This window comes from Limnochordia bacterium (assembly GCA_023230925.1).
Taxonomy (GTDB): domain Bacteria; phylum Bacillota; class Limnochordia; order DUMW01; family DUMW01; genus JALNWK01.
Window position 1 is genome coordinate 1 of the sequence record JALNWK010000013.1, and the last position, 57671, is coordinate 57671.

The 57671-nt window shown below is 48.5% G+C and carries 61 protein-coding genes and 1 other annotated feature (1 of these 62 running past the window's edge); of the genes, 47 read left to right on the forward strand and 14 right to left on the reverse strand.

What is annotated here, in order from left to right:
• Nucleotides 1–234 precede the first annotated feature (234 nt).
• Nucleotides 235–1590: a TrpB-like pyridoxal phosphate-dependent enzyme gene (locus M0Q40_04320; GenBank protein MCK9221836.1), complete on the reverse strand. Its 1356-nt coding sequence runs from the start codon at nt 1588–1590 to the stop codon at nt 235–237.
• A 159-nt stretch (nt 1591–1749) separates the two neighbouring features.
• Here M0Q40_04320 and M0Q40_04325 point away from each other — a divergent pair, with 159 nt between their 5' ends.
• Nucleotides 1750–2022, forward strand: coding sequence for a YqhV family protein (locus tag M0Q40_04325; GenBank protein ID MCK9221837.1), 273 nt, complete (start codon nt 1750–1752; stop codon nt 2020–2022).
• On the opposite strand, the gene M0Q40_04330 is transcribed toward M0Q40_04325, so the two are convergent.
• The 8 genes from M0Q40_04330 to dnaA form a co-directional block, all read right to left on the reverse strand.
• On the reverse strand, nt 2019–2444 hold the full coding sequence (locus M0Q40_04330) for a YlbF family regulator (GenBank protein MCK9221838.1): 426 nt from the start codon (nt 2442–2444) through the stop codon (nt 2019–2021). The genes M0Q40_04325 and M0Q40_04330 overlap by 4 nt on opposite strands.
• Nucleotides 2445–2467: 23 nt before the next feature.
• Nucleotides 2468–4954, reverse strand: a complete 2487-nt coding sequence (gene gyrA / locus M0Q40_04335; GenBank protein ID MCK9221839.1) for a DNA gyrase subunit A — start codon at nt 4952–4954, stop codon at nt 2468–2470.
• 33 nt (nt 4955–4987) lie between these two features.
• Nucleotides 4988–6907 carry a DNA topoisomerase (ATP-hydrolyzing) subunit B gene (gene gyrB / locus M0Q40_04340; GenBank protein MCK9221840.1) on the reverse strand — a complete coding sequence of 640 codons (1920 nt, stop codon included), beginning with the start codon at nt 6905–6907 and terminating at the stop codon, nt 4988–4990.
• 180 nt (nt 6908–7087) lie between these two features.
• Entirely contained in the window at nt 7088–7336 is a 249-nt protein-coding gene (locus M0Q40_04345; protein ID MCK9221841.1) for a DUF370 domain-containing protein, read from the reverse strand.
• Nucleotides 7337–7353: 17 nt separating this feature from the next.
• Nucleotides 7354–8496 carry a DNA replication/repair protein RecF gene (gene recF, locus M0Q40_04350; GenBank protein ID MCK9221842.1) on the reverse strand — a complete coding sequence of 381 codons (1143 nt, stop codon included), beginning with the start codon at nt 8494–8496 and terminating at the stop codon, nt 7354–7356.
• Nucleotides 8497–8504: 8 nt separating this feature from the next.
• Complete coding sequence (locus M0Q40_04355; protein MCK9221843.1) at nt 8505–8717, reverse strand: RNA-binding S4 domain-containing protein; 213 nt, start codon at nt 8715–8717, stop codon at nt 8505–8507.
• A gap of 11 nt (nt 8718–8728) precedes the next feature.
• On the reverse strand, nt 8729–10042 hold the full coding sequence (dnaN, locus tag M0Q40_04360; protein ID MCK9221844.1) for a DNA polymerase III subunit beta: 1314 nt from the start codon (nt 10040–10042) through the stop codon (nt 8729–8731).
• Between the two features lie 289 nt (nt 10043–10331).
• Nucleotides 10332–11717 carry a chromosomal replication initiator protein DnaA gene (gene dnaA, locus M0Q40_04365; GenBank protein MCK9221845.1) on the reverse strand — a complete coding sequence of 462 codons (1386 nt, stop codon included), beginning with the start codon at nt 11715–11717 and terminating at the stop codon, nt 10332–10334.
• Between the two features lie 398 nt (nt 11718–12115).
• Here dnaA and M0Q40_04370 point away from each other — a divergent pair, with 398 nt between their 5' ends.
• The 18 genes from M0Q40_04370 to M0Q40_04455 all read left to right on the forward strand — a co-directional run bounded on the left by M0Q40_04370 (nt 12116) and on the right by M0Q40_04455 (nt 26656).
• Nucleotides 12116–12331 carry a hypothetical protein gene (locus tag M0Q40_04370; GenBank protein ID MCK9221846.1) on the forward strand — a complete coding sequence of 72 codons (216 nt, stop codon included), beginning with the start codon at nt 12116–12118 and terminating at the stop codon, nt 12329–12331.
• A gap of 285 nt (nt 12332–12616) precedes the next feature.
• A complete protein-coding gene (gene rpmH, locus M0Q40_04375; protein MCK9221847.1) occupies nt 12617–12754 on the forward strand; it encodes a 50S ribosomal protein L34 in 138 nt (45 codons plus the stop codon).
• Nucleotides 12755–12783: 29 nt separating this feature from the next.
• Nucleotides 12784–13125 (forward strand): ribonuclease P protein component, encoded by a 342-nt coding sequence (gene rnpA / locus M0Q40_04380; GenBank protein ID MCK9221848.1) that lies wholly within the window; start codon nt 12784–12786, stop codon nt 13123–13125.
• Nucleotides 13122–13358 carry a membrane protein insertion efficiency factor YidD gene (yidD, locus tag M0Q40_04385; protein ID MCK9221849.1) on the forward strand — a complete coding sequence of 79 codons (237 nt, stop codon included), beginning with the start codon at nt 13122–13124 and terminating at the stop codon, nt 13356–13358. Before rnpA ends, yidD begins: the two co-directional genes overlap by 4 nt.
• A gap of 29 nt (nt 13359–13387) precedes the next feature.
• Nucleotides 13388–14071 carry a YidC/Oxa1 family membrane protein insertase gene (locus M0Q40_04390; protein ID MCK9221850.1) on the forward strand — a complete coding sequence of 228 codons (684 nt, stop codon included), beginning with the start codon at nt 13388–13390 and terminating at the stop codon, nt 14069–14071.
• Nucleotides 14037–14663, forward strand: a complete 627-nt coding sequence (locus M0Q40_04395) for a protein jag (protein MCK9221851.1) — start codon at nt 14037–14039, stop codon at nt 14661–14663. The genes M0Q40_04390 and M0Q40_04395 overlap by 35 nt, the downstream gene beginning before the upstream one ends.
• A 76-nt stretch (nt 14664–14739) precedes the next feature.
• Complete coding sequence (mnmE, locus tag M0Q40_04400; GenBank protein ID MCK9221852.1) at nt 14740–16116, forward strand: tRNA uridine-5-carboxymethylaminomethyl(34) synthesis GTPase MnmE; 1377 nt, start codon at nt 14740–14742, stop codon at nt 16114–16116.
• Between the two features lie 13 nt (nt 16117–16129).
• A complete protein-coding gene (gene mnmG / locus M0Q40_04405) occupies nt 16130–18031 on the forward strand; it encodes a tRNA uridine-5-carboxymethylaminomethyl(34) synthesis enzyme MnmG (protein MCK9221853.1) in 1902 nt (633 codons plus the stop codon).
• Nucleotides 18018–19892, forward strand: coding sequence for a tRNA uridine-5-carboxymethylaminomethyl(34) synthesis enzyme MnmG (mnmG, locus tag M0Q40_04410; GenBank protein ID MCK9221854.1), 1875 nt, complete (start codon nt 18018–18020; stop codon nt 19890–19892). The genes mnmG (M0Q40_04405) and mnmG (M0Q40_04410) overlap by 14 nt, the downstream gene beginning before the upstream one ends.
• Nucleotides 19889–20617, forward strand: coding sequence for a 16S rRNA (guanine(527)-N(7))-methyltransferase RsmG (gene rsmG, locus M0Q40_04415; GenBank protein ID MCK9221855.1), 729 nt, complete (start codon nt 19889–19891; stop codon nt 20615–20617). Before mnmG (M0Q40_04410) ends, rsmG begins: the two co-directional genes overlap by 4 nt.
• A gap of 77 nt (nt 20618–20694) precedes the next feature.
• Nucleotides 20695–21471, forward strand: a complete 777-nt coding sequence (locus M0Q40_04420; GenBank protein ID MCK9221856.1) for an AAA family ATPase — start codon at nt 20695–20697, stop codon at nt 21469–21471.
• A 21-nt stretch (nt 21472–21492) separates the two neighbouring features.
• Complete coding sequence (locus tag M0Q40_04425) at nt 21493–22353, forward strand: ParB/RepB/Spo0J family partition protein (protein MCK9221857.1); 861 nt, start codon at nt 21493–21495, stop codon at nt 22351–22353.
• Between the two features lie 192 nt (nt 22354–22545).
• Complete coding sequence (locus tag M0Q40_04430) at nt 22546–23439, forward strand: P-loop NTPase (GenBank protein MCK9221858.1); 894 nt, start codon at nt 22546–22548, stop codon at nt 23437–23439.
• Nucleotides 23440–23521: 82 nt separating this feature from the next.
• Entirely contained in the window at nt 23522–24292 is a 771-nt protein-coding gene (gene larB, locus M0Q40_04435) for a nickel pincer cofactor biosynthesis protein LarB (GenBank protein MCK9221859.1), read from the forward strand.
• On the forward strand, nt 24285–24848 hold the full coding sequence (locus tag M0Q40_04440) for a hypothetical protein (GenBank protein ID MCK9221860.1): 564 nt from the start codon (nt 24285–24287) through the stop codon (nt 24846–24848). Before larB ends, M0Q40_04440 begins: the two co-directional genes overlap by 8 nt.
• Nucleotides 24849–24997: 149 nt before the next feature.
• Nucleotides 24998–25927, forward strand: a complete 930-nt coding sequence (locus tag M0Q40_04445) for a M23 family metallopeptidase (GenBank protein MCK9221861.1) — start codon at nt 24998–25000, stop codon at nt 25925–25927.
• A 17-nt stretch (nt 25928–25944) separates the two neighbouring features.
• Complete coding sequence (locus M0Q40_04450; GenBank protein ID MCK9221862.1) at nt 25945–26367, forward strand: polymer-forming cytoskeletal protein; 423 nt, start codon at nt 25945–25947, stop codon at nt 26365–26367.
• Between the two features lie 46 nt (nt 26368–26413).
• Nucleotides 26414–26656: a YkuS family protein gene (locus M0Q40_04455; protein MCK9221863.1), complete on the forward strand. Its 243-nt coding sequence runs from the start codon at nt 26414–26416 to the stop codon at nt 26654–26656.
• 62 nt (nt 26657–26718) lie between these two features.
• Here M0Q40_04455 and yyaC read toward each other — a convergent pair whose 3' ends face one another.
• A complete protein-coding gene (yyaC, locus tag M0Q40_04460) occupies nt 26719–27357 on the reverse strand; it encodes a spore protease YyaC (GenBank protein MCK9221864.1) in 639 nt (212 codons plus the stop codon).
• Between the two features lie 152 nt (nt 27358–27509).
• Here yyaC and M0Q40_04465 point away from each other — a divergent pair, with 152 nt between their 5' ends.
• The 4 genes from M0Q40_04465 (at nt 27510) to pheA (ending at nt 32363) form a co-directional block, all read left to right on the forward strand.
• The gene (locus M0Q40_04465; protein ID MCK9221865.1) at nt 27510–28562 is read left to right on the forward strand and encodes a hypothetical protein; all 1053 of its coding nucleotides are present in this window, start codon (nt 27510–27512) and stop codon (nt 28560–28562) included.
• 60 nt (nt 28563–28622) lie between these two features.
• Complete coding sequence (locus M0Q40_04470) at nt 28623–29978, forward strand: VanW family protein (protein ID MCK9221866.1); 1356 nt, start codon at nt 28623–28625, stop codon at nt 29976–29978.
• A 382-nt stretch (nt 29979–30360) separates the two neighbouring features.
• Nucleotides 30361–30647 (forward strand) — a binding site (T-box leader).
• A 40-nt stretch (nt 30648–30687) separates the two neighbouring features.
• Complete coding sequence (gene aroF / locus M0Q40_04475) at nt 30688–31497, forward strand: 3-deoxy-7-phosphoheptulonate synthase (protein MCK9221867.1); 810 nt, start codon at nt 30688–30690, stop codon at nt 31495–31497.
• Nucleotides 31498–31508: 11 nt separating this feature from the next.
• The gene (gene pheA / locus M0Q40_04480) at nt 31509–32363 is read left to right on the forward strand and encodes a prephenate dehydratase (protein MCK9221868.1); all 855 of its coding nucleotides are present in this window, start codon (nt 31509–31511) and stop codon (nt 32361–32363) included.
• 25 nt (nt 32364–32388) lie between these two features.
• Here pheA and M0Q40_04485 read toward each other — a convergent pair whose 3' ends face one another.
• Complete coding sequence (locus tag M0Q40_04485; GenBank protein ID MCK9221869.1) at nt 32389–33330, reverse strand: peptidylprolyl isomerase; 942 nt, start codon at nt 33328–33330, stop codon at nt 32389–32391.
• 211 nt (nt 33331–33541) lie between these two features.
• Between M0Q40_04485 and M0Q40_04490 the strand changes: the two genes are divergently transcribed.
• Nucleotides 33542–33739: a DUF951 domain-containing protein gene (locus M0Q40_04490; GenBank protein ID MCK9221870.1), complete on the forward strand. Its 198-nt coding sequence runs from the start codon at nt 33542–33544 to the stop codon at nt 33737–33739.
• Nucleotides 33740–34308: 569 nt separating this feature from the next.
• Here M0Q40_04490 and M0Q40_04495 read toward each other — a convergent pair.
• On the reverse strand, nt 34309–34884 hold the full coding sequence (locus M0Q40_04495) for a hypothetical protein (protein MCK9221871.1): 576 nt from the start codon (nt 34882–34884) through the stop codon (nt 34309–34311).
• Between the two features lie 598 nt (nt 34885–35482).
• On the opposite strand from M0Q40_04495, the gene M0Q40_04500 reads away from it, so the two are divergent.
• The 10 genes from M0Q40_04500 to aroE all read left to right on the forward strand — a co-directional run bounded on the left by M0Q40_04500 (nt 35483) and on the right by aroE (nt 43647).
• A complete protein-coding gene (locus M0Q40_04500) occupies nt 35483–36136 on the forward strand; it encodes a hypothetical protein (protein ID MCK9221872.1) in 654 nt (217 codons plus the stop codon).
• A gap of 61 nt (nt 36137–36197) precedes the next feature.
• Complete coding sequence (locus tag M0Q40_04505; GenBank protein MCK9221873.1) at nt 36198–37664, forward strand: hypothetical protein; 1467 nt, start codon at nt 36198–36200, stop codon at nt 37662–37664.
• Nucleotides 37657–39303: a hypothetical protein gene (locus M0Q40_04510; GenBank protein MCK9221874.1), complete on the forward strand. Its 1647-nt coding sequence runs from the start codon at nt 37657–37659 to the stop codon at nt 39301–39303. Before M0Q40_04505 ends, M0Q40_04510 begins: the two co-directional genes overlap by 8 nt.
• A gap of 652 nt (nt 39304–39955) precedes the next feature.
• Nucleotides 39956–40243 carry a 30S ribosomal protein S6 gene (rpsF, locus tag M0Q40_04515; protein ID MCK9221875.1) on the forward strand — a complete coding sequence of 96 codons (288 nt, stop codon included), beginning with the start codon at nt 39956–39958 and terminating at the stop codon, nt 40241–40243.
• Between the two features lie 18 nt (nt 40244–40261).
• Nucleotides 40262–40645 carry a single-stranded DNA-binding protein gene (gene ssb / locus M0Q40_04520; protein MCK9221876.1) on the forward strand — a complete coding sequence of 128 codons (384 nt, stop codon included), beginning with the start codon at nt 40262–40264 and terminating at the stop codon, nt 40643–40645.
• A gap of 27 nt (nt 40646–40672) precedes the next feature.
• Nucleotides 40673–40906 (forward strand): 30S ribosomal protein S18, encoded by a 234-nt coding sequence (gene rpsR, locus M0Q40_04525; GenBank protein ID MCK9221877.1) that lies wholly within the window; start codon nt 40673–40675, stop codon nt 40904–40906.
• Nucleotides 40907–40993: 87 nt separating this feature from the next.
• On the forward strand, nt 40994–41305 hold the full coding sequence (locus M0Q40_04530) for a MazG-like family protein (GenBank protein MCK9221878.1): 312 nt from the start codon (nt 40994–40996) through the stop codon (nt 41303–41305).
• 6 nt (nt 41306–41311) lie between these two features.
• A complete protein-coding gene (locus M0Q40_04535) occupies nt 41312–42238 on the forward strand; it encodes a YybS family protein (GenBank protein ID MCK9221879.1) in 927 nt (308 codons plus the stop codon).
• 51 nt (nt 42239–42289) lie between these two features.
• Complete coding sequence (gene rplI, locus M0Q40_04540) at nt 42290–42739, forward strand: 50S ribosomal protein L9 (GenBank protein MCK9221880.1); 450 nt, start codon at nt 42290–42292, stop codon at nt 42737–42739.
• A gap of 11 nt (nt 42740–42750) precedes the next feature.
• A complete protein-coding gene (gene aroE / locus M0Q40_04545; protein ID MCK9221881.1) occupies nt 42751–43647 on the forward strand; it encodes a shikimate dehydrogenase in 897 nt (298 codons plus the stop codon).
• Here aroE and M0Q40_04550 read toward each other — a convergent pair.
• Nucleotides 43594–44856 carry an amino acid permease gene (locus tag M0Q40_04550; GenBank protein MCK9221882.1) on the reverse strand — a complete coding sequence of 421 codons (1263 nt, stop codon included), beginning with the start codon at nt 44854–44856 and terminating at the stop codon, nt 43594–43596. The two genes, aroE and M0Q40_04550, sit on opposite strands and share 54 nt — an antisense overlap.
• Before the next feature lie 393 nt (nt 44857–45249).
• Here M0Q40_04550 and M0Q40_04555 point away from each other — a divergent pair, with 393 nt between their 5' ends.
• The 8 genes from M0Q40_04555 to M0Q40_04590 all read left to right on the forward strand — a co-directional run bounded on the left by M0Q40_04555 (nt 45250) and on the right by M0Q40_04590 (nt 51733).
• Entirely contained in the window at nt 45250–46341 is a 1092-nt protein-coding gene (locus M0Q40_04555) for a D-alanine--D-alanine ligase (protein MCK9221883.1), read from the forward strand.
• A 23-nt stretch (nt 46342–46364) separates the two neighbouring features.
• A complete protein-coding gene (locus tag M0Q40_04560; protein MCK9221884.1) occupies nt 46365–46649 on the forward strand; it encodes a hypothetical protein in 285 nt (94 codons plus the stop codon).
• A 277-nt stretch (nt 46650–46926) separates the two neighbouring features.
• The gene (locus tag M0Q40_04565) at nt 46927–47751 is read left to right on the forward strand and encodes a DnaD domain protein (protein MCK9221885.1); all 825 of its coding nucleotides are present in this window, start codon (nt 46927–46929) and stop codon (nt 47749–47751) included.
• Nucleotides 47744–49135 carry a replicative DNA helicase gene (locus M0Q40_04570; GenBank protein MCK9221886.1) on the forward strand — a complete coding sequence of 464 codons (1392 nt, stop codon included), beginning with the start codon at nt 47744–47746 and terminating at the stop codon, nt 49133–49135. Before M0Q40_04565 ends, M0Q40_04570 begins: the two co-directional genes overlap by 8 nt.
• Nucleotides 49128–49322: a hypothetical protein gene (locus M0Q40_04575; GenBank protein ID MCK9221887.1), complete on the forward strand. Its 195-nt coding sequence runs from the start codon at nt 49128–49130 to the stop codon at nt 49320–49322. Before M0Q40_04570 ends, M0Q40_04575 begins: the two co-directional genes overlap by 8 nt.
• Before the next feature lie 19 nt (nt 49323–49341).
• A complete protein-coding gene (locus tag M0Q40_04580; protein MCK9221888.1) occupies nt 49342–50343 on the forward strand; it encodes a G5 domain-containing protein in 1002 nt (333 codons plus the stop codon).
• 9 nt (nt 50344–50352) lie between these two features.
• The gene (rsmA, locus tag M0Q40_04585) at nt 50353–51216 is read left to right on the forward strand and encodes a 16S rRNA (adenine(1518)-N(6)/adenine(1519)-N(6))-dimethyltransferase RsmA (protein ID MCK9221889.1); all 864 of its coding nucleotides are present in this window, start codon (nt 50353–50355) and stop codon (nt 51214–51216) included.
• 46 nt (nt 51217–51262) lie between these two features.
• Nucleotides 51263–51733, forward strand: coding sequence for a ribonuclease H-like YkuK family protein (locus tag M0Q40_04590; protein ID MCK9221890.1), 471 nt, complete (start codon nt 51263–51265; stop codon nt 51731–51733).
• Nucleotides 51734–51898: 165 nt separating this feature from the next.
• On the opposite strand, the gene M0Q40_04595 is transcribed toward M0Q40_04590, so the two are convergent.
• Entirely contained in the window at nt 51899–52240 is a 342-nt protein-coding gene (locus M0Q40_04595; GenBank protein ID MCK9221891.1) for a helix-turn-helix transcriptional regulator, read from the reverse strand.
• Nucleotides 52241–52688: 448 nt separating this feature from the next.
• Between M0Q40_04595 and M0Q40_04600 the strand changes: the two genes are divergently transcribed.
• From M0Q40_04600 to M0Q40_04620, 5 genes are all read left to right on the forward strand, one after another.
• The gene (locus M0Q40_04600) at nt 52689–53174 is read left to right on the forward strand and encodes a chemotaxis protein CheW (protein ID MCK9221892.1); all 486 of its coding nucleotides are present in this window, start codon (nt 52689–52691) and stop codon (nt 53172–53174) included.
• Nucleotides 53175–53203: 29 nt separating this feature from the next.
• Nucleotides 53204–54796, forward strand: coding sequence for a methyl-accepting chemotaxis protein (locus M0Q40_04605; GenBank protein ID MCK9221893.1), 1593 nt, complete (start codon nt 53204–53206; stop codon nt 54794–54796).
• A gap of 117 nt (nt 54797–54913) precedes the next feature.
• Nucleotides 54914–56878 (forward strand): chemotaxis protein CheA, encoded by a 1965-nt coding sequence (locus tag M0Q40_04610; GenBank protein ID MCK9221894.1) that lies wholly within the window; start codon nt 54914–54916, stop codon nt 56876–56878.
• 2 nt (nt 56879–56880) lie between these two features.
• Nucleotides 56881–57246: a response regulator gene (locus M0Q40_04615; GenBank protein MCK9221895.1), complete on the forward strand. Its 366-nt coding sequence runs from the start codon at nt 56881–56883 to the stop codon at nt 57244–57246.
• Nucleotides 57246–57671 carry the 5' portion of a chemotaxis protein CheC gene (locus M0Q40_04620; protein ID MCK9221896.1) on the forward strand. It continues 177 nt past the right edge of the window, so the window shows 426 of its 603 coding nt (coding positions 1–426); the start codon lies at nt 57246–57248; the stop codon falls past the right edge of the window. Before M0Q40_04615 ends, M0Q40_04620 begins: the two co-directional genes overlap by 1 nt.

Here is a 57671-nt window from a genome sequence, read left to right on the forward strand (position 1 = left end):
ATCGATGCGCGCGAATTGCCTGATAACTTTTTCGATAGTTCCCAATACATATGATACTGTGCCTAACGTGCATAAACACTATTCCTTAACCTGGTTTTCCCATCTTAGTTGCGGAAGTGCTGAAAGCGTCCCTTTGGGTGTACTAAGGGTTCAGATTTCGACTGGAGTCAATAATCTTGACCAAAATCTAGGGAAAAATGAGGAAATCCAGGCAGGGTTAACCCTGCCTGGATTCTATATCTTGGGTAGTTTGGCAAAGGATTCTTCCAGCTGTTTATCGGGATACTCAAAATCCTGGAGCTGACCGGCCAGGAATGCATCATAGGAAGCCAGATCCAAATAGCCGTTACCACTTAAGCAAAACAGGATGGTTTCCTTTTTGCCTTCTTCCCTGCAACGTAATGCCTCATCGATAGCACCTTTTATCGCATGGGCTGATTCAGGCGCCGGCACAATTCCCTCTGTCTGCGCAAATAATTGCGCGGCTTCGAACACACCTACTTGTCCTACGGCTTTGGCTTCAATAAAACCATCGGCACAAAGCTGGCTGACTAAGGGTGATGCACCATGGTAACGTAACCCGCCAGCGTGTATACCCGCTGGCATGAAATCATGGCCTAGGGTGTACATAGCTGCAATCGGTGTCAGATGCGCAACATCCCCATAGTCGTAGGCAAATCGTCCCTTGGTCAAAGTCGGACAGGCCGTAGGCTCTATCGCCACCGTACGGACCTGACGGTCCCCGGCTAGTACATCCATCAAGAAGGGAAAGGCAATACCCCCGAAATTACTTCCGCCCCCGTGGCAGCCTACCACCACGTCGGGATACTCATTAACTTTGGCTAATTGGAGTTTCGCCTCCAAGCCAATAATTGTCTGGTGTAGCAAAACGTGGTTCAACACACTTCCTAGGGCATACTTGGTGTCATCTCGACTAACCGCATCTTCAACGGCCTCGCTAATAGCGATCCCTAGACTTCCTAAAGAGTCGGGATCTTGTTCAAAAATCTTTCTCCCTGCTGCAGTCTTGGTACTGGGACTTGCTACTACATCTGCACCCCATAATCTCATCATGGAACGCCGATAGGGTTTTTGCTCGTAGCTGACCCGTACCATATATACCATGCATTCCATCCCAAAGAAGGAACACGCCAGGCTCAAAGCACTACCCCATTGCCCAGCACCAGTTTCGGTTGCTAGGCGCTTTACCCCTTCTTGTTTGTTGAAATACGCCTGAGGAATAGCCGTATTGGGCTTATGAGAGCCTGCCGGACTGACCCCTTCGTTTTTGTAGTAAATGTGTGCTGGGGTTTTCAAAGCAGCCTCCAACCGATGTGCCCGGTACAAAGGAGCAGGTCTCCATAGGGAATAGATATCTAGCACTTCCTCGGGAATATCAATCCAACGAGTGGTACTCATTTCCTGCTCAATGAGGCTCTCCGGGAAAATTGGTGCCAATTCCTCCGGTGTAATGGGCTTTTTTGTCTTGGGACTCAATGGTGGTTTTGGGATGTTGGGCATGTCCGCAGCGATATTGTACCACTGCTTAGGCATTTCCGCTTCTTTCAGTAGGATCTTGGTTCGACTCATCTCAGGCTCATCTCCTCTATGCTAAACTAGGCTCATTTGCTATTTATTCTACCTCTATGCCAGGATTCCTGCTCACCCTACAAAAAAATGCCCCAAGGTCTAAAGTGGCATCTTGAGGCATAAACATGTTCTGCAGATCAAACACCGGAGGCCATTACTATGCGGGGACAACTACCGACCATGCTTTACTATATGGCGCTTTGCCGCTTTCTTGCCGGTATTCTGGAAATACTTGCCGCTTTTCTCATGCTCCATTCCGGTAAGATCATTAGCGCCCTGAAAATCAACGCGCTCCTAGGTCTCATCGGACCAATTGTCCTACTCGTAACCAATGTCTTTGGACTTGCGGCAGTCCGAAGCGATCTTCCCCTGCACAAAATATTTATCATCGCCCTTGGTGTTGCACTAGTTTTTTGGGGAACAACAGGTTAGCTGTTCGGAGTCCAAAGCTTTGGCTTCCTAAGTGGAACCACATTGCTTTCCTTATCGCTATCGTCTTCCCCGGAGCCAGCTTCATCAGTACCTTCGACTAATCCTAAGCTGGTTACCAGATTCTCCTGTACTTTCATTAGTAATTCCATCAATTCGTACTGGGCTTCGATGTAGGCCCGGGCATAGGGATTCATCATCAAAACCTGGAAACGTGTCGCTATCTCTGACTCCTCTTCAGGGGTGATTTCCTCACCCTTTTGCTGTTTCTCTACTAGCTGCTGCTGAAACTCACCCCAACTTTGTAACATCTTTGTTGGGGCTTCTCGTTTTTCTACATCTGCCTTGGCAACTTGTAGTTTCTGGTACTCATCGGTATTGCGAATCTCATTAGCTAATTCCAGTACCTTCCGTTGAACGCTCACGTTTATCACCTCAAGTCCCTTTCTCAGAAGGGGATCTCTTCATTCCGCATAGACCCATCGCCGTCTTCTTCATCCTCCTCGTCAGTTTCGGCTACTAACGCAACAGCGACTATCTCATCTTTGTCCTGAAGGCGCATCATTCTAACTCCTTGGGTACTTCGCCCTTGTCGTGGAATATCGTCCACTTTCATGCGAATCATAATCCCTTCGGAAGTAATCATCATCACTTCCTGATGCTCCATAACTACCTGTACACCAATGATCGGCCCATTCTTCTCAATGATATTTAGGGTCCTTACTCCCTTGCCTCCCCGGGAAATTGCCCGGTATTCCTTGAGCAGGGTTCGTTTACCATAACCCTTTTCTGTAACCACAAGGAGATCCGCATCTTCAAAAACAATCCCTCCGGCTACAACATAATCCCCTGGTCTTAGGTCAATCCCCTTGACACCAGCGGTCGCCCGACCGGTATGGCGCACTTGCTCTTCGGGGAAACGAATGGCCTGACCTTGATGGGTCACTAGAATAATCTCCCGTTTGCCGTCGGTAAGAAATACACCGGCTAGTTCATCGTCATCCCGGAGATTTATTCCAATAAGGCCAGCACTCCTTGGGGAATCGTATTCACTTAAGGCTGTCTTCTTAACTTGCCCATTCTTGGTGATCATTACCAGATAATGATCCTCATCGTAATCATCAATGGGGAATATCGTCTTGATGTATTCCTTGGGACCTAGCTGCAGCAGATTTACAATTGCAGTACCCCTAGCGGTACGACCTGATTCCGGTATTTCGTAGGCCTTTAGTCGATATACCTGGCCACGATTACTGAAGAACAGGATATAGGAATGCGTGGTCGTGGTAAATAGGTGTTCTACAAAATCCTCCTCCCGGGTGTTCATGGCGATGATTCCCCGGCCTCCCCGGCGTTGACTTTTATAACTTGTTAAGGGCAGTCGTTTGACATACCCGTAGTGGGTCATGGTCACCACGATATCTTCCTTCGTGATTAGATCTTCAATATCAATTGCTCCAGGATCAAAGCTAATCTGAGTACGTCTGGGTGTATTGTATTTCGCTTTAATCTCCAAGAGCTCCTCTTTAACGATCTCAAAGAGCCTAGTCTCAGAGGCTAAAATACCTTCTAGATTACCGATGCGGTCCGTCAACTCTTGGTGCTCTTGCTCAATCTTGATCTGCTCTAGGCCGGTTAAACGCCGCAGACGCATATCCAAAATCGCAACGGCCTGAGTCTCAGTCATGCTAAACTTGTCAATCAGTTGGGTTTTGGCCATCTCATCGTTTTGTGATTGACGAATAATCGCAATCACTTCATCGATATTCGCAAGGGCGATCCGTAACCCTTCTACAATGTGTAACCGTTCTTTGGCCTTCCGTAACTGGAATCTGGTTCGACGGGTCACCACTTCTTTTTGATACTGCAAGTAGTGCCACAGCATTTGTTTTAGGGTGAGTACCTTTGGCTCATCATCTACTAACGCAAGCATGATCGCTCCAAAGGTATCTTCTAAGGGCGTCTGTTTGTATAGGCAATTAAGCACAACATTTGGACTCGCATCCCGTTTTATTTCAATAACAATGCGTAGTCCATTGCGATCCGATTCATCTCTAAGTGCTGATATGCCCTCTATTTTTTTATCCCTGACTAGAGCCGCAATTTTCTCTACCAAGGACGCTTTATTCACCTGATAGGGAATCTCATCAATGATGATCTGATGGCGATTTCCAGAGAGAGGTTCAATCCTGGCCTTGGCCCGAACACGAATGCGACCTCTTCCCGTAGTATAGGCTTCCTTGATTCCCTCGGTACCCAAGATAATACCACCGGTGGGAAAGTCTGGTCCTTTAACAAAAGCCATTAGCTCTTCAATAGTCGCCTGGGGGTTATTCACAAGATAAACCAACGCATCCACGACTTCCCCAAGGTTATGGGGTGGGATTTTTGTGGCCATCCCAACAGCAATCCCCTCTGACCCGTTAACAAGTAAGTTGGGAAAACGTGATGGCAATGAAAGAGGCTGCTCTAGACTACCGTCAAAGTTTGGTCCAAAATCCACTGTATCCTGATCAATTTCCCGCAGCATCTCCATAGCCAATCGAGATAGCCGTGCCTCGGTATAACGCATGGCAGCAGGTGGATCCCCGTCCATAGAACCGAAGTTACCATGACCTTCAACTAACGGGTCCCGATAGGAGAAATCTTGAGCCATACGCACCATCGCGTCATAAATGGCACTATCACCGTGGGGATGATACTTACCCATAACCTCTCCTACAATACGCGCCGACTTCTTAAATGGCCGGTTAAAGGCTAAATTTAGCTCGCTCATAGAATACAAGATGCGTCTTTGTACTGGCTTCAAACCATCTCGCACATCGGGAAGGGCCCTATCCACAATTACACTCATCGCATAATCTAGATAGGATCGCTTCATCTCTTGCTCTATGTCTCGCTCGATTACTCGCCCGCCTTCAAAGTTCAGTTCCATTCGTATTTCCACTCCCTACAAATCCATCCCCGGCTAAACATCCAAGTTCTCCACTTCTTTGGCATGTTGATTAATGAAGTCCCGCCGGGGCTCGACCTTCTCGCCCATGAGAGTAGAGAAGATCTCATCGGCGGCGACGGCATCTTCCAGCTCCAATTTCACAGTGGTCCGCGTCTGAGGGTTCATGGTCGTCGTCCAAAGCTGTTCTGCATTCATTTCTCCAAGACCCTTGTAGCGCTGGATCGCAACTCCGTCCCGACCAATCCGATCTAGCAAGTTATCTAACTCCTTATCGGAGTATAGATAGTGTTCTTCCTTCTTACCCTTTTTTACATAGTATAACGGCGGCATAGCAATATAGATATGACCATTGGTAATCAACGGCTTCATGAATCGATAGAAAAACGTCAACAAAAGGGTCCTAATGTGTGCACCGTCTACATCCGCGTCTGTCATTAACACGATATGACCATACCTGAGTTTCCCAAGGTCAAAATCCTCGCCGATCCCCGTGCCAATGGCCGTAATCATGGCTCTAATCTCTGCATTAGCAAGTATCCGGTCCATGCGTGCCTTTTCAACATTGAGGATCTTACCTCGCAGGGGCATAATGGCCTGAAAATGCCGCTCACGTCCTTGCTTGGCCGTACCACCGGCGGAGTCTCCTTCCACTAAGTAGAGCTCACATTCATCCGGATTGGTTGACGTACAATCGGCAAGCTTACCTGGGAGACTACTGACCTCCAAGGCATTCTTCCGGCGGGTAAGCTCCCGAGCTTTCCGTGCTGCTTGTCTGGCCCGACAAGAAGCTAAGGCCTTTTCAATAATCTGCCGAGCTTGCTGGGGATGCTCCTCCAGATAAATCCCAAGCTTCTCTGTCAAAGCAGACTCCACCACTCCCCTAACCTCGGAGTTACCTAGCTTTCCCTTGGTCTGGCCTTCAAACTGCGGCTCTGGGAGCCACACACTCATCACTGCGGTACATCCTTCTCGCACGTCTTCTCCAGCTAGGTTCTCTTCCTTTTCCCGAAGCAAATTATTCTTACGGGCATAATCGTTTATCGTTCTGGTTAATCCGGAACGAAAACCACTCAGATGGGTACCGCCTTCGTGGGTATGAATGTTATTAACAAAACTGTAGATACCCTCACTATAGCTATTCGTGTATTGAATTGCCACTTCCAGCTCAACATCATCTATTTGATGTTCGAAATAAATCACATCGTTGTGTATGGCGTTCTTAGTCTTATTCAATTGCTCGACAAAGGAGACTATACCACCATCATACTTGAAAAGACAATGCCGTCCAGTTCTCTCATCGTATATCTCAATGCGCACGCCCTTATTCAAGAAAGCAAGTTCCCTTACTCGATTAATGATTAGGTCTACATCAAAACGAACTGTCTCAAAAATTAAGGGATCTGGCTTGAAGAGAATAATAGTCCCTGTTTCGGTCGTATCGCCAATGACTTCTAAGTCCTGAACAGCAACTCCCCGTTGGAAACGTTGGCGATGGATTTTCCCGTTTCTCTTGATTACTACCTCCAGGGATTCACTTAGGGCATTAACTACCGATACACCAACTCCGTGTAGTCCACCTGAAACCCTGTAGGCGGAACCTTCTTGGCCGAATTTGCCTCCAGCGTGCAATACTGTCAGCACTACTTCCACAGTAGGCCTATTCATCTTGGGATGAATAGCCACAGGAATACCCCGGCCGTTGTCAATCACCCGCAAATAACCGTCGGCACCGATCTCAACCCTGATCAAATCGCAGAATCCGGCCATGGCCTCATCGATACTGTTATCAATGACTTCATAGAAAAGCTGCATCAGGCCCTTTTCATCGGTGCTTCCGATGTACATTCCGGGACGTTTTCTGACAGCTTCCAGACCCTCCAAGACTTGGATCTGTTCAGCTTCGTATGTTTCCTTTGGCTTATCAAAACCCATTTTTGCATTTCCTCCACTGCCAACTACTGATCGCGGAAAAACAGGGCATCCTCCCGCGGAGTGCCTTGTCGACTACATTCCCACAATCAATAAAATTCTAGTACATTGGGGGGTCTTTGTCAACTTAACCCGTGGTTAGTTTAACCTTTACATTCGATGTCTAAGTGTACAGAGGATTAACTAGGGTAAGTTAGTAATGTACTCGAGTCTACGTCTTAAGGTTGCCACACTAATTGGTGATACATAAACTTCCTGCTCCAACAAAACCAGGGTCCGAGGCTTAGATCCCAAATGGACCACAAAGCCCTCTTCGTGGGCAGTATTAATAAATTGACGGTTGGCTCGGTAGTTTGCAAGATCCTGGATACCAATCAAGGCTACAATTTTGCTAACGGGAACAATGACATCTTGACCAATGTGTAAGTACACTACGTTTTAACCCCCTGCTAAAACTTCTCAACTTGTTCTAGTCTTCCCTCACTAATATGACTGATTTGTGCCCCTGCAAGACTCCTTTTGTCTAGGCTCCCAAGGTCCGTTGTCGTCAAAAAAATCTGGGTATCTTGACTAATATGCATCAGGAAACGTTCACAACGGTTTTGATCCAGCTCGCTTAACACATCGTCTAGCAGGAGTAACGGTCTTTCCTCCTGGGCTTGGGCTACATAATTCAGTTCCGCAAGCTTACTAGCAAGCACCGCAGTTCGTTGCTGACCTTGGGAACCATAGATACGGGCATCTTTACTGTTGATTAGGAAAATCAGATCGTCCCGCTGTGGCCCCACGAGAGTCATTTTTTGTATCCTTTCCAGTGACTTCTTCTCCTCCAACTGGTGTGTGAAGATCCCCCGAAGTTTATCCTTGCTATAGGGAGCTCCTTTTTCAGCACGGGCAATCATATACTCCCTTTGCTCCCTAAGAAAGAAAGGCAGATATATAACTCTAAGGTCTTCGGTACCTGAAATTGACCGGTGAGCAACGGAGGCAAATTCACTGATCATATCTACCGCTTCCATGCGGCGCTCCATGATGTCAACGCCCACTGTCACTAACTGTTCATCCCAAATGTCCATTTGGTCAAAATGACCCTTTTTTAAGGCCAAATTCCGTTGGGCAAGGACCTTATTGTACTTTTGAAGCTGATGGCGAAAATACTTATTAGCCAAGGCAATCTGGAGGTCCAAATACCGACGCCGGGCCGAAGGTGACCCCTTAACTAAATTCAGATCATCCGGGGAGAACAAAACCGCAGATAATCTGCCAAAGACATCCAGGGCACTAGCAAGCCTCTTCGACCCCACCCAAATCTGTTTTCTCTTCCCGCGGGTCAAGACCACACATATTTTCGTACTAGTCTGGCTGTAGGCTACCTCCCCTTCTAGGTACGCCTCATCCCCTTGCCAATTAATCAATTCATCTTCTTTGTACGCCCGTTGGGATGAAGCTGTAGCTAAAAAGTAAACCCCTTCAAGGAGATTTGTTTTGCCTTGCCCGTTATTGCCGACAAATACGTTTAAATGTGGACTCGGACAGTACAAGATCTCCTTTATATTGCGAAATCCGCGCATTTGCAAACGATCTAACCGCAAAAAATGCATCATCCTCCATTTTCTTTAACGACCCTTACCGTACCAACCTGGGTAACATCAACAATATCACCGGGCACAACTTGTTTGCTACGATGCACCTCAACCTGCTCATTAACCTGTACTTGTCCATCTTGAATCAACTGCTTTGCAATACCACCACTTATTCCAAACGCCCATTTCAAAAGTCCCTGCAAAGCAATGCTATCTGTGTATATCGACACTTCTTTCAAAACTATATTTCCCCTTCACTGATCTTTACTGGCATTACGAGATACGTGAAAAAATCACTATTAGGAATCTTTAGTAGGGCAGGTCCATTGGCCTCCCCCAGTTCCAAAATAACTTCTTGGGTATTCATAACCCTTAAGGCATCGATGAAAAACCTCGCCTGATAAGCTCCCACAAGTCGCTGCAGACCGGAAGACGCATCTTGATCTTCTTCATTGTCGGACCAACGTTCCTTCGTAAGACTCTGCACTTCAAAGGGCAAAATCAATTCCTCATCGATATGACCTAACTCAGGCTCCCTGCTGCTAATACGAAGCTTTGTGTCCTCGGCCTCAATAAGCATCACCGCACTACCCTTCTTCGTCATGATCCCAGCGCGGTCACTGGCCGCAAGGAAATCCGCCCTTGGAAGGGGCAAAGGATATGTATCCAGTCCTTCGGTAAATCTATTATAATCCGGGTAATCACCCTCGATCAACCTTGCCGAGATCAATAACCTATCGTTCCAGAAGCTGATCATATTCTGCCCGATTCTGCATTTTACCTTGCCTTTTTCCCCTAATCCACCAAGAATCCTGGCAATTAAGTTCATTGTCCGACCTGGTGCCACTGCCTTGACTTTGGTGTTGTTGGTATCTGCTTCGGTTTCTCCGAGCAAACCTATCGTTGAATCCAAGGGGGTGGGTTCTGCCACATCCTCTGTGTAGGCCTCGGATCCTTGATCAGCATCCTCTGGTAACAACACCTCTTTACTGCAGACAGCCAACCGATTACCATCGGTGGATACTAAGTTCAAGTTGTTATCCTCATATTCTACCAAAATACCGGAAATAAAGGGACGCCGATCCTCGGGCAATCCCACACTAATTAGCGTATGGCGAATCATGTTTTGCAGATCATGGGCGAATGCCACAAAATGTGGTTCCCCTGTGGGAACATGTAGCCCTTGGAAATCCTGTACGTTGAGTACCTGCAATTTGAGCCGAACAGTACCAGCACGTAAGACCATCGCGTTTTCTTCCGGTGCCATAGCAAAAGATACATCCACTTCGGGCAGCTTGCGTACAACTTGAGAAAAGTAGCGACCGTCAACTAGCAGTCGTCCGGTTTCTTCTACCACCGCTGGAATACTGCATCTTATTCCTAGTTTGTGATCATTTGCTGAGAGTATTAGTTGGTCTTCCTTTGCTTCGAGAAGTATCCCTGCGATGCCAGGAATACTTTCGGAATCACCTGATGAAACTGCGTGCTCAACTGTATCAACGCCATATTGTAGATCTTGTTGTTTGCAGAATACATTCATAGTCCGACGGCCCAAAAGGGGCCCCTCGCCTCCTTATGAATATCTTTCGATGGTGCTGTGGAAAACTCTCCTTGGTTGTTTTTGAATGCTTTGCGTTAGCAAAATAAACAATGGAGTAGTAGTAGTAGTAGTAGGCCCTGTCCAAAGCGTGGAAAACCAGTCTCAGCAGCGTTGCTACGACGTTACAGCTGTAGAAAAGGCTGTAGACATCGTCAGCACCTTTTCCCCAGTCTCCACATGGTAAAAAATGGGTTAAAAATTGTCCAAGATTCATCCACAGGTTATCCACAGGTTTTGTGGATAACTATCCGCCATGAAGCCGTGTTCTAAGAACTTGGATTGTACGTTCCAGAGCCTGATCGTCTTCTATTTCCTGGGCGATCTTATCATAGGAATGGAGTATGGTAGAATGATCTCGCCCACCAAAGGCTTCTCCAAGCCGTGGCAGGGAGGAATCAGTCATCTCCCGAGCTAAATAGATTGCAATCTGTCTTGGAAAGACAATGGCCCGTGTCCGTTTGCGGCCCCGCAGTTCCGAAGACTTGATTCCAAAATACTCTGCTACTACTTCCTGAATCTCCTCGATGGATAGATCTTTGCCCCGTTTTGGGGTGATAATATCCTTTAAAGCCTCTTGGGCCAGGTCTAGATCAACAGAGTGACCGGTTAAGGACGAGTAGGCAGCGATTTTGATCAAGGCTCCTTCTAACTCCCGAATGTTACCTTCTATATGCTCAGCTATATATAGTAATACTTCATGGGGAATGGAGAGGTTTTCCGCAGCTTGCTTCTTCTGTAGAATTGCCACCCTGGTTTCGTAATCTGGGGGTTGAATATCTGTACCCAAACCCCATTCAAAACGAGATCGCAGTCGTTCCTCAATGTCTTGAATTTCCTTCGGTGGACGATCACTGGAAATAACAATTTGTTTGTTCGCTTCATAAAGGGCATTGAACGTATGGAAGAACTCTTCCTGGACACTCTCTTTTCCGGCCACAAATTGAATATCATCAATTAGTAGAATATCTACATGTCTATACTTGTTCCTAAACTCGGGCATGGAGCGGGAACCAATGGCAGTGATCAGTTCGTTAGTAAAAGTCTCGGAAGAAACGTAGACAACTTTGATACCATTGTGCCGTTCCAGGGCGTACTGTCCGATGGCGTGCATTAAGTGGGTCTTGCCAAGCCCGACATTTCCGTAGATGAATAGTGGATTGTAGGCCTTGGCGGGTTCTTCCGCGACGGCTAGACATGCTGCATGGGCAAAACGATTCGAGTCTCCGACTACATAAGTATCAAAGGAATACTTGGGATTGAACGTACTCGACTTTGGAATCTGCACGGAGCTGGAACGTTCCCTGGTTTTTTTCACCTCTGGCGGACGGATCTCTTGATCCGGTTGCTTTTTTGGTGGATTAAAGGCATCAGGGAGTACTAGGCCGATTTGCCAAGGACGACCTGTTATTTCCTCAAGACAGGCTTCAAGCCTTTTTAGAAATCTGGCTTGGATCCAATCCCGCACAAAACGGTTAGGAACCTGCACGATAAGAGAATTTCCTCTAAAGCCCAGGGGCTTTGCCGACATTAACCAAACCTTAGCACCGGGATCCTCTTCCGTAGCCTGAAGACTGGATATTATTTTCGTCCAAATTTGTTGCAACTGTTCTGTCATGATATTTTGGCGCATTATGGCTCACTTATCTTCCGAACAGAAAGAAATGCGCCATTACTTCCTTTCTGTAAAATGATAATGACCCAAAAGTTCGGGCCAATCGGGAAGCTAGGCGGTATGGCGATTGTTAATCATAGCCGACTGGGCCTTATTGTGGCAAGCTTGTTTCCACTAATTGCTTGCCTAATTTTGTTGGTCACGGGCAGTTATCTGTCGATGTCTTCTATTTACAAAGGGAAATACCTTCTGTAAATACGCGCGCATGAGCCATTAAAACACAGCAACAATAGTTTTGAAGCTGGTTCTAGCGATCCAAATCTACTAGAAAATACTCTTAACCAGTTAGGTATATTCGTTTTTGACCAGAGAGTTTCCTCCCTGCCCCGCAAAAAAAAAGGGAGTTGTCCACAGATGTGGATAAAATGTTCAAGACTGGTCAAGATATGGATCGCGGAGGACATGTCTTTGACGAGAGCTGGGGAAAACGAGAAGCAAAAGCAATTGTAGAACGGATCGCGGTGGTTTTCCACAACTTTTCCACAGGCTGTGGACAATTGTTTAAAACGAAAGAGAACAAAAGCCACCGGGTTATCCACATGTTATCCACAGTTTCCCTACAGCTTGGGTAAAGACGGGTAAACCCAATGGTACCAGGGGTTATCGCGTGTGTGACCCGGGTACTCCAAACAAGTTATCCACAAGTACAGACATTCTGGAGAAGTGATTGGAGGGCCGATTCCATCTGGATTTGGGTTACTTTCCACAGGTTTTACACCATTTGGGGAAAAGATTGATAGTGAGGGAAAGGGCTGATCTAATCTGGGTTGCTTGACACCTAAAAGGGGGCTAGGCTATAATTTTAGTTAGCGTGTGGGTCAGTTGAAATTGTACTCAAGAATAGGAGTTGACGGGGTATGGTCAAGAGGACGTATCAGCCGAAGGTACGCAGGCGCAAAAGAAGACACGGTTTTCGGCAACGGATGCAGACTCCATCCGGTAGGAATGTGCTCAGGAGAAGGCGCAAAAAGGGCCGAAAGGTTTTATCTGCCTAATATACGAAGAGTTGTGTAGATTAGATTTTTTGACGAAGACCAAGGATTATCGAAGAGTATATGAGTCGGGAAGAAGCTATAGCAACAAGATGCTAGTCCTACACGCGCTAAAATCCGACGATGGGGTAGTCCGGATTGGTTTTTCTGTAAGTAAAAAGGTCGGCAAGGCGGTGGTCCGCAATCGGTGTAAACGCCAATTAAGAGAGATTGCTCGTTCAGTAGCCCCCCAGTTAACTTGCGGGGGATGTCTGGTGTTTTCCGCTAGGGCCGCGGCCAAGGACTCTAATTACTGGGATCTGCAGGATGCGGCCGTCGATCTTTTACAAAAAGCTGGTTACCTGAAAGGAAAGAAAGTAAGAGCGGGAAAATGAAGAAAAATTGGCTGGCAAATCTGTTGGTAGCTTCGGTATGTGGTATAATTAGGCTGTATCAGTTGGTGATATCCCCTTTCTTCCCCCGACGCTGCAGGTTCTACCCTACCTGTTCTGAATATTGTCTGATCGCGGTCCGGCGATATGGGGTTGTTTACGGGTTATATAAAGGGTTCCACCGGATTTGTCGATGCCACCCTTTTAACGCTGGGGGATATGATCCTGTAGACTAGTTGTCGGAAGCAGAATGGAGGGGGGCTATTTGCAATACCTACAACAAGGACTCGAATGGGTATTGACTTTTTTCTACCAATTGACGGGCAATTGGGGATTAGCCATCGTATTTTTGACCGTATTGTTCCGTATAGTGCTTTATCCGTTGTATCTAAGCCAGATGCGAAGTCTTGCTGCGTCGAAGAGGTTGCAGCCGCATTTAGAGGAGCTTCAGAAGAAGTATAAGGACAACCCTGAAGAGTTGAACCGGCGCATGATGCAGCTTTATCAAGAAAACAAGGTAAACCCGTTCGGGGGTTGTTTACCAGCCCTATTACAACTGCCGATTATTTGGATTTTGTTCAGTGTATTGAGGAATTTCGAGTTTGAAGGTGGTTTTCTGTGGATACCCAACCTTAAGAATCCTGATCCCTTCTATATCCTGCCTATCTTAGCAGCTGTTTTCACCTATGGTCAATCAAAAATGATGAATACGGGTACGGAGACGTCTGGCTCAGCCAACTCTATGAATCAGGTGTTGACCTGGTTTAGTCCCATTCTGATTGGTTCGGTGAGCATTCGGTTTCCGTCGGGTGTCGTTATTTACTGGACAGTTAATTCCATTTTGGCGATGATTCAGCAGCATTTTGTACAGAAACAGCTTGATGCAGAGGAGAAAGAGAGGGGGGCTGCAGGGAATGAAGGCGACGGTAAGAAGCGGCAAAACAGTTGATGAGGCCGTTCGGTCCGTACTTGATGAGTGGCAGGTTTCCAAGGATATGGTTGAGATTGAGGTCTTGGATGAGGGAAACAAGGGGATCTTGGGTTTGTTTGGGAAAGAGGCTGTAGTACGGGTGACTATGTGCAACCCGATGGAGGAAAAGGGTGAATTTGCAAGGGATTTCCTTCAGAACATCGTGACAAAGATGGGGTGCCCGGCAACAGTGGATTTAGCCCTGAGTGAAGACTGTGTGCATCTTACCATAACCGGCGAAGGCCTTGGTATGGTGATTGGTCGCAGGGGTCAAACATTGGATGCACTGCAGTGCTTGGTTAGCGCAGGTGCTAATAAAGGACAGGGTGAATGGGTTAAAATACTACTGGATGCTGAGGGTTATCGGGCAAGACGGGAAGAGACTTTGAAAAATTTGGCTCAGCGTCTGGGTCGAAAGGTGAGAGCTACAAAAAGAAAGGCTGTGCTTGAGCCGATGAGTTCGTACGAAAGACGGGTGATTCATCTGGCCCTGCAGGATGAAAAGGACGTGGATACCTTTAGCGAGGGCAAAGAGCCCTATCGCCGCGTAGTGATCGTTCCGAAGAGCTAAGTAGCTGTAGGTATAAAAAGTGAATTTTAAAGAACGCGGCCTCTTTGGCTGCGTTCTTGTTTTTGGGGGGAGTATTATGGCCGTAGATACAATTGCAGCCATATCCACAGCTTTAGGTGAAGGTGGCATTGGTATTGTACGTATGAGTGGACCAAGGGCTGTGGAGATCGCCAAGGGGATCTTTAAGCCTGCGGGGAACACATTGTGGCCTACCAATTCCCATCGGTTAACCTATGGCCACATTGTAAATCCATCTGGTGCTGTTATTGATGAAGTCCTAGTAGCAGTTATGCGCGCTCCCCATTCCTATACTACTGAGGATATCGTTGAGATTAATAGCCATGGTGGAATGGTTGTGATGCAACAGATACTGGATCTCCTTTTAGGCCATGGAGCTCGTTTGGCGGAACCTGGGGAGTTTACCAAGCGGGCCTTTCTGAACGGACGGATTGACTTGGTACAAGCGGAGGCAGTAATTGATCTGATTCGGGCTAAGTCTGATGCTGCGGCTAAGGCTGCTAGTAGTCAGCTACAAGGGTATTTATCTAGGGAGATTAAGGAGATCTGGCGAAGACTGATTGAAGTGCTGGCCCATATGGAGGCGATGCTGGATTTTCCTGAGGATGACATCGAGGAGCTCTCAACAGATACGATCAGTAGGGAGATTATTGGATGTCAGGTTCAGGTTAGGGAATTGATCAAGCGGAGTAGACAGGGTAAGATTTTGCGGGAGGGAGTCTACACCGCCATTGTTGGTCCTCCCAACGTTGGTAAATCTAGCCTGTTAAACGCCTTGTTGCAGGATGATCGGGCCATTGTTTCTCCCTATGCCGGTACTACTAGGGATGTGATTGAGGAGTCGGTGACTATCGGGGGGATTGTGCTACGTATTGCCGATACCGCGGGGATCAGAAGGACCGAGGATGAGGTGGAGCAGCTGGGGGTAAGTAGAAGCAGAGTCGCCCTTAGTGAGGCGGAATTGGTTCTTTGTGTCTTGGATGGGACTTGTGAATTGGGAGCCGATGGGATTGAGCTTGTGCGATTGTTGCGGGAGAAACCCCATGTTTTGATTATTAATAAGATTGATTTACCCCAACGGCTGGATTCTGCTATGTTAAAGCAGTATGTGGCATCAACACCAGTAAAGATTAGCGCGCTCACCGGTGAAGGGCTCGAGCAACTGCGCCAGGAGATCCATGCTAGAGTGTGGGGTAAGACTGGCATGGATGGAGTAAGTGAGGCTATGGTCATGCGGGTTAGGCATCGTGAGGATCTTGAGGAATGCTTGAAGCGGTTAACCGATGCACTGGATACTCTGGAACAGGGATTGCCCATTGATTTTATCACCATTGACGTGCGAGGTGCCGCAGAAGCTTTGGGTCGGATTACGGGAGAGAACGTCGCGGATGAAGTAATCGAACAAGTGTTCGCGGAATTCTGCGTCGGTAAGTAGGTAGGTGATCAATATGGTGGGGACTTATGATGTGATTGTGGTTGGGGGTGGACACGGGGGTTGTGAAGCGGCGTTAGCTAGCGCACGACTAGGATGTCGTACGCTACTACTGACCTTGCATATTGATAGTATCGCCCAAATGTCTTGTAACCCTGCCATTGGGGGGCCTGCGGCGAAGAGTCATCTGGTTAGGGAAATGGACGCCCTAGGCGGTGAGATGGGTAAGGTGATCGATCAAACGTTCTTGAATATTCGGCTACTCAATACCAGCCGGGGACCTGCGGTGTGGGCATTGCGTGCCCAAGCGGATAAAAAATCCTATCAAAAGGAGATGCTTACTCGACTTTATGGAGTACCGGCATTAGATGTGGCTATGGGTGAGGTCACAGATCTTCTGGTCGATAATGGTAGAATCGTGGGGGTAAGAGTAGCTGGTAATCGAGTGTACCAGGGACGAGCCGTTATCCTATGTACTGGTACGTTCCTAGGGGGCCAGGTGGTATTGGGAAGTGAGAAAAGCCCAGGTGGTCGGCTGGGAGAACCAGCTTCTTGGGGATTAAGCAAGAGTTTACTCGAGCTTGGCTTTTCCATGAATCGGTATCAAACGGCTACACCACCACGGATTGACGGTAGAACAGTGGACTATAGTCAAATGCGAGAACAGCGGGGCCAGCGGGGCCTTTGCTTCTCCTTTAGTACCAAGGAGCCTAGGGAGAGTGTTTTACCCTGTTGGTTAACCTATACCACCGAGGAGACTATCGAGACGGTGAGGAGGAATCTGCATACATCACCCATCCAGAGCGGAGCTATTACAGGGCATGGGCCCAGGTTTTGCCCCTCCATTGATCGAAAGGTGATTCGCTTTCCTGATAAGAGCGACTATCAGATCTTCGTGGAGCCAGAAGGACTAGATACGGTGGAGCTATATCTGCTTGGCTTGACTACGGCGATGCCCATTGAGGTGCAGCTGGAAATCTTGAAGACTATCCCTGGTCTGCAGGAAGCCCGGGTGATGCGCCCGGGTTACGCAGTGGAATACGATTATATTGATGCCCGGGAGCTTTGGCCTAGTCTTGAGAGCAAGCGGATTAGTGGTCTGTACTTTGCTGGTCAGATCGTTGGTACTTCCGGTTATGAGGAAGCTGCCGCCCTTGGACTGATGGCGGGCATAAATGCAGCGCGCAGGATCAGTGGGTTGCCTGCGGTGCTGATTCAGCGGAGTCAAGGTTATATTGGTGTAATGATTGACGATTTGGTTACCAAGGGAACTGTTGAGCCCTATCGGATGATGACCTCGCGGGCGGAGTACCGATTGCTGCTGCGCCAGGATAATGCGGACTTTCGTTTACGGGACCTAGGGTGGCAGTTGGGCCTTGTTTCCGAGGAGGAGTATCGGGAGTTTCAGTCTAAAAGAGACCAAGTCTATGATTGCCTAGCGCGGATGGAAAAGGTACAGGTTACCCCCACCCAAGAGGTATTATTCAAATTGAAGGAACGGGGAAGTGGAGGCCTGAAGAAAGCGGTGAGCCTAGGGGATATTCTGTGCAGGCCGGAGATTTCCTTCGAAGATCTGGCCGATGTCTGCGATGAGGTGCCCAGGGTGAGTTCTGATGTGGCGAGACAGGTGGAGATCGAGGTCAAGTATGCCGGGTATATTGCTCGCCAAAGGGATCAGGTGGCTAAGTTCGAAGAGCTAGAGAAAATGGATATTCCCCGTGATATTGACTATACCCGGATTAAGGGACTTGGAAATGAGGCAAAGGAACGATTACTAGAGGTAAGACCCTTATCTATAGGTCAGGCCCGGCGTATTCCCGGGGTATCTGCAACGGATGTCACTGCGGTGTTGGTTGAGGTAAAGCGACTCTCGAAGACTGAGCAGGAAAGGCGAGCGGTTAGCGGTGAGAAGATATGATGTGATTGTGATCGGGGCAGGCCATGCAGGCTGTGAGGCTGCTTTGTCTGCCGCCCGGCTAGGGGCTCGGGTATTATTGCTGACTGCCAATATTGATAGCGTGGCACTATTGCCCTGTAACCCGTCCATTGGGGGCCCGGGGAAGAGTCAGCTGGTACGAGAATTGGCGGTGCTTGGTGGAGAGATGCCTAAAGCGGTAGACCAAACCTGCATGCAGGTGCGCAGGCTAAATACCTCCAAAGGACCGGCGGTGCAGTCTCTACGGGCGCAGATTGATCGGAAAATGTACCAAAGGGTGATGCGCAAGGTCCTCGAGCATCAAGAAAGACTTGATCTGCGTGAAGGGGTTGTCAGTGAGATCTGTGTTGATGATCGGGGGGTAGCCGGTGTTCGACTACAGAGTGGTCGGTATTGGCGGGCCCGGGCGGTTGTGTTAACCGGTGGGACCTATCTTAATGCCATGCTCCATTACGGGAAAGTCCATTTTCCGGGAGGACCCAATGGACAACGGGCCTTTAGTGATCTATCGGCATCTTTAAGCAAGATGGGGTTTCGGCTGAGAAGGTTTAAGACGGGAACGCCGCCCCGGGCCGATGGACGGACGATTAACTACGAAGGAATGATTCCCCAACCGGGAGACTCTGTGGAAAGGGGTTTCTCGCTAGAGCCCTTTCAGTCACCCACAACCCAGGCCATGTGTTATCTAACGTATACTACGGAAAAGACCCATCAGTTAGTACGGGATAATCAACAGGAAGCGGCATTGCTCTCTGGGATCATTGAAGGGGTTGGACCCCGTTACTGCCCCTCCATAGAGGTGCGGGTTTTCGCCTTTCCGGATCGGAGCCGACATCAGGTATTTATTGAGCCCGAAGGGTGGGATACCCACGAGGTATATCTTGCGGGGCTTTCCAATAGTTTCCCAGAGCATCTACAGGAGCTTATCGTTCATTCAGTACCAGGTTTGGAAAAAGCGAAGATTACGCGGTTGGGCTATGCCATAGAGTATGACTGTCTGTATCCTGATGACCTGAAAACAACTCTGGAGACAAAGCGAGTGCCGGGTCTGTTTACCGCCGGACAAATCAATGGCTCATCGGGCTATGAAGAAGCCGCGGCCCAGGGACTCATTGCCGGAGTCAATGCGGTATCTTTCATCAGGGGAGCCCCCCCCTTAGTCATTGGTCGAGATGAAGGGTATCTTGGAGTCTTGATTGACGATCTGGTGACCAAGGGAACCGAGGAACCCTATCGGATCATGACCTCCAGGGCGGAGTACAGATTGTGGTTGCGCGAGGACAATTGTGATTTGCGTCTAGCGGAGAAGGCGCACCAGTACGGGTTGATGAGTCAAGTGCAGTATGATGCTATACGGGCAAAGTGGGATGGGATCCAAAAGAAGACCCAGACATTGAGGGACATCCGTGTAAGACCGCAACCACAGGTGCAACAAGTCCTCGAAGGAGTTGGGAGTGCTCCCCTTACTCAGGGAGAGACGCTGCACCAGTTGCTGAAGCGTCCCGAGGTGAAATACGAGAATATCCAAGACATTATGGAGTCCCTGGGACTACAGGATGATTTCGCTTATCCCCGGGAGCTGGAGGTTGTGGTTAAGTATGCGGAGTATCTGGAAAAAGAAAGAAGGCAAGTGGAAAGGTTTCGTAATCTTGAAGAGCGGATCATTCCCGAAGGACTGGACTACGAGCAAGTGACGGCCCTATCCCGGGAGGCCACGGAAAAACTCAGCAAGGTCAGACCCCGTTCCTTGGGCCAGGCTAGTCGGATTAGTGGCGTGTCAGTGGCGGATATTACTACCCTAATGATCTACTTGGAAAAACGCAAAAGGGAGAATGAATTGTGAGTTTCGATAAACAAGAATTCCGTAGTGCCCTATTGCTTGGAGCGGAAGCAATGGGGTTAATCCTGGAGGAACAGGTTGTTGAAGGGTTTCTTTCCTTTGCTGTGTATGTGGTGAAGGGCAATACAAGACTTAATCTGACCAGGATTACCGACGAAAGGGAGATGGCAGTCAAGCATTTCCTTGATTCCTTGGCCGTAACGTTAGTGCCCCGGTTCTGCGAAGGTATTCGTTTCGTGGACATAGGTACAGGGGCAGGTTTTCCGGGGATTCCCCTGAAGATGTACGATCCTGAAAAGGAATGTACCCTTCTTGATAGCGTAGGTAAGAAAGTGGCCTTCTTGCAGGAAGCAATAGAATACCTAGGACTCAGTGGGATTGAAGGCGTGAACATGCGGGCTGAGGAGTTGGCGATTACCAAAAGAGAGTACTTCGATGGAGTTGTCTGTCGGGGTGTGGGAAGTGTCGGTGAGGTCGCCGAGTTGAGTATGCCCTTACTTCGGGTGGGTGGTATTATGGTGATCATGAAGGGACCGGAGAAAGAGCAAGTCGACAGAGCCCTATTACTAGAGGAATTAGGTGGGGCATGTAGTCCCAAGGACCAGGTAGAATATGAGCTGCCCTTTGGATTGGGGAAAAGACGACTCATTGTGATCGAAAAAGTGAAACAGACGAAGCAAAAGTACCCAAGACGGGCGGGCATGGCACGGAAACGGCCATTGTTTTGAGACGGGGCAGGAGGAAAGGGACTGCTTTTGGCGAAGAATTGAAGATAGATAGAATCATTTTACGGGATGTGGTGGATTTGGCAAGGGTAGTAGCGGTTGTAAACCAAAAAGGAGGAGTGGGCAAGAGCACCACAGCGGTGAACTTAGGTGCCTACCTTGCAGTTTTGGGTAATCGAGTTTTACTTATTGACTGCGATCCCCAGGGAAATGCCACAAGCGGAGTGGGTGTTGAGAAAAGGAAGATCAAATTATGTATGTATAATGTGCTCATTGGGGGCAGATCTTTGGATGAGGTGATTTTACATACCGCGATCGAAAACTTTCATGTGGCACCGGCCCGGATTGATTTGGCAGGTGCGGAAGTGGAACTGGTGTCGACCATATCCCGGGAGTATAGGTTGAAGCGGGCCCTAGAGGGCATTAAGGGGAAGTACGAGTATATACTGATTGATGCACCACCATCCTTGGGATTGCTTACGATAAACGGTCTTAGTTGCGCGGATGGCGTGGTGGTCCCAATTCAATGTGAGTACTATGCACTAGAAGGCCTCAGCCAGTTAGTTAGTACAATAGATCTAGTGCGGAAACACTTAAATGAGCACCTGGTGATTGACGGGGTACTAATGACCATGTATGATGTCCGAACGAATTTGAGCCAACAAGTTGTGGAAGAAGTACAGGGGGTCTTTGGGGAGAAGGTCTTTAAGACTATTGTGCCGCGTAATGTCAAACTGAGCGAAGCTCCTAGCTTTGGACAACCGATTGTCCTGTATGATGATCGTTCGAAGGGTGCCTTGGCCTATCGAGAACTTGCGGAGGAATTCATAGGAAGACTAGGTGCAAAGGCGAGCTAAGAAACCGGGGAGGATAGGAAAATGGCGGAGGAACAGACGGCAAAAGGGAGAAAGGCCTTGGGAAGAGGGCTTTGGGCGTTAATGCCTCAGGAAGCCGAAAAGGAAGGGCGCTCCATCCGGGAGATTAGCATCGGGGAGATTACCCCTAATCCCTATCAGCCTCGGGAAGAATTTGACGAAGAAAAACTGAGGGTTTTGGCAGAATCCATTCGGCAGCACGGTGTGATGCAACCGATTGTTGTTGTCGGTGGCGACGAAGGATACGTTCTTGTGGTAGGGGAACGACGGTGGCGGGCCGCTAAGATGGCCGGCTTAGAGAAAATCCCGGCAGTGGTTCAGAAGATGGATGAGCGTAAGATGATGGAATGGGCGCTCATTGAGAATGTGCAACGGGAAGACCTAAATCCGCTAGAAGAGGCCAGGGCTTACGAACGACTGATCAATGAGTTTGGTCTTACTCAGCAGGAAGTAGCCGATGCTGTGGGAAAGGCCCGGACGACAGTCACAAATCTACTACGGGTACTCCAGGCAACCCCCTTTGTCCAGGAGTTGGTGGCGAAGGAAGTGATCTCAACGGGTCACGCGAAGACGTTAGCCGGGGTAAAGGATGCCCAGCTGCAGGAGGCCTTAGCGCGGTACGTGGTGAAGCGGGGGCTTTCGGTTCGCCAAACCGAAGCCTTAGTTGAGCAGGGGAATGTTCCACGTGGAACATCCAGGGCGAGGGCTAATCCGGAGCTTGCTCTGGTGCAGAACGAACTGGGGGATGCACTGGGCACTAAAGTGTTGATCAAACAGCAAAAGGGTAAGGGCAGGATCGAGATTGAATATTACTCGGAGGATGAACTACAGCGAATCATCGACTATATCCTGAAGAGTGAGTAACGGATGTTCCACGTGGAACATCCGTTACTCACTCCCGATAGGAGGCTTTGATCATAACCCATGTTAGAGCAAGGACACGCCATCGGGAATAACAGGGAATGTATAGCACCGGGAAGCGACTTACGGATTACTGTTCACTTTCCAACCCCTCGTACCTATCTTTGTCGTTGTCTGGGAGTAGATGGCGTTCTAGTGCAGCTCTCTAATCCTAGAGACGGGGGCCGATCAGCGCTTGTCACCTCGGGGGCGACTGTGGTCATTCAGGAACCGGGCACTGACTTGCCCCCTTTCTATGGACGGATTGTGCAAAGAACTCGCTGGGGATTAGTGGTACAGATTGAGTACGACTCTAGTTTGGACACAGTTATCGCCTTAGCCGGTGGGAAGGGATCTGTAGGTAGATCCTTTCTTGCACTTAACATAGCATATGAGTTGGCCAATCTAGACAAGAAGGTAACCTTAGTGGACGGAGACCTGACAGGGGGACACTTGCACCGGTTATTGGGGATTGATGCCATCGCCCACCTTGGCGATCTGAGCTGCGGAGAACTAAAGGTAGAGGAGGTACTCACCTCAGCCGCAGGCGGTCTCTTTCTAATTCCAGGGTTGCCCGTACCTACGGAACCTACGGGTCTTGGTCTAAGTAGGCTTCGGACAGAGCTTGGGCGGTTAGAGAACTCGATGGATTACCTAATCGTAGACACCTCTCCCACCTCCTATCATGGAACCTTTGAGCTTATGAAACTCGCAGGGGTAGTCGTGCTGGTATCAACTCTAGAACCCCATGCTATCGTGGATATCTACGCCGCGGCCAAAACACTAAAAGAGAACAATAGGAAGACTGGGTTGCATTTACTTCTAAACCAAGTGGACTCCCATGGGGAAGCGAGCAAGGCGGCGGAAAAGATCTGTTTTGTAATCCAGGATGTGATTGACTATCCAATTGACTATCTCGGCGCAGTGCGCTTCGATAAACGGGTTCGGAAAGCAGCCTATCAACAGGTACCCTTAGGGATGGTGGCACCGGGCAGCCCAGCTCGTAGGGACATCCTAAACCTAGTTCGAAAATGGCTAAGAAAAGAATAACTAGCCTGATCATTTGTCCTTCACCAGATGTACTGAAGAGACCTCAGATTTTTTTAACGACGGGTTTCACGGAGGAATGAGAATGGATCGAACTCAAATCTTAAGGCTCCTGGAAAAGGTTCAGACAAACCAGATGTCCGTGGAGGAGGCAGCCAGAAGGCTAGAGGACTTACCCTACGCGGACTTAGGGTTTGCCAAGATAGACTTTCATCGTTCATTGCGGCAAGGTTTTCCTGAAGTTGTCTATTGCGCGGGCAAGACGCCCAAACAAGTAGCGGAAATTGTGAAGGTGTTAAGACAGAAAAGTGATCGCATTCTGTGTACCCGGGCCACAGAGGAAATGTTTCAAGAGACAAAGAAACTGGTGCCACAAATAGAGTATAATCCAATAGCTAGAACTCTAACAGTAAAACCCACAGAAGATTTCACTTATCCCGGTACCATTGCTGTTTTAAGTGCGGGTACGTCGGATCTGCCCGTGGCTGAGGAAGCGGCCATTACTGCGGAGATGGCCAACAACAAGATAGTCCGGGTGTATGACGTTGGTGTTGCGGGCCTACACCGCTTGCTAGACCAAAGGGACAAATTCAAACACGCCAATGTGATTATTGTGGTTGCCGGGATGGAAGGGGCACTGGCCAGTGTTGTGGGAGGATTAGTGGACCGGCCGGTGATCGCCGTCCCCACCAGTGTTGGCTACGGAGCCAGTTTTGGCGGGCTTGCTGCGTTGCTTTCAATGCTAAACTCTTGTGCGGCCGGAGTCAGTGTGGTAAATATTGACAACGGATTTGGTGCTGGTTTTACAGCCGCTCGGATTAATCGCTTGATCGGTGAGGCAAGGCAACATGACTAGACCGGACCGTATTCATGTTACTAGGTTTCCAGAGGACGGTTCCTTTGCGACGTTTCTGACTTCACTGGGACAATTGCCACCAGATGGCACCCGGGGATTATCCGCGCAAGGTAAGGCAGCCTTCCTCAGTAGAGCCTTGAGTCAGCAGGGAATCACCATGCTTACTGCTACCACCTTACCTTTTCGGTATAACTGGATTACATTGGTCCAGCAATTCTTTAAGGGGAATCCACCCTTTGTCCTTCTAGCAATCACTCTAGGATCTACCCACCGAATTGCCTGGGGGGTTACCCGTACAGGAAATTATTCTGCCTCTCAGTGCTTGGTCATCAGAAGTTTGGTAAAGACTCTACCGAATCTAGGGGAGATTCTCGGTCTACCCGGGGTCTTGGACTGTTTTGTGACCCGGGGTTATAGTGCGTCTTTTCCCTTTCTGGTTACCGTTTTGGTCCGGCCCGGAGCCTTGGAAGCTGTAGAACTGATTGATAGATTCAGACCCTGTACGGTAACCATTCAGCCTCGGGCTATGCTAGAACGTTCCGTTGAATCCACCTAGACCAGAGGGAGGAAATAACAAGTCCGTGTCGAATCTTTGTCTATATCCCTTCATGAACGAAGGATATCCGGCATAATCCTGTAGGGAAAGGGAGGATGTTTAACAGGATGGAACGTGGGCACAGGAGGAAACGGAGAAGTCGCGATTCCATGACGATCATGTTTCTTCCGTCGGACCAGGGGACCATCAAGAAGATACGTGTCAGTCCGTGGGTGGTATCTAGTGTGATCGTGGGCATAGTATTGTTTATGATTGCCTTTGGTTGCCTATTCTACTCCCACATTACGAGTCGGTCCTACATAGATTGTCTTCTTGCTAGTCTTAACGACAAAGAAAAACAATACCAACAGGCTTTGTACCAAATTGATGAGCAGAGGATCCGGTTGGAGCTTTATGCTTCAAAGACCGATTCCTTTAGAGCCCAATTGGCTCTTCTTGAGGGCCTAAGTGAGGAAGTTATCGGTATTCTCGAGGAGACAGGTACAATATCTCCAGAAGCCATCCTGACTAAGGGCTATACTTTTCCGGATTGGGACAATACCGCAAATATCGGTGGCGGTATTGGATACCGCGTGGATCTGAATGACTGGATTTCCGATAATATCGATTGGATTCAAGAGCAATTGTCTTTCCGAGAGGCCAGTCTAGTAGGATTGGTGGAGGAAGCAAAATCGTACCGAGAGCTTTTGGAGCGAACACCTTCCTTATGGCCGGTTCTTGGACGGATTAGTTCTACCTACGGATGGCGTCCTCATCCTATCAGTGACAAGCAGCAGTTCCACGATGGGATTGATATTGCAGCCCCTGCGGGTACCAAAGTTCGTGCAACCGCCACGGGAACAGTTACTCTAGCTAGGGACCATGGGGGATATGGGCTCACGGTAATAATAGATCACGGTTCGGGCGTGACGACCCTGTATGCTCATAACCAACAAATCTTTGTTCGTAAGGGACAAGTAGTAAATAAAGGGGATATTATTGCCGCGGTGGGCAGTACAGGGGTCAGTACTGGTCCCCACTTGCATTACGAAGTGCGACAATATGGAAAGCCAACGAACCCCTATCCTTACTTACCATAAGATAAGGAGCAGGCATAATGTTTCGAAAAAGTTCAGATGCAGGAAAAGCAATAGAGACGGTAATCGGAAAGAATACCCGTCTGGAAGGCAAGTTGGAAGTTGGGGGACTGCGGGTTGAAGGTAGTATCCAAGGTGACATTGAAAGCACCGGGGATGTAAGTATTGGCCCAACAGGTGTTGTCCTTGGTGGTATCAAGGCGAAAAACGCCATTATTGCAGGGAAGGTCCAAGGCGAAGTAGAACTTGAACAGAGGTTGGAGATTCTATCAGGTGGATACCTCGAGGGCACGGCTGCCATGCGCACCCTTGTTATTGATGAGGGTGCGGTGTTTAAAGGACAGTGCGATATGCTAACCGAGGACAATGGGCAAGTTCGTTCTGGTAAGCATCCGAGCAAACATCCAAAGGGCGAAGGTGTGGCATCCAGTTCCACTGCATAAACCCATCTGTTTTGCGATAGACTAAGCAAAACAGGAGGTGGGTCTATTGACGAAAAAGACTATAGCCGTGGAAGAAAATCTGGGTAATGTCAAAGCCGTGTTGCAGGAACGGGGATTTGACATTGTCAGTGTTGATCGGATGTCCTCAGATGTGCAGGCCGTGGTAATCAGTGGCATGGACGAAAATCTGATGCAGATCCAGGATCGTGTTGTTGGGGCACCGGTTATTTCCGCCGCCGGGAGGACAGCCGAAGAGGTCCTGGCCGAAATACAGCGACGTATTCCTTAAAGCTTACTGAGCCTTGGTACTTAGCCAGGGCTTTGGTTTTGTCAGTTAATACCTCCTTGTGGTCAGTAGATTGCTTTATCCCGCGGGTCTTGAAATGGTAACAGCCCAAAGTCCTGTTCATTGATTGCCGGTGAGTAAAGGTGAAAATGCTGCAATAAGGCCAGCCGAAGCCCTGCAATCACTAGCTCTGAAAGCCTTACCACTAGGTTTAGGCGAGTATTCTGTAAAACGAAGTACTCCATGAAACCTCCGACATTAACCACACCGACTATATGAAGATGACCTACCTGTGGTAGTCTCTTATTTACTCCGGTTCCGGGGGATAGGGGACCGGGACGGACACTGATAGTACCCACGTTGTCGGCTTTACCTAGGCAGGCATCAACTGCAATAATTGCTTCTTGCTCATCCGCAGGAAGCTCCTGCAATATCTCATCTAGATTACCAGCATGCACCGGGGCGTCTAAAGTTCCATAGACTGTGACTCCTGGCAGGTTGAGTCTTTCAAACCCCGTTCCCACCAAAGGGCCTAAGCAATCTCCAGTTGAACGATCGGTCCCTATACAAAACAGGGTGATTGGTCGCTTGGGGACAAACACCTCTTGGAGATGGTCTATGAGTGTAGAGGCTAGCTTAATGGTGGCGTTGGGATCATCTACTGCGACCCGGTTAGGAGCAGAGAGACCCAATACCTTCTTCAACTTGTCTATGGGGCCTTCCAATGTCAACTCACCTACCCTCGGAAGATGCTCCAATAACACATCGATAAGAGTATATGAAGACGGGGTCTTCTTTATACATGGAGTGGTAATGTGGCCAAACTGGCCATATACTTACCACAGGAGGGAGAATCTTGGGAAAGAGGCGGGAGACCTTTAAACTGGCTGCGACCTTTACCGGGGCTATTATTGGCGCGGGGTTTGCCTCGGGAAGGGAGGTCTTACATTTTTTCGGAAGGTTCGGAACCTGGGGATTTGCTGGGGCGTTCCTTGCGATGATTGGATTTACCTGTTTGGGCGGATGTCTTTTCCTGCTTAGTTACCGCTCAGGAAGTCATTCTTATCTGGAGGTATTGCCCCATCTAGGTGGCACGGTAATGGGAAAAGCCCTTGATTTTTGGATGATCACCATGCTTGTTGTCAGTGTCGGGGTGATGTTTGCCGGAAGTGGCAGCCTCTTTCAACAGCAGCTCCACCTGCCTGAATGGATGGGTTCGTTTTCTATGGCTGGACTTGTGGCGTTAATCCTCCGGAGGGAAACATCGGGGTTGTTATCTGCCAGCGGGTTCTTGGTACCTCCCCTTTGTCTCATCCCGGTGCTTCTAGCGATTAACGTCTGGATCCAGGGGGGCCAAGTGGATATCCATCACCCGATAATCAAGGATATGGGTTATCCCGCGTACTGGTGGAGCTCGGCGATCATCTACGTGGTCTACAATATCTGCTTAGGAGCCGGTGTGATTACGTCCTTCGGCCGTGCGATTAAAGACGAAGTCCAGGCCATGTCCGCGGCTGTATTGGGGGGATCACTGCTTGGTGTTGTCCTCGGGGCCTTGTTGTTTACTTTACTTAGCTTTAGAACCGAAGTGCTCCATCTAGAGATTCCCCTACTTGCCATCATGGAAGGGTATGGGCCCCTATGGACTGTGGGCTTTTCCATAGTTTTGTGGCTAGCTATGCTAACAACCGCGGCCGCGAATACACATGCCATTGCGTGTCGTTTTGATGGTTACCTGTGCCCGTATCGGAGGGCTGTATCCTTAAGTCTTGTAGTTGGTCTTGGCATAGGCTCCTTTGGGTTCGGCGATTTGGTCAAAGCAGCCTATCCCCTGTATGGATATGCGGGGCTGGTCTTGCTTGCCTTTAGTCTTGTCAGCGGCCTATTCAGGAAGTTGTCTCGAAAATAGGCAGGGAAATCCAGATCCTGCGGGGAACTTGAATATACAAGGTCGACCTGGGGTGAGCATATGTGGGTCATGGTGATGAATCGTAACCGGATCATCTTCATATCTTTGCTGATCGGGTTTTGCGCCATTGTGGGCATGGGTATTGGGTATGTCACAGGATGTTGGGACGAGGGAGTCATTTTCCCCGGTGTAAGCGTCGACTGTGTGCAATTGGGCGGGTTGTCTATCACCCAGGCGGCATTACTCCTCGAAGATGTCCAACCATCGTTACTCCCCATCCAATTGATTGGACCTGGGGGTTTGTCGTGGGAGCTAACACCGGAACAGCTTGGCTTTGTGGTGGATGTGGATGCCATGACAGCCTACGCCTACGGTATTGGGCGGCGGGGCTCCTTAAAGGATCAAGTCAGTCAAAGGATTAAGGCGGGCCATGAAGGAATAAGCATTCCTTGGATCCTCAAAGTCCAAGGAGAACGCTTTGGGACACTTGTTCAGGAGCTTGCCGGACGACTATACATTCCTCCTCAAGATGCCAGCTTCCATGTGAATCCCGATGGTTCAATTACCATTATTCCTTCGGTTCGGGGGCGCGCTCTGGACGCGGATCGAGCTACGCTCTTGATCAAGAATGCGGTTTTGGGTTCGGCTCAAAACACCGTTACTTTACCAATCGTCTCACTTGAACCGAGGCTTACGACTGAAGAAGCAGAGAACTGCCAGATCAACGCCCTACTAGCCTCTTATACCACACATTACAATACCAAAGACGTTGACCGCTCCCATAATGTAGCTTTAGCGGCCTGTTCCCTTGATGGTGCCATTTTGCACCGGAAAGAGACCTTTTCGTTCAATAGCCGTATTGGGTCCAGGGTTTCAGCCCGGGGATATCGGAATGCGCCGGTGATTGTTGATGGTGAGATGAAACCAGATATTGGTGGTGGCGTCTGTCAAGTTTCGAGCACCCTCTATGCTGCTGTTGTCTTGGCGGGTCTTTCCATTGTGGAGCGTTTTCCCCATTCCATTCCTGTGACTTACATGCCCCTTGGCCAAGACGCAACTGTGGTTGATAATGTAACTGACCTTAAATTTCAAAATGATCTCGACCACTGTGTTCTCATAAAGGCCAAGGCAGAGGAAGGGACCCTCACCATTGATATTTATGGACAAAGGCCTGGATTTATCCATGAACTTTTCACCCAATTTGAACACGAACTGGCCCCGTCTACGGTATATGTATCCAAAGCAGAGTTATCTCCTGGTCAGCAGGTGATCGAAAAACCAGGTGCCCGGGGATTTGTTGTATCTGTTTGGAAGATCCAGAGAGATGAGAGGGGACTAGAGCACACCCGGACCTTTGTTAATCGAACGATTTACCAAGCCCGTCCCCGCATCATCCAAGTTCCCGAGGCTGAGTAGATACGATCTAATCATGGTAGCCTTTTGGTTTATAGATCAGAATCATTGTTTTCTTGCGCCATTTTAGCAAGGGATCCACGATGATCTTTAGTAATCTGATCATATCCTTGCCCTCCTTTTTGGCCTACTACCCTATTTAGTATATAGCTGTTAACATGATTGTGTGCGTGTTACACCGATAAGATAGTTGCAGATACCAGGAAGGCACGGTTAGTTGTTTCGTCACAGCTATGGAAAGGGTGGATCAAACTAGGCCCTTGGGAAAATAACCGAACGGTGTTAGTTGTGGGGGTTACAGTGGAGTTGAAATTACCCAGAACGCTACCTATTGCGGGAATGCAACTGTTAGGTTATAATATGAGCTAATAAAACCCTATAGCATGTAAAGATGATGAAGGAGAAAAGTACGAGGGGTTGTTCTTCATGCCAGAGAGTCGGGGATTGGTGGAAGCCCGGCGAAGGATGCCTTTCCGAAGTTCTCTCCGGAGTTGCCCACTGAATGAAACCAGATTTCTAGTAGGTGCGGCCGGAGCTTTCGCCGTTAAAAGAAAGCAAGTATCGGTCTTATTGTCTAATTAAGACAAGGAGAGGTACTTTGTCCTAAGGTGAGCTGTATCTTCTTTACAGCTAATTTGGGTGGTACCGCGGGAAGTAGATCCCGTCCCTATAGGGACGGGATTTTTTTGTTCCCAAGAAGGAGGAGTATACAATGAACCCAGATATCCAGTCGCAAACCAGCCCGATGAAGCAGAACAGAACTATACCTGTTTACGTGGGACATACGATTATTGGTGGAGGACGTCCGGTTATTATGGCAGGACCCTGTGCCGTGGAGAGCAAGGAGCAGATGCTTCGTATTGGGAGGGCGGTCGCCGATGCCGGGGCCGATGTGTTGCGTGGTGGTGCATACAAGCCCCGTACGAGCATCTCCAGCTTCCAGGGATTAGGCTTGGAAGGACTTGAGTATTTACGGGACACGGGTGGAATCCTAGGGCTTCCAGTGATTACGGAAGTTATCTCTCCGGTGGATGTTGAACTTGTTGGACGATTTACGGATATTCTACAGATTGGCTCCCGCAATATGCACAACTACCCATTGCTTCTGGAGGTCGGACGTACAACAAAACCAGTACTACTAAAAAGGGGCTATGCAGCTACGGTTGAGGAGTGGCTAGCCGCCGCTGATTACATCGCAGCGGGAGGTAATAATCAAATTATCCTATGTGAGCGGGGGATCCGCACCTTCACCTCTCAGACCCGTAACACCTTTGATATCAGTGCTATCTGCCTGGCCAAAATGCAGAGCACCTTTCCTGTGATCGCGGATCCGAGTCATGCCGCCGGTATTCCTGAACTGGTACCCCATTTGGCTCGAGCGGCGATAGCTGCCGGTGCCGATGGTTTGCTGATCGAAGTTCACGATCGACCCGAGGAAGCATTATGTGATGGACAACAAGCTTTATCACCCCAGGTTTTCCGGGAGCTTGTTAGGACTGTTCGGAAGATGACAGAAGTTTAGGGGGGAGTACTGTGTATACACTGGCATACCTAGGGCCTCCAGGCACTTTTTCTCAGGAAGCGGCCTTCAACTTCGCAAAAGCATGGTCGATCCAATGTCGACAACTAGCTTGTGCTGACTTTGATGAGATTTTCGAGCTGGTCAGTGAGGGTGCAGTAGACTTTGGCATCGTTCCAATTGAGAATTCGCTTGAGGGATCCATTAGCGTGAATCTAGATCTGCTTGTTTCTGCGGATGTTCAGATCCACAATGAACTCATTCTTGGTATCGATCACTGTCTGCTCGGATATGATCACGCCGTAACCGTTACCGAGATTATTTCCCATCCCCAGGCCTTGGCCCAGTGTCGAGAGACGGTTAAACGTCTCTATCCTGGGGTTACCCTTAAGGCGGCCTCCTCAACTTCTCAAGCAGCTAAGGAAGTGGCCTTAGCAAACACCATAGGTTGTGCTGCCTTGGGGACAAGGGCTGCAGGGCAAATGTACGGCCTTAGAGTCTTAAAGGATAATATGTCCGATAACGCAGAAAACCAGACAAGGTTCTTGGTAATCTCCCGAAATGACCATGCCATCACAGGAACAGACAAGACATCTATAGTTGTCTCTCCCCAGGCAAATCGGCCCGGGGCACTGCATAGTATCATTGAACCCTTCGCCCGGTATGGTATCAACCTTACCAAAATCGAGAGCCGACCGTCGAAACGGTTTTTGGGGGAGTATCTGTTTTTCATTGATTTTGAGGGACATCGACAGAACCCCTTAACAGAAAGGATTCTAAATGAATTGACGGTAAAAACCAGTTTCTTGAAAATGTTAGGTTCCTACCCCAGACAGCCATGGAGGAGTACGGCAAAGGTCGTGCTTTAGGCAAGACCTTTGCCGCGATGAGAGATCAGTTCGTGACTGCTATCTTCTCCAGATACTTATATCTGTTCCAGTTTACAGTAATGTTTGCTTGCTGCTCCATCTCCGCAAGTAGGGCGCCGATATCCGCTTGTTCTAGCTTCAGCTGTTGTTCGATCATCGCGGTTAAGGCATCGTCCAGTTGCGCGGGTGTTGCCTCTTTTCGTCCAGTAACCTTAATCACATGATAGCCAAGATAGGTTTCCACCACCTGGGAAAGTTCTCCTTCTTTCAGGGCAAAGGCCGCTGCCTCAAAGGCTTCGGGAAGCTGTCCTTTGGTTACCCAACCTAATGCTCCGCCCGTTTGTACGGTCATATAGTCAGTGGATTTCTTCTTTGCCATCTCAGCAAAGTCCGCACCGGCTTTGAGCTCTTTTAGAATCTGTTCAGCTTCTTGCTTATCGTCTACGACAATATGATGGGCCTCGACCATTTCAGGTTGTCCCAAATCATATTTATGGGCCTCGTAGAAGTCCGCAACAGCGCCCTCGGCTAATTCGATGCCTTTGGTGGCCAAGTGTTCTAATGTCAAGGTCAACGTGATGTCTTGACGGAGACGCTCCATTGAAATGTTAAAGTGTGCTAGGGTCTGTAGGAAACTCTCCTCTGAGGGATACTGGGACTTGATTTCATCTAAGCGTTGTGTAATGGAGGCTTCACTAGGTACAAAGCCGTCCGTGGCACCTGCCTGGCTGATCAGTCGCTCCATTACCAGCTGCTCCAGTACCGTTGTACCATATTCCTCTTCTAGTCGGGCATAAAACTCCTCTTGGGTAATTGCCTCATCGTTTACCGTAAGAACCACCGGCTCGACACCTGCCAGTGAGTGCAAGCTATTTCCGTTTGCCAGAAACAGTGCAAACATCACAAGCAACGTTCCTAGCAACACAATTGGGAATCGGAACTTCCTATTCACATAAAGCTTACCCAAATCACAAACAACCCCTTTGTCTAAGATTTGCATGGTCTAGGATCAACCATACACATCTGATTCGCCCTAGATGGGCAAACTCCTTGTGTTTTCAACAAAAACATACTGACTCAAGAGGAAGACTTGCTTTTTGGGTGGTATCAGTTCCAGGATTGCCAATAATACCAAGCGCTGCTATTATATAATCACTACACCGAGAAAGGGGACGGACATGCAGTTTTCTGTGGGTGATGTGATTCAAGCACGTAAGATGCATCCCTGTGGAAGTTTCCATTGGGAGATTATGCGCACGGGTATTGATTTTCGCATTAGGTGTTTAGGCTGTAATCGAGTTATTATGTTACCCCGGCGCAAGTTCGAAGGCATGGTCAAAAAAGTAATCAGTAGCAGCTATGACGAAGAAGCATAGTCTTATACTATCCCGGCGTTTCGTTAAGCCCTAGCTGTAGTCACCTTCCCTGCCTTTACCAATTTTGATGACCTCCACCAACTACTTACCAGAGAGATTGCTTCGATGACAGCGAAAGACCGATCATAACGCGCATTGAAGCGAGTTTGTCCAAGCATGGTCCACCTGTATCGCGGTTTGGTACCAACCCAGCTTGAGAAGATGCTAGTGCCGATCACTCATGCTCCCCAATCGTGTTAGTGAATCAAGACCTTTGCGGGAAGGATTTATCTGTGTCGTTCTAGTTGCTAGCTTCGGAGCAAGAACTAGCAAGTCACTACCGCTTAACAAAAAGTTCCAGTAGCATAGATGCATAACCGAAGCCTCAGTGTCAATTTAGATCACATGCTAACAATCATGAGGATAACATCGAGCTTGTCCGGGGTACTTTAAGGAAACCCAGTGATTTTGGTTACCGATACGATATCATCTTCGGCTTCAAGTGCTAGGTGCCCGAGGCGTTGGTTAACAGAACTCAGGTGTGTAGGCTTCCTGATGGACTGTTACGACTACTAATCGCAAAGGTAGATTCATAGCTTATCTAGACCAAGTCTGTCTACAATGACTTGCGGGGCCTCTATTCCAAATTCCATCTTGCTATCGGATGGGATATGGTGTCCTAGTGTGTTTTCGCAAAAAGTGAAGTAGCCCTTAGCTCCAAGGGTCTCGTTCCAGAACTTGACAGATTCCATGATTCGCAGTAAACACTTGATCGGTGTTGCAAAGTACTCCTTCATCCGCGCACCCTGCAACTGCTTGGCCGCAATAGCTTGGTAGATCTCTTGGTTAGTAAAAGGGTCAAAACTCATGCAAAGACCATGGCTTAGCGCCAAGTTGAACTCGTTCTCGACCTGACTAAAGTCGTAGTCTATGTCCTTTAAGTAGCCATTGACTTTGATCAAAGACATTTGAACGGCTTCTAAGGTACGCTGGTCATTACGTCTTGGTTCCTCTCTATGCAGTTTCAGTAGGTTGCTTTCCATGGGAAACAGACAGAAAACGTATCTAGTCTCTTCGCCTCTGGCTATTGTTCCGAACTCCTTGGCTAACAATGCGGGTATTCTGTCCATATGATAGGGTTTCACCTTAGTGCGCTTGGAAATCATTTTTTCCTCCCGTCTACCTACGGTTCGCATTCAATATAGCGTGCTAGAAGGTTTTCTTGAGGTGTCTGTTCCGGCCGCGTAGTCCAGGTTTTGGGCCAGACACTAACCCCTTCTCTCTTGACAATAGTTCGAGATCGAGCCACCGATTCCTTTTGGGTTCTCGGGTAAGCCAATAGATGCTGGGTTAACGACTTGTCAAAAACTACATTGATAAATTAGTTAACCCGGGAAGCGGTTACACAAGCATCAACCCCGATCTACTAAAGGATCGTACCGCACAGACAAAGCCGTAAAGGTACTGCAATCAATGAGGCTACGGCCGCCGATAAGCCGGGCTTACGATTGGCTTGACCGCCAGTGAAAGAGTCGAGGTCCGTGTAAGTAGCATCAAATCAGCAAACGTCAACTGATCCAGAATAACAACCTCAAAACACTTTGACAGATTTCATATTTCGGGGGGTTTCCATGAATACCCACTCCTGGCGAAAGCATATCTTGTAGTAGAATGGCTGCTGCTGATAGTCCCGGGATGGAAGGAGGTCAACGACATTGCCTGATCAAGCCGCCATACACAAAAGGCATATGAGGTGATCCGAAGATGAAAAGAACATTACTTTTCCTCATTGGCTTAGCTTTAGTCTTGGGTGTGACTGTCATAGCTAGCGCCGAGGAGGTAACTCAAAGGTGGGATTTCGCGGTTGAGGTTATGCCATACATTATGGCTGCGGAGAGCCCCGTTAACGGGTATGGTTACGGGGAGTATCAACTCTATGGACCAGGATTCGCCTGGGGGTATATTGGGTTTCATACCAACTGGCGTAATGCTGCCTACGCGAATACACCGGTAAGTGTTACTATTCTTGGCAACAATGCCGCCGGTGATAACTCACCCGTCTTTGCGCGGCTACAACAGGGCAGCCGGGCTGGTGAAGGTCGGTATGATCGATTGGATACCTGGTGGTTGGTCATGGTACGGGTTAATGAAGTACAGAAAGACTACAATGCGTGGGCGGGTAAACTAGGGGCAAACGGCTTTCAAGTAGAGAATTTTGAGGGATTCCTTGAGTGGGAAGATCCCGTGCCCCATAATGGAGAGATCAATGTTGCGGCGTTTGTACATGTAGATGGTCCCGATGCAACGGCAACTGGCCAAAATCCGTACCCGTTCAACACCAAAAGATGGTGGCAGTCGGCTGACGCCGGCATATACGAGTGCTACTTAACATTCGTTTATGCACCCAGCCTAGACTAGATATGGCATACATGACAGGGAAGATTTCTTCCCTGTCATGGCAAGTGGGGAGGGGATGTCTATGCGCAGATTCACTTTATTCCTGGTTCTAACTATTATCCTCAGCGGAGTAGTCGGACATGCACAGCAGCAATATAGCCTCGTGAACACCTTTGGTATTGTTCCGGCGGAGTATCGAGAGGATCTAAGTCCTGGGGCAAGTAAAGAATACAAGCTTACTCTCGTGAATAACACCCAACGCACGCAAACATATAAGATTGAGTCAAACAGTGTAGGGCTGGACCGTAGTGGCCAGCAATACTATTTAGATGCAGGATATAAGATGGATAATTCAGCGGTTGATTGGGTCCGGTTTCTTAATCTGGGATTTAGCGGCGAGGTTATGGTAGAAGCGGGCCAGGAGGCCAGTATTAACGTACAGGTAAATGTCCCTTATGGTGTCCTCCCCGGTGTGTACTATGCGATGGTATTTGCTGAGCCAACCGAGTATAGCGTAGCAGGGCAAGGGGCGCTAACAACCATGTCCAAAAGTCGGGTTGGAGCCTTACTACGTATCACCATACCCGGGCCAGAAGCGGCCTTCAATGTATATAGTACTGTGGACCAACTTACAATTTTGGAGCCTGATCCGGTGAAGGTGGAGCTTTACCAAAGAATGATTAATTACCTACGGGACTTCCAGGAGATTACAGCTATCGCGACAGAACTTAGTAGTATCCTTGCCGATATAGGTTATCGTCTGGACCAAGAAGCGTATACAGCCATGTCCGAGGAAGACCAGGGAATGTATTGCTTAGGACTGGCTGATTTCCTAGCTGAGCTAAAAATGGAGGAACAGTCAATTAGGATTATGGCCACACTGCAAACCTCAGCACGGAAAATGATTGTAGCCCAGGGAGAAGCCTTTGTCTACGAGGAATACAAGGATGAATCAGGCCGTACGCATCGCCGCTTGCTGGATCGGTTCCTACTTACACCGGTGGGAAGCAATATTAAAGGGCAAGGCAGCATCTTTCCGGGGGGACTGAGGGATTTCACCGGTTCAGTACACCGGCCACTAGCCGCGGGTGAATATGCCCTTGAGGTCAAATTCGAGTACGGTGAGCAGGGGGCCAAATACAGACGTATCGCCCTGGGACAGCAAGGATTTACGGTTACGGAGGATATTGCTCGGCAGCAAAGGGATATCCTGACTTTAGACGTGGACAAGGAGCTGCTTCAGTATGTCATGGTACCAGGAGGCTTTCATGTGGAGACAGTTGTACTGGAGAACCTAGATCTTGTCGAGTCGATGGAAGTCTTACTCGTTACCAATGTCGAATGGCTTAGAGTTTCGACTGAGGCATGTGTGATCCCGCCTGGTCGCACCAAGACCATTGCTATCGCTGCACGAGTCCCAAGGGACGTGGAAAAAGTTCAAGGGGAAGGGAATGTCTTCATAGTTGCCAAGACCGGCAAAACAATATCGGTAGATGTGAAGCTAATAGATGCACGAATCTGGTCTTCTGGGGGGACAACAAATGAATAGGAAATCTATGGCCGTAGCCATGACAGTCTTGGTTTTTCTGCTTAACGGGATAGTAGTCTTAGCCGCTACAGATAACTTGATCTGCTTAGACGTTTTCAGTAGCGACATTCGTAATGCTTTACAGGACTTGGCCTATGAGGCTGATGTAGTTATCCTAGTTGACGATTATATCCAAGGATATGTAACGCTCTCGTTAACCGACGTTACAGTAGATCGGGCCATTGAGGTGTTATGTATGAAAGGAGGTTTTGGGTTCAAAAAGCTCGAGGAGGGCCTGTATGTTGTTGGTTCCACGGAACCTAATAACCCAACCTTTCAAAAGTATGCCGATACTAAGGTCGTACATGTGGACTACCTTGATGCAGAAGAGGTCATATCTTTACTGTCCCATTACGAGATGTATCTTAGCGCTAAAAATGGCGTCCTGACGGTTCGGGCTTGGCAGAACCAAATGAGTTTTATCCTTGCCGATATTTCGGCGATAGATCAACCGATTCGGCAAGTAGAAGGAAAGGTGATCATTGCCGAGGTGACAGCCGAAGCAAAGGCACAACTCGGTCTAGGCCGAATAGTTGGTGGTCTTCCCTCTGGTAACGAGATAACACTAGGAGGTCCCGGAGGAGTGACTATTGGTTTCTCAGACTCACTTACCATCGCGTCTTTACTACACATTTTGCAGGCAGAGGGGAAAGCGTTGCTCAAGGCCACAACAAGTATTGTGGTTCCTGAGGGCAGCGAGTCAACAATCTCCATCGGCAGAGAAGTCAGACAACTAGTCAAAACCCAAGTTAACTCGGGTTACACAATCGAGAACTTGAAGGTCAATACTTACCTTACCCTAGGTGTAGAGCGAATCACATCGAAGGACGAGATTAGGCTCAGTTACGAAGTAGTCGCCCAGGATTTAGCTCAAAACCTGACATCGGATATTCCAGAAATCCTCTCACGGTTGGCCAATGGCACAGTTATTGTTGATAACAATTCCGCCTTTGTCATCGGTGGCTTGACTAAGAATGTTGAACAGGAGAGTACCGGTGTTATCCCACCACAAAAATCTAAGACCACCCAGGATACGGAATTGCTAATCATTATTATGCCGCACATTGTTGGTACCCCGATGCCGGAGGCGAATCTAATGGAGGAGTATGTCAATAGGTTTACTCAGAGTACCCAGACTGCCATGGAGCAAGCAAAGAGCCTTGAGACTAGTACCCTCAAGTTACGCCTAAACACCTACTACTCACCGGGTCTGAATGACTATCTTGCAGATAAGGGCTATGAGACCTTCCCGATTCGAATGGGGCTTGAGGGACAGCTCAACTTCACTCCAAACATAGGCGTTTATTGCACAAAGGCTAACGCCCAGAAGGACCTAACAAAAGTTGAAATGTTTGATTGGGGACTAGTCCTTCAAACATCGCCCTCCAGCGTAGCAGACGCATACTTGGGGCTGGGTGGGGGCAGCGGAAAGGTAAGCTTCAATACAACGGTTACTGAGTTTGACTACTATGCGGCGAAGGCCGGTGTTGATGTTAAACTAGGCTCACTCCTTTTTGGAATTGGCTATAGTTACGCGATGACTGACCATGAAGGACTAGATTTGGATACAGCCTATGTTACAGTGGGCTGCAGTTTTTGACTCTTGGGATGTGGCGCATCGAACAGGAAGGTGAAGTCTGACCCATTAACTAGTTAATGGGTTAGAACCTCCCAGGCAGTATCGGTGGGCTAGAAATTGGGTAAGACCTATGGCCTGGGGAGGCAATTTTTTGGATGTATCTTGGAATACTGCTAAGCGGATCCAATGGTTCCTCCCCATCCTTTAAAAAGATTTCGCAGTACAAACGGGAATCTGCTTCTGCCAAATCTACAGAATACCTACCGCAGAGTCTAGTCAATACTCCCTCAAGAAGGTGGCTCCAATCCAACGGGTTATCTTTGGCAACAAGTAAAGCCAAGGAATGCATCTTTTGTGGTGAATTCTTTGTGTTCAGAGGACCTAATCCGGATATACAAGCTATCACGATTAACGATACCGGAAGATACCAGCCAGCAACTGGCTGCCCCCGCAGGTATTTGGTCTATGGAGTAATGAAACCTCACCTAGGTGGAAATACCAGTTGTCCTCGGCCGTGGCCGATTTCTCAAGCCAATGAATACCTTACTGAACGCTAGGAAACATCACCAACGATGACCTTGCCAACCGATAACTGCAATGATATAATTGATTGGCAATCCCTGCTCCGTTAATGCCGGAGCCATCTATGTCCATAGGGAGGAGGTGGAGCTTAATGCGCTCCTATGAGGTGATGTACGTTCTTAACCCCACCTTAGAAGAGGAAGCCACCAACGCTTTGATTGAGCGGTTTAGCGGGATTATTACCCAAGCCGGTGGCGAGATCGAAAGTGTTGAACGGTGGGGTAAACGACGCTTAGCCTATGAGATCGATGAGCTGCACGAAGGGTTTTACGTGGTAACCAAATTCCGTGCTGAGAAAGAAACCATCGAAGAGCTAAGACGTGTTATGAAAATCACCAATGAAGTGTTAAGGTACCTGCTTGTGCGCCAAGATAGCTAGTCGAAAGGAAGTGCAGGTATGCTAAACAGAATTGTATTGGTTGGGAGATTAGCCCAAGACCCCGAGCTTAGATATACAACTAATGGTATCGCGGTTGCCAATTTTTCGCTTGCGGTAGAACGACCCTTCATGAACCAAGCAGGAGAGAGAGAAGTCGATTTTATCGATATTGTTACTTGGCGTAAGCTAGCGGAGAATTGTGCGAATAACTTGCAAAAAGGACGGCTTGTAGCGTTACAAGGGCGTTTACAGATCCGTTCTTACGAAGCCAACGATGGTTCTAAGCGCAGGGTTTCCGAAGTTGTTGCCGATGAGGTTCGATTCCTTGACTGGCCGAATAAGGCAGAAAGAGACGAATACAGCGGTCCAGCAGAGGAAGAAATGGACGATCTCCCGTTCTAAACTGCCGAATGATAGGGGGTATTGACCATGGCAGCGCGTAAAGGCGGCCGGAAGATGCGGAAAAAGGTCTGTGTTTTCTGCGCCGACAAGATAGAACAAGTAGATTACAAAGATGTAAACCGGTTGCGACGATTTGTTACCGATCGGGGCAAGATTCTACCAAGACGTATCTCGGGAAACTGTGCGAGACATCAACGACAGTTGACCACTGCTATTAAGAGGTCGCGGCAAGTAGCACTATTGCCCTATAGTGTAGATTAGCATGTGAATAGAGGGGAGCCGTATGAAGCTCCCCCTGTGCTCTTTTTCAGAAGGAATCCATCATCCCTGATTTGGAGGAAGATGACCATGCAAAAGCCTGAGATTAATATTGCACGGAATCTTCGGAGCATAGAGGTTCTCAAATCAGAACTCTTAAGTGGTGTAGCCGCGCTCTTTAGAGGGATGGTGCAAAGTAACGAGGACGTTATTAGTGATTCCCTATCCCGTCTGGTTATCTGTATCTATGGCCTAGGTCGAAGATTGGGAATCAGTTTCTCCCGATTGGATGCCAGGGTGGATAGTAAGCTGAAGTCCTATGCCGAGAGCCAGCATGAAATAGAGGATTGGTATGGGGACTTTTCGGAGCTGCAGCAGTATCGACTTAATAACAAGAGGTGAGATGGATTGAACCGAAAAATGTCTACCACGGCACTGACCGAAGCAGCGATGCTTGGTGCTGTTATGGTGGTCTTATCACTTCTCGCCTTCTTTCTGATTCCCTATCTTGTGGTTGTCATCCCTTTACCATTGATTATCCTAGTTGTTCGTCATGGTCTGCGGACTGGGATCGCGACAACTGTCGTGGCATCAATAATTATAGGTATGTTCGATCCAATGCTGGTGATTGTCATACTGTTTCAGATTGGCGTGGTGGGGATTGCTTTAGGGGAAGCAATTCGTGAGTCCTTTAGCCCGCCAGTAACCTTGATCCTGGGCATTGGGGCGGCTCTAGTCGCCAACCTGCTTCTGATCGCCATTTCCTTCTATGTCCTTGATATTAGCCTTATGGAAGAATTCGGTACAATGCTCAATGAATCTGTTGCCATCATGGAACGCCTCAATACCAAATTAGGTCTACCCGTAGAGCAAGTGGATGCCTTCGCGGAGATGATGAAAAAGATCTTGCCAGCCGTGTTGCTTGTTGGAGTGGGTATGACCGTGACGATTAATTACGGTCTCAGTATAGTGGTCTTTCGACGCTTAGGGATGGAGATAAGGGCTTGTTCGCCCTTTAAGGAATGGCGCATGCCAAGACCTTTGGGCGTGGTGATCATTATTACACAGGTGGCCGATTTGTTTGTGCGCTATCCAGAGGGACACTGGTCTTTTACAGTAATGTTGAATCTTCGGTTGGTGCTCATGACTATTGCTTTTATCTACGGGCTAGCCCTTCTTTGGTTTTATCTGGATAAATACCGAGTGCCAACGATTTGGCGCGTGATTGTGATTTTCTTGCTCTTCCTAAACCCCCTTGTTTATCTGTTGATTACCTGGGCAGCTATACTAGATGTCTGGTTTGATTTTCGCAAAAAGGATCAGCAAAGCGCCTGAAAACGAGTACGAAGAATAATCCCATAATCCTTAGGGGAGGAAACATCAACTATGAAAGTCATTCTCAAACAAGACGTAAAAAAATTGGGTGTAGCCGGTGAAGTAGTCAAGGTTAAAGATGGCTATGCTCGCAACTATCTTTTTCCTAGGGAACTAGCAGTTCCGGCGGATGACTCAGCGCTGCGGGCCCTTGCCACGGAGCAAAAACAACAAGCCCGCACAAGGGAACAGGAAGAGGCCAAGGCTGCCAAATTAGTAGAAAAATTGCAGAAAGAAGCAGTTGTGGTAAAAGCAAAGGCCGGCGAAGGGGGCAGACTCTTCGGATCTATTACTGCCCAGGATATTGCTGATGCCGTCAAGGAAACACATAATGTCGAGATTGATAAAAGAAAATTACAGTTAAAAGAAGCGATTAAGCAACTTGGGACCATCGAGGTCAGCTATGCACCGGTTCCCAACGTAAGCGGGTCAATTACGGTACATGTGGTAGCTGAAGAGTAGGCGGCGGTCCTATGCACATTGCTGGTACAACTAGGGTAACAGGGGTAATCGGAGACCCAGTTGCACATAGTCTATCGCCGTTAATGCACAATACAGCCTTTGCGCATAAGGGGTTAGACTTCGTCTACTTACCCTTTCAGGTGCATGCTGCCGATCTGGCTACGGCAATGGCCGCGGTGCGAGCATTGAACCTTGTTGGGCTAAATGTTACCGTTCCGCATAAAGTGGCCGTAATGGACTATTGTGATGAGCTCACCAATGATGCTACTTCGATAGGCGCGGTGAACACGATCATAAACCGTGATGGAGTGTTGGTTGGAGACAATACCGATGCCCAGGGATTCCTCGGTGCACTAGATGGGGTAGGCCGTGTAGAAGGAATGAATGTTATGGTCATCGGTGCCGGTGGAGCTGCCCGGGCCATTGCCTTTGGCCTTACCCAAAGGCAGCCAAGGCGGCTTACCATCGTGAACCGTTCCCTGGGCCGGGCACTTCAGTTGGTCGAGACACTGAAACCCTCCGGTGTTTTTATCGATTGTATTGGTTTGCATGATGAGTTATTTGCAGAACGATTACGATCCAGTCAGTTGATTGTCCATGCGACATCCTGCGGTATGTATCCCTGCTGTGAAGAGAGTATCATTGGGGATGCTTCATTGCTACCTCAGGACGCGTTAGTGTGTGATATAGTCTATAATCCATTGAAAACGAAATTGCTAAGTCTGGCCGAACAGGCGGGATGCAAAACCCTAGATGGCCTTGGTATGTTGGTGGGGCAAGGGGCAATAGCCTTTGAAGCTTGGACCGGAGTTAAGGCGCCAGTACCCCTAATGGATCAGGTCCTTAGACGCAAGTTAAGCTCTTGTGTTTCTGGCAAAGTAAGCAAAAAATCCCAAGCAGATGAGTAAGACTCCAAGGAGGACATCCTGTCGGTCAATCTGCAAGATGAGGCCTAAGCAGGAAGCGGCGCCAATTAGGGGTATCACAGGGCCGAAGGGGACCTTAAAGGCGGGACGGTAGTCTGGAAATAAGCGTAGCTGCAGTAAGGCTAGATTGACCAGAATAAAGGGGTATAAATGTAGGAAGCTCGATGCTTCGGTGAGCCAATGAATATTTCCCCGGATGAGGGCAATGGCGATGATCACTCCGGTGGTATAGATGGCTGCGGTGGGGGTGTTGTATAGGGTATGGGTTTTTTGTAGAAAGCCCGGCAAGACCCCGTCTCTGCTCATGGCAAAACTTATCCGGCTAGCTGCCAACACCCCGGCATTAGCCGAGGAGAGTGTGGCCAATAGGCAGCCAAAGCCGATCAATTTACTACCAATGGGTCCCATAAACACCCGTGCTGTATCGGCAATTGGGGTTGTGGTCAGGCCCAGCTCTCGATAGGACACAATCCCTGTTGCCGTATAGGCAACTCCCATATAAAGAAGGGTAACTATCACCACAGATAGAATAGTAGCAAGGGGAACAACTATCCTTGGATTTTTGATCTCCTCGGCTGCGGTACTGATTGATTCAAACCCCAGAAACGAGATGATAATGAAGGCAGCCGAACGGGCTAGTGCACTAAGACCGTAGGGGAAAAGAGGCTCATGTAGATTGTTGTCTACTTCACGGATACCGAGCACCAGGTATACTAGCAAAATGCCAAGCAGAATCAAAACCGATGCGCTCTGCAACTGGGTACTCTCTTTGCTACCGCGGATATGGATACTGATCATGGTGATGAGGAACCCAAAGGCAACCAGCTTCCAAGGTAACCAGGGTAGAAAATAGGCTGTGTATTGGGAGAAGCCGATGATGTAGAACGCACAACCTAGGGATTGACCAATCCAGAGCGACCAGCCGGCAACAAAGCCCCAGAAGGGGGAAAAGGCATGCTTAACAAATGTGTATGGTCCCCCAGCAGATGGCATGGCAGTCGCAAGTTCAGCAAAGGATAACGCGGTACACATAATAATAGCCCCGGCGACGGCATAGGCATAGATCGCCCCAGGACCCGTTAGAGAGGCAACAATGCCGGTAAGCATAAAAATGCCGGCTCCAATCATTGTGCCAATGCCTAAGGCAAGAGCATCACCCAAACCTAACGTTTTTTTCAATGAGGAATTCATGTACAGATAATTCCTTTCCATGGGAGGTCTAAGATAAACCTATGCGTAGGTTCTAGAAAACAGAAGCCATCTAGCCAAGGATTCCTGCTTTCTATGACCCCTGTAATTTTAGTCCACAGGAGGTCCAAAAAGGTGCATAATGTTGTTTGCTAGGGGGAAGCTATTTACACGGAGATGGTGTCACTTATCAAGAAAGCCTGCTGGTTTGGCGACAGACCGCTTGTATTGCCTCCGTCTCCGTGACAAGGCCGACAATTCTCTGCTTCCCTTGGAAGACAGAAGCATCGTTGCTTCAATAAGAGAAATTGTCGGCCTTGCGGTATTTCGTTCTACAATAACACCCGCCGCATAAAGATAAAATGCAGCGAGTCTACGAAAAAGGAGGTAATCCATTTGAGGAAGAAGCTGCTAGTCGGTGTGCTCTTTGGGGGAGTTTCAGGAGAGCATGAGGTATCCCTTCGTTCGGCCGCATCGATTCTACAGGCCATCGATAGAAGAAAATACATCCCAATCGAAATAGGTATAAGTAAAAGTGGTAAATGGTACATTGGTGATGGGGTACTTGATTATCTTAGTGGTAAGACACAGAAACTGCCGGAAGGGTGCTCTGGCTGTTCATTTCTGCCGGGTCAACCAGGCAAATTCCTATGGCTGATTAGTGGAGGATGTCCTACGGATCGGGCAACTCGGATTAACATAGTCTTTCCGGTTTTGCATGGACCCTTCGGTGAGGACGGGACCATCCAGGGCCTTTTGGAAGTCGCGGGTATACCCTATGTGGGAGCAGGAGTTGCGGCATCGGCAGTGGGAATGGACAAAGACTTGATGAAAGCAGTCTTTAAGTCATGGGGGTTGCCGATTCTTCCCTATCTTGTGGTCAAAGATATTTCTGCGGAAGACATTGAGCAACAGGTGGCGGACAGTTTTGGTTATCCCTGCTTTGTTAAGCCAGCTAACTTAGGCTCTAGCGTTGGAATTAGTCGGGTTGATAAGCCCGGTGATCTTGCGGCAGCCTTGGAATATGCGGCTATGTTTGACAACAAGGTGATCATTGAAAAGGCAGCTATTGGTTGCCAGGAAATTGAATGTGCTGTACTGGGAAATGAGGATCCTAAAGCCTCTGTTTGCGGAGAGATTATTCCTAAACGCTCCTTCTACGATTACGAGGCAAAATACCTGGAGAACACTACAGAGCTAGTAATCCCTGCGAACCTTCCCGAAGCGGTAGCCACAAAAGTCCAAACCCTTGCGGTGGAAGCGTTTAAAGCCATCGATTGTGCAGGGATGGCTCGGGTGGACTTTTTCGTCTGCAAAGATCAGGTCTATATTAATGAAATCAATACCCTACCTGGGTTTACCTCGATCAGTATGTATCCGAAACTGTGGGAAGCTACCGGAATTAGCTACCCTGAACTAATTCATCTACTGCTCAAACTAGGCTTAGACAGGTATGGCAAAGGGAAGCAGTTGAAGCGGACACTCTAGACCATCAAAGGGAGGTGGTTCCGGTGAAGCGCCTGTGGCAGTTAAGTACGATGATTGCATCGGTGCGGCTTCTTTGGTGGACCTATGTCTACTACACAGACTTTTATCATCTGGCAATACCGGCTTACGGCCCTGTTGATGTAGCAATGAACCAGATTTACGTAAGTAGAGGACATCATTTGATTATCGGAGCAATTTGGTCTGTGATCCTGCTATCTTCCTTAGGGATGCTACTATGTACGAGGATCAGAGGAAGCAGCCTAGGGAAGCCACACCAACGTTCCCGGTCGGGCTGTTCTTCGATGTAAAGATTGTAATATTACCTTTCTTTTTGCGACTTTGGGGTTTTGATCTGTGTGCAGGATTTCTATACTTGAGCGCAGAATGTAAATTTGTACTAGGAGAACAAAACGTGAAAAGCCCACGCATGGTCGGAAGGCTCGTCTGCTTGTGGGCTTTTTTGTTCGGCGGAAACCGCCATTGATAACCATCCACAAATTTACGCATGCCACAGTAGGACAGGGTTAAACAAGATGATTGCTCTGTATCAGTCGCAGTCGTCAAACTAGATTGGGGGTGGGTTGGATGGGCAATGAACAAGACATATGTTTTGAGCGGAAGACAACTAGTAGCATTTTGGTTCCCGTGGCCCTTTTTACGGAATGCCAACCTTTGATCGGTCCTTTGGCTGTGGCTGCTTGGCTTAATCTGCGGGTGCTAATAGAAACAGATCAAAAGATTACCGCAAGGGACTACCTCATGGGCCAGATGGATTTAGACGGACGTTCTGTAGACAACATCTTAGAAAGGCTTGAAAACGTCGGTCTAATTCAGGCGGTTAAAGCAGGTTGGGTCCTAAAGGAGCCCGGTAAGATGCCCCACCAGCAACAGGACGTGGCAGAACAGTCCCCAGAGGACTACCAAGAGAGCTTTTGGGATCAAATAGCCGCTAGCACCGCTTTGGAAGGAGTAGACCTTTCGGGGGATGCTACCACTGAGGAACAGGCTCTGGTTTCTGCGGAGGTAAATCCAGATCTTGACTCTGTTTTGGAACTTTATGCAAACCGCATTGGCCTTATTGGTCCAACGCAGTACCAAAAACTCGAAAACTGGATCGAGAGTAAACATATGAGTGTTGATGTAATTGCGCTAGCCATCGAAGAGACGGCTCTATCAGCAAAGACCCCCCGGTTCGAATACTTAGAGGGGATCTTGCGCAATTGGAGTAACGACGGAATACGGACCGTGGACGATATGATCAAAAAAAAGGTTAAGGTCCGGGCGTTGGCTGGAATAGAACCGAAGAATGCAAAACCGGAAAACTACGAGGGTTGGCCCAATGCCACAGCTTATAACGTAGTGGATGAGAACCGGCTGAAGCTCTGGAAGGAGTTGTACCCAGATGAGTAACGCACCAGGCAAGGAGACTCTATTTGTGCCCTACGATCTAGAGGCGGAACAACGGGTATTGGGTATATTGATTCGTCATCCCGAGCGAGTTGATCATTGTATTGACCGACTAAGGGAAGAACATTTCTACGACATTAGACATCGCAAAATTTACAGAGCGATCTATGACTTGTATAACGCGAGTGGTCAAATCTCCTACACCCAAGTGTATAACCGGTTACGGAAGAATGAGACCCTAGAGGATATAGATAAGGTCCTGCTCCAGTTGACGGAGTCTTTTGTTAGTAAGGCAGAGCTGATTCCCAGTATTGAGTCCATAATTGATAAGGCGGCCCGCCGGCGCATTCTCTCTGCTGTAGCGAAGATCGAGGAAATGGTACGGCTTGATACAGAAGAAAGCCTGAGCGCTTGCCAGGCAAGGGCCCAGGAAATAATCTTCCAGGCGTGTCAAAACGAAGGAGAAGAAGACGATACCAAAGACCTGCTCGATGTCCTGACTAAGTGTTATCGGAACCTCATTGAACGGCGGGAGGGCAAGGTTTCCTATGGACTGCCAGTTCGCTACCCATCGATTGATGCTTTGACTACCGGGTTTAAGAGAAAAGACCTGATCATTCTCGCCGCCCGGCCCAGTATGGGTAAGACTGCTCTAGCACTCAACTTTGCCATGAATGTGGCCAAGCGCGATGTGCCTGTTTTGATCTTCAGCTTGGAGATGGATGATGAGCAGATTGGCGACCGAATAGTCATTAGTGAGCTGTTTCGATACCGGGGTCAAGGCAGGGAAGTGACCTCCTTTGATTATGCCACCCGTCTTGACGATGAAAAACTGGCAGTTACCGAAGAGGTGTTCAATGAACTTTATGATCTGCCAATTAAGATCGTCGATACCCGAGGACTAAGCGTTGCCGAGATTCGGGCTAAAGCCCGGAAGGTTAAAGCGGAGCAGAAGGACTTGGGACTGGTTATTATTGACTACTTACAGTTGATCCGGCCCACGGGGGATGCCAGTAAGAACTGGGCACTGCAGGTAGGAGACATTGTTCGAGAACTAAGGGATCTTGCCGGAGAATTGGATTTACCGATTATACTCCTCTCCCAGCTTAACCGGGGAGTGGAAAGTCGGGATAACAAAAGACCCCGTATGTCTGATCTCCGAGACAGTGGTAACATTGAGGAATTTGCCGACGTGATTATGTTTTTGTACCGAGACGACTACTATTATCCCGAGAAGGCGGCAGCCGATGGGACGGTGGGTCAAGTAGAAGTGATCTTCGCCAAACAGCGTAAGGGACAGACCGGTAAAGCGGTACTCCGCTGGGTACCGGAATATACTCGGTTCATTGACGAGACCTACCGAGAGGAGGCTGACCTTGGTGCCTGACATTGACGCTGAAAGCGATCGACTGAAGCTACAGTTTGTGATGGCCTACGATGAATTATGTCAGCAGGGTAAGATTACCGAAAAAGAGTTTCAAGAGATTGTGGACATTATCGAGCACATTGGTGAATACAGTATTAGTGAGCTGCAGGAAAAACTAGATCCCTATCGCCGTTTGGCTAAGGACTAAGGTAAACAGGAGGAGACCAATGCGGTCTGTTCGCTATCATCATCCGTTAGTGATGCTAACGGTTGCTTTAGCTATGCTTGCCCTACTGACCTGTGCTGGGCATCGGGACTTTGCCAGTGAGGTTGTCGTGGTCTATGGCCAAACCAGTTGGCCAATAAAGACCAAGGCTAAAACCGTAGGAGAGGTAGTCTCGGAGTTCCCTATTGTATTATCGTCCTTCGACGCAGTATATCCTTCTTTGGAGACAGAGATTGTATCGGGGATGGAGATCTTCGTGCAGCCGTCCTTCACCGTAAACCTACAAGTTGATGGGAAGAACTACATCCATCATACGACGGAGACAAAGGTTATTGATGTTCTTCATGAACTAGAAGTAGAACTAGGTCCCCTGGATTTTGCGGTACCAGGACTTGCTACTACGCTAACCGAGGATTCGAGGGTTAACATTATACGGGTGGAAGAACAATATAGTGCGAAGCATGTGCTTTTAGGTTATAAGGTAATCCAACGGATTGATCGGGATTTGGAAAAGGGTAAGACGGTGACCGTGCAGGCCGGCAGGAACGGAACCCGTGAGGATGTTTACAAGCTGACATATCACAATGGTGTCCTTGTAAGTGAGGAGCTAATTTCCCAAGAAGTGATCGAGGATCCCGTTTCCCAGGTAGTAGCTGTTGGTACGAAGATTTTGTTTTATACAACCGATACCCCTGCGGGGCCCATCCGTTATCGCCAAGTGCTAGACCTGGAAGCTACCGCATATTACCCCGGGCCCGAAAGTACAGGTAAATGGGCCGATGGAATTACTTATACCGGAGCACAGGCCGGCTATGGGGTGGTAGCTGTTGATCCAAGTCTAATTCCCCTAGGGACCCGTTTGTATATTCCTGGCTACGGTATTGCCGTCGCCGCTGATATTGGTGGGGCGATCAAGGGCAACATTGTAGATCTTTGTTTCGATACCTACCGAGAGGCGGTTCACTTTGGGCGCCGCCGAGTGAAAGTATACGTTTTGGAGTGAACTAATTTCGTGGAAAGTAATCTCACTAGTGTTAGTGTGATCAGAAAAAAGTTGAAGCAACATCAAGTCTATCCAAGCAAGAAGCTCGGACAAAACTTTCTTGTGGATGGCAACATTTTGGACAAGATCGTCGATGCTGTAGACCCGTCTAAAAGCGATCTCGTAATCGAGATAGGTGCAGGACTGGGCACCTTAACCAAGGCCCTAGCACAAAGGGCCGGGCATGTGGTTACCGTGGAAAAGGATCGTCGGATTATTCCCCTCCTAGAAGAGAACCTCGAGGGTTTTTCCAACATCACCATCGTAGGGGAGGACATTCTAAAACTACCCATATCTGACCTTGTACTCCCGGGGGCGGATTATGATATAATCAAAGCTGTGGGGAATTTGCCCTACTATGTGACAAGCCCGATTATTATGCACTTGCTAGGTGCAAGGGTGGAACTGGCAAATATCACCTGCATGGTGCAAAGGGAAGTTGCATTAAGGATGATCGCAAAACCCAACACCAAGGAATATGGAGTGCTATCGGTGGCGGTACAAGCCAAGAGTAGACCTGAGCTTGTCTGTTATGTACCCCGGACGGTCTTCTACCCCAAGCCAGAGGTCGATTCAGCGGTGATTCGGCTTGTTCCCGGGGGCTTATCCTTCCCTACCGATACCCATGAGGAGTATTTCTTCCGTGTTGTTAAGGCGGCTTTTGGTCAGCGACGCAAGATTATCAGCAATGCGTTAAGAGCAGGCCTTGGCATGTCAGCAGAGAGGATTAGCCAAGTGCTTGTACAAGCAGCCATTGATCCTAATTGTCGGGGAGAAACCCTATCTCCAGAGGAATTTTATCAGATAGCACAGGTTTTACTAGAAGAGACTTAACCGACACCTGATCAAAGCCGCCATTCGTTTTTAGGAAGGCGAGATTATGGAGTTTATCAGTCCAAGTTACGGTTCAATGGAAATCAATGGGGTCTTTGAGCAGATTATTGCCTATATGCAAGAAATGCCCACCATAAAGTATCGGTTAATTATTGGTACGGATTCCCAAACCCGGGATGACACCTGCTTTGTGACAGCCATTCTTATTCACCGGGAAGGCCGCGGTGGGCGCTATTTCTACAGTCGTGAAAAACACCGCTACATTTCAAGTTTGCGTCAACGGATTTTCTACGAGACCTCCCGCAGCCTAGCTGTAGCCAGTCAGATTACCGCCCTTCTAGCCCAGAACGGCTTTGGGGATCTGAATATCGAGATCCATTTGGATGTGGGTCCTAATGGCGAGACTAAGGAATTAATCCGTGAAGTAGTCGGTATGGTGGTAGGTAGCGGGTTCGATGCAAAAATTAAGCCCGAGTCCTACGGCGCTTCCAATGTAGCGGATAAGCATACTAAGTGATGACTCTCCGGACCAAAGTCTGGTTGACTGTCGATGGCTTTGTCAAGCTTTAAGTGCGCTTATTACCACAAGGCCACCCGGTGCTAACCTTTTATTTACTTTACTTTATAATAACAGATTATTCGTTAATGTCAGTGCATACCATCATCCTTGGTCCTATTTCAGCTAGCCATTCTTCCAAGAGATGAGTGATGTGACTAGCTCTGCGATGAATTCAATATCCTTGGTGCTTTGGGTACAACATATTGCATTTAGCTTTGACAAGGCTAGTTGCTTATCGGTATCACTATCACATTCGGGCTCGAAAAGCTCGTACAATTCGACATCTAAGGCCAAAGCGATTTTAGCAAGGCTTTTTAGTGAAGGATTGCGGCCACATCCCCGCTCAATATCCCCAATGTACCCGGGATACAACCCTGATTTCTCTGCTAGTTCCTCCAGAGTAAGACCACGACACATTCTCAGTAAACGGATACGTTGGCCCACCCTAATCAGATCTTGATTCATTGTTTATAATTCCTCCAGTCTTTCAAAAACATGCTGTCATAATAAGTATAGTATGGTATCCTCTCAACCTACATTGATATGAATGGGTAATTGCCTTGACATCCACCATGTTAATGGTAGAATATGTATCAAGGACGAACACTTTATTGCACATATATCCCAAAATGCGACCCCCCAGGTTTGCAGAGGGATATATGTGCAGCCTTCGGAAGCCCTCAATGGAGGGGGTTACATACACAAAACGAAGGGAGGCAGTCTTGTGTAGACTGACCCATGCGGCGGAGTCTGTTACCTGTCCCACTCAGCCTGCTTCCCCCAATGCCGATTTGATAGACCCCAGGCTAAACAAACACAAGAAAACACCGATATAACTATGTACTAGACACATCCACGAGGGAGGTGTGTTTTTGCGCGCATACATAGAACGAACCAATTGGAGGGGGAGTTATTGACTGAGCCACGAAGCCAGGATCAGGAATTACAGTTTGTAGTGTTTTCGCTCGTAGACGAAGAGTTTGCCATTGACATTATGCAGGTCAAAGAGATTATCAAAATGGCTACTATTACGAAGTTGCCGCAGGCTCCGGATTATATTACAGGTATTATCAATGTACGGGGCGAGATCATCCCGGTCATTAGTTTACGGCAACGGTTTGGAATCCCAAGGGGCGAGGAAACCCCATCCACGCGGATTGTGATCGTTGAATCCCAAGGAAACTTAACTGGTTTGATCGTCGATGAAGTTTCCGAGGTACTACGGCTTTCGCAAGAGGCCATTGAGCCCCCTCCCCAAGATGTTGCGGGGTTGCGGACTGAGTTTATTAGAGGAATAGGTAAGATCGATGGTCGAATTCTAGTCATTTTGCGCTTGGCACAACTTTTAGGCAGCGAAGAGCAATTGACCATTGAGGCAGTAAGGGTACAGGGGGAATAAACACAAAAAAGACCTGGGGGGTCGCAGAAATGAGATTTATAAATGACTTACCGATAGGAGTAAAATTACTGCTAACAGCGGGCATCCTATTTTTTGGCATGATCTTTATTGGATATATGGGCAATAAAACCCTTGATACAGTGGGGAGCAGCTTAGATCTTGCCTACGAAGATAATCGAATTGGTGATGAGCTCCTACAAGCACAACTGCACCTGCAACAAGTACGACTTGGAACAGCTTTGGCATTAATACCAGATCTTGGCGATAGCCTTTCACAGTTTGAAACCTTGACCAATGACAGCGTGGCGGGGTTTAGACAGAACCTAGAGAATTATCTTACGGCTGAGCCGATAGACGCAAAGGAAAAAGACTTACGAAGCGTTCTTGGGGCAACCCTCGAAGCCTTTGAAGAGCAGATCGATAATCTATGGGAGGCTTTGCATGAGCAGCGTAGTAACTCCCAATCCCTCTCTGTCTTGCTACACGACACTACAGACACCGCGGACTATGCCATAGAGACTCTAACGGAAATAACCCTGTTACGTGATCAGTACATGGAAGCGGAGCATGAAAATGCTAGGTTAGCTAAGGACGCCAATCGACGAAAAGTGATTGCTTGGACGATTATCTTAGCCGTCATCGGTCTAAGTGTATCATACATCATCATTAGAACCATCACTACCCGACTTGACGAGCTTAATGAGGCTGCCGCTGAGGTAGCCAAGGGCAATTTCAGTGTGACCCGTAGCGCCAGCAATTACAAGGACGAAATCGGTCAACTGGGGCGTTCGTTACAAGAAATGCGAGAAGGCCTTAGAGAACTGGTGGGTCAAGTCATCCAAGTGGCCCGGGAGATCTCCGGAAGTAGTCAACAGTTAGCTGCAACGGCCCAGGAGACCAGTGCCCTTACCCAACAATTTGCTGCCGCGGTTCAGCAGCTAGCTGCAAGTACACAACAAGTTAGCGGGAACGCCCAGTCGGTAGCTGCAGCATCGGTACAAGGGGCCCAAGGCTCTCAAAGTGCCCATCAACAGATGCTAGAGGCCGTGAACTTAATGAAAGATGTGCAGAAGGCAGCAGCCCTATCAATTGAATCTGTGGCTGAGCTTAACGAAGATGCCGGTCAGATCTACAAGATCATTGATATGATTACCCAAATTGCTGAGCAGACCAACCTCTTGGCGCTTAATGCCGCGATTGAAGCGGCTAGAGCCGGAGAACATGGACGAGGTTTTGCCGTGGTGGCCGATGAGGTACGGAAACTTGCGGAACAGTCCCGGCAATCAGCCGAGGAGATCAGCATACTCCTAGAAAAGGTCCAAAAAGAAGCGAAAACAGCCTCGGAAAACACAGAAGGAGCAGCCCAAGAGCTTGATTCCGGTGTAGAGACCGTAGATAGGATCAACCAACTCTTTGCAGAGGTATCAGCGTCCGCGGACATAGCAGCCAGCTCGATTCAAGAAGTTTCTTCGGCATCCCAAGAGATGGCCGCAGGTAGTCAACAGATCGCTGGGGCTGTGCAAAAACAATCCAGCGCTGTGGAGCAGGTGAGGGATCTAGCCCAAAACCTGGCCTCTTTGGGACAACAGCTGGACCGTTCGATCGAGTCCTTCACTTTGTAGAAAACATAGGTACTGATGTTTGCTATTGAACAGACATCAGTACCGCCGCACACCTTAACAAAGGAAGAACAAATACCGATATTACGATTTGGGAGATAAATGCAAGGAGGGGTAGATGTGGATCTAAGCGAGTATCAGGCGATGTTTACTGCAGAAGCTACCGAATACCTAAATGCCCTTGGGGATTACCTCCTATTGCTGGAGAAAAACCCCCATGACCAGGAGGTTTTGGCTGAACTCTTTCGGGCTGCCCACAGCCTAAAGGGTATGTCGGCTACGGTTGGTTTGGAGGATCTATCATCTTTAGCCCATGAGATGGAGACTTTACTGGACCAGTTCCGCAAACAGACCCTAAGCGTCTCTTCTCAAGCAATCACCGTACTCTTGCAGGCCGTTGAAGCCATGGAGAATATGCTTGACAAATTCTCCAAGGATCCTAGCAGTTACAAACCGGATCCTAGAAGGGACCTAACGGATAAGATTCATGCCGTCATTGGAGATGGGGATACCGCCGTTTACCCGGATGAGGAAATGCCCGATGTTCGCTTAGCCCAATGGGAGGTAGAGCTCCTTCAAAAAACGGTCACCGATGGGACGATTTACCGTGTTGATGTGCACCTCGTCGATAATGTCCGCATGAAATCAGTGCGAGCCTATACAGTCCATCGTGCCCTAGGTGAACTTGGTGAGATCGTGAAAAGTTTTCCCCCCGTTGAAGATATTGAAGAAGAACGATTTGGCCATAGTTTCGGCCTGGTGTTGGTAAGCTCTCATCCCCAAGAGAAAGTCGAACATACCTTGGCAGGTATCCCGGATCTGGCTTCTTTTAGAGTGGAGATCCTAAACTTTGATCAGATGGAGGATGATTCCCAGTCAGACAATACCAAGGATGCCTCCCCGGACAAGGTTATTCCCAAAGTCCGGGACTTCATCCGGGTGGATACCCAGCGGATCGATGCACTGGTGAACTTGACTGGTGAGTTGACCATCACGCGTAATAACATTATGGAGCTCCTAGACCAAACGAAGGATAGCGACCTCGTAGAGGCAGTGCGACGCTTGGATCGCCTAACTACAGATTTGTACCGGGGGATTATGAAACTACGGATGGTACCGATTCGGGAACTATTCGATCGCTTTCCCCGCATGGTACGAAACTTTAGTATCGAGCATAACAAGGACGTACAATTGGAAATGCTCGGTGAGGATACCGAACTGGACCGGTCCATCGTGAATCATCTAGCCGATCCCTTGGTTCACCTAGTCCGCAATGCCATTGATCACGGTGTCGAATCGGTGGATGAGCGAGTGAAAAAGGGCAAGCCCAGCCAAGCCAAGGTAACCCTATCTGCTTATCAAGAGGGTAGCTATGTGGTGATCGAGGTCAAGGACGATGGAGCGGGTATCGATGTTAATCGTGTCCGGGAGAAGGCCATAAGCAATGGCCTAATCACTAAGCAACAGGCCCAGAGTTTGTCTGAGGAGGACATTGTCCAATACGTTTTTCATGCGGGTCTTAGCACCAAAAAAGAAGTAACAGATATTTCCGGACGCGGTGTTGGGATGGATGTGGTCAAGAAGGCAGTTGACTCCATGAAAGGTTCTGTGTATATTGACACTAGGAAAGATGAATATACCCAAATAACGATCAGACTGCCTTTAACCCTTTCGATCACCCAAGCCTTATTGGTAAAGGAAAAGGACATTCACTATGCAATACCTGTGGATGTGGTCATCGAAAACCTACGGCTCCGCAGCAAAGACATCAAGCAAGTTTACGGACAGGGAATGCTTAACCTCCGGGGCGAAGTCATTCCGATTATCCCTTTACAGGAACTTCTCACCGGGGAGAAGCGTGATGAGGGTGCGGTACTTTCAGTGGTAATCGTGGAGGCTAACCGGCAGAAACTTGGGCTGGTAGTGGATCAGCTTTTGGGGCAACTGGAGGTTGTCACTAAATCCTTGCCTCGGGAACTGTTGCATCACGAAGGTGTTGCGGGCGCAACAGTCCTCGGAAGTGGTGAAGTTGCCTTAATCATAGATGTGAACAATCTGTTACACACGGGTCGGGGGAGGGGATAACGTTGGCTAAGAACGTACTTATTGTCGATGATACCGCTTTTATGCGCATGATGCTGAAGAAGATCCTAAGTCAAAATGGGTTCAATGTGGTGGGAGAAGCAGGCAATGGGATAGAAGCCATTGAGCTATACCAAGAGTTGGAACCAGATATTGTGACTATGGATATTACAATGCCTAAAATGGACGGCATCACTGCAATTACCAAAATACGAGAACAAGACCCCAATGCACTGATTATTGTCTGTAGCGCCATGGGTCAAAAGCAAATGGTTATTCAGGCGCTAAGTTCCGGTGCAAAAGACTTCATCGTCAAGCCTTTCGAAGAGGAACGAGTCATTGAGGCCTTGGGGAAGGCGTTAGAGGGCTAATGAACCAAGAGTTGATTAAAGATGCAGTAATGGATATGTTGCTTGAACTGAGCAACATAGGTACAGGAAACGCGGCCACATCCTTATCCCGCATGTTCGGAAATGAGGCGGTGGGTATTGAAGTACCCACATCCTTACTATGCCCCATCAGTAAGTTTGCTGAGCTTTTGCCTAACCCGGAAGAGGAAATTGTGGGGACGTTGCGGATGATTGAAGGGGATGTAGGTGCCATTGCGTTTATCCAATCTCTGCACGATGCTTTGGTGATGGCTGGTAGACTGCTAGACAAGCACCTTCAAGGACTGGATGAACTGTCCCGCTCAGCAATTGATGAGACCAGCAATATCATGACGGCCTCCTTCGTTAATGCCTTAGCGGACATCAGCGACATGCAGTTGGTGCCAGCGGTTGCAGGGATGGCTATC

Bases quoted from the DNA above. Each gene is read 5' to 3' on its own strand.
- M0Q40_04320 (MCK9221836.1), bottom strand. From the start codon at position 1,590: ATGAGTCGAACCAAGATCCTACTGAAAGAAGCGGAAATGCCTAAGCAG.
- M0Q40_04325 (MCK9221837.1), top strand. From the start codon at position 1,750: ATGCGGGGACAACTACCGACCATGCTTTACTATATGGCGCTTTGCCGC.
- gyrA (MCK9221839.1), bottom strand. From the start codon at position 4,954: ATGGAACTGAACTTTGAAGGCGGGCGAGTAATCGAGCGAGACATAGAG.
- gyrB (MCK9221840.1), bottom strand. From the start codon at position 6,907: ATGGGTTTTGATAAGCCAAAGGAAACATACGAAGCTGAACAGATCCAA.
- dnaA (MCK9221845.1), bottom strand. From the start codon at position 11,717: ATGCGCCAAAATATCATGACAGAACAGTTGCAACAAATTTGGACGAAA.
- rpmH (MCK9221847.1), top strand. From the start codon at position 12,617: ATGGTCAAGAGGACGTATCAGCCGAAGGTACGCAGGCGCAAAAGAAGA.
- yidD (MCK9221849.1), top strand. From the start codon at position 13,122: ATGAAGAAAAATTGGCTGGCAAATCTGTTGGTAGCTTCGGTATGTGGT.
- M0Q40_04395 (MCK9221851.1), top strand. From the start codon at position 14,037: ATGAAGGCGACGGTAAGAAGCGGCAAAACAGTTGATGAGGCCGTTCGG.
- mnmE (MCK9221852.1), top strand. From the start codon at position 14,740: ATGGCCGTAGATACAATTGCAGCCATATCCACAGCTTTAGGTGAAGGT.
- mnmG (MCK9221853.1), top strand. From the start codon at position 16,130: ATGGTGGGGACTTATGATGTGATTGTGGTTGGGGGTGGACACGGGGGT.
- M0Q40_04425 (MCK9221857.1), top strand. From the start codon at position 21,493: ATGGCGGAGGAACAGACGGCAAAAGGGAGAAAGGCCTTGGGAAGAGGG.
- larB (MCK9221859.1), top strand. From the start codon at position 23,522: ATGGATCGAACTCAAATCTTAAGGCTCCTGGAAAAGGTTCAGACAAAC.
- M0Q40_04440 (MCK9221860.1), top strand. From the start codon at position 24,285: ATGACTAGACCGGACCGTATTCATGTTACTAGGTTTCCAGAGGACGGT.
- M0Q40_04445 (MCK9221861.1), top strand. From the start codon at position 24,998: ATGACGATCATGTTTCTTCCGTCGGACCAGGGGACCATCAAGAAGATA.
- M0Q40_04450 (MCK9221862.1), top strand. From the start codon at position 25,945: ATGTTTCGAAAAAGTTCAGATGCAGGAAAAGCAATAGAGACGGTAATC.
- M0Q40_04470 (MCK9221866.1), top strand. From the start codon at position 28,623: ATGTGGGTCATGGTGATGAATCGTAACCGGATCATCTTCATATCTTTG.
- aroF (MCK9221867.1), top strand. From the start codon at position 30,688: ATGAACCCAGATATCCAGTCGCAAACCAGCCCGATGAAGCAGAACAGA.
- M0Q40_04490 (MCK9221870.1), top strand. From the start codon at position 33,542: ATGCAGTTTTCTGTGGGTGATGTGATTCAAGCACGTAAGATGCATCCC.
- M0Q40_04495 (MCK9221871.1), bottom strand. From the start codon at position 34,884: ATGATTTCCAAGCGCACTAAGGTGAAACCCTATCATATGGACAGAATA.
- M0Q40_04500 (MCK9221872.1), top strand. From the start codon at position 35,483: ATGAAAAGAACATTACTTTTCCTCATTGGCTTAGCTTTAGTCTTGGGT.
- M0Q40_04505 (MCK9221873.1), top strand. From the start codon at position 36,198: ATGCGCAGATTCACTTTATTCCTGGTTCTAACTATTATCCTCAGCGGA.
- M0Q40_04510 (MCK9221874.1), top strand. From the start codon at position 37,657: ATGAATAGGAAATCTATGGCCGTAGCCATGACAGTCTTGGTTTTTCTG.
- rpsF (MCK9221875.1), top strand. From the start codon at position 39,956: ATGCGCTCCTATGAGGTGATGTACGTTCTTAACCCCACCTTAGAAGAG.
- ssb (MCK9221876.1), top strand. From the start codon at position 40,262: ATGCTAAACAGAATTGTATTGGTTGGGAGATTAGCCCAAGACCCCGAG.
- rpsR (MCK9221877.1), top strand. From the start codon at position 40,673: ATGGCAGCGCGTAAAGGCGGCCGGAAGATGCGGAAAAAGGTCTGTGTT.
- M0Q40_04530 (MCK9221878.1), top strand. From the start codon at position 40,994: ATGCAAAAGCCTGAGATTAATATTGCACGGAATCTTCGGAGCATAGAG.
- rplI (MCK9221880.1), top strand. From the start codon at position 42,290: ATGAAAGTCATTCTCAAACAAGACGTAAAAAAATTGGGTGTAGCCGGT.
- aroE (MCK9221881.1), top strand. From the start codon at position 42,751: ATGCACATTGCTGGTACAACTAGGGTAACAGGGGTAATCGGAGACCCA.
- M0Q40_04550 (MCK9221882.1), bottom strand. From the start codon at position 44,856: ATGAATTCCTCATTGAAAAAAACGTTAGGTTTGGGTGATGCTCTTGCC.
- M0Q40_04565 (MCK9221885.1), top strand. From the start codon at position 46,927: ATGGGCAATGAACAAGACATATGTTTTGAGCGGAAGACAACTAGTAGC.
- M0Q40_04570 (MCK9221886.1), top strand. From the start codon at position 47,744: ATGAGTAACGCACCAGGCAAGGAGACTCTATTTGTGCCCTACGATCTA.
- M0Q40_04580 (MCK9221888.1), top strand. From the start codon at position 49,342: ATGCGGTCTGTTCGCTATCATCATCCGTTAGTGATGCTAACGGTTGCT.
- M0Q40_04590 (MCK9221890.1), top strand. From the start codon at position 51,263: ATGGAGTTTATCAGTCCAAGTTACGGTTCAATGGAAATCAATGGGGTC.
- M0Q40_04595 (MCK9221891.1), bottom strand. From the start codon at position 52,240: ATGAATCAAGATCTGATTAGGGTGGGCCAACGTATCCGTTTACTGAGA.
- M0Q40_04605 (MCK9221893.1), top strand. From the start codon at position 53,204: ATGAGATTTATAAATGACTTACCGATAGGAGTAAAATTACTGCTAACA.